Here is a 40,572-nt window from a genome sequence, read left to right as displayed (position 1 = left end):
GCAGGTAGGACCGCATCCGGCGTCGAGGCTCAACGCGGCCGAACCGTCCAGCAAACCGCCCCACGAACTCATCAAACAGCCCTGACCAACCGTCAGATACCCCCACTGCCATACCTACGACAACGAGACACTCGGACCGTAGTCACGAAGTGTCGTTGTCGTGGTAAAGCGGGTGTCGCAGGTTCGAATCCTACCGGGGCACCAGCCAAAAGGCCCCGGACCGATCATGGTCCGGGGCCTTTGACATCCACGATCACCTGCTGCGCGGAGTCTGCGTGACGGCACAGTACAGGGGCGACAGCAGTTACGGCTTCCCTCCCTCAACGGCTCAAGCCAGGAACGTATCCTTTCCTGCGGAGCCCACTGACCCCAGGCCGCGTTTCAAATGCACATGACATTCGGTCCTGGCCCTGGCCCCAGTCCTGTCGAGATCGAGGAAGTGCCGAAGGTCCTGTGGTTCCCGTCCCGAAAGCCGAGGTTCTGCTGCTCGAAACAGCACGCATGGGTGCGGGGTCATCATGGGCGGAGCTGCTCCGACCTGAGGCATCCGGAAGAGACTCTCCGGCTCCTTGCACAGGGGCGGACCGTCACTCGCTTCGCAGCTTGCCGAGTTCCTGTACGGAGCGGCTGAGGAAGAAGCCCTCGAGCAGGGACCGTTAGGCCGGTGAGCATGGCCGTGGCTCGCGTCCCGCGCCGAACGCCAAGTGGTCCGCTACGTGCCCAACTCCCGAAGGACTGACAACGCAGACCGCTTAGAAGCGCTTGTAGACACAGGTGTCATCGCCCCAGTCGTCTTCGCAGATCTCTATGGCGTAGATGCCGTTGTGGTCCCAAGTCTCACGACCACAGCCCGAAGCGCTTCCGTTGCCGTCGCTCACACGGTTGATGCCGCCCCACTCGTCGTAGAAGTAGGCGTAGACCCCGTTCCCGTCCGCCTCGTTGTCGCAGACCTCGTGAACGTCGTAGGTGCTGTACGTGACGCCACAGGCCCTGTCGGAGCCTTGGTAGACGCAGTAGCTGCTGGCCTCGGCCGGAGCCGCCATGACCATGCTGCCGAGGGTGAGCGTGCCGGCAAGCGAAAGCGCAGTGCCCAACTTTCTGGTCATCTTCATGGGTCCTCCTGGAGTTGTGGGTCGTGCGTTGCCGCGGTTCCTTCAGCGGCGGGCAAGAGGGGCACAAGGTCGTATGACAATGAGCGCCGTTCAACTGGTGCTGAGCGAAGGGCCGCAAGTCGCCCCGCGGCATCGTCGTCGCCGGACCCCTCGCGTCCCTCGCACACACGCTTCCCCTCGGCTCCGTCGTCCGGCGGACCGCGGGCCACCAGTCTGGGCCGATCACGCCTGCCACCGCGACGTCGCGTGCGACGATTCGAGTAGGTTCGAATAGACGGCCACGGGACCGGCAGGATCAGACAGCGGGAGGACCATGATCGAGCTCACCGTGGACGCTGCCGGGCTCGCCCGCTCCCGCTTCGCGGTCTCGCCGTTGCACGAGGTCGTCGCGACGCTGCTGCCCTGGGGCCTGCGACCGGTCCCGGATGCCGATCCGTGGGTCGCACGTGCACGGCGCGTGCTGCGCCGGGCCCGGCTACCGCTGCTGTCCGAACTGGCTCTGGACAAGGGCGGATACGTGCCCGACTTTCTCAGCCCACACCCGTCCGGGCCCTCCCCCACTGTCGAGGAGGAGCTGGAGCGGGTCCGGTGCACTCCGCCCGGGCGTGTCCTGGGCGAGCTATAGGCCCTGCAGAGCACCGCCGCCGACCCGAGCCGCTGCACCGTGCCGTGGGGCGTGTGCCCCGAGCACGGCGGCACCCTCAAGTCCCGCGCGCGAGGCACCGAGGGCTTCGACTCCTGGTGCACGGACCCCGTCTGCTTCAACGTCTGGCCGTACGACCGGTTGGACGCGGCCTGTACCGAGCCGGCCACCCACACCGTCCAGGCCGACAACGGCGACCGCTACGTGGTCTGCGACGGCCACGCCCTGACCGCCCGCACCCAGATCACCGACGGCCAGGTCCTCCCCGGCCTGCCCGCCTGAGCGCCTGGTATGACGAAGCACCCCTACCAGGTCGTGGCACGGTGCACCGACCCGTCACACCCACCCACGCCACCTCGATCGAAGAAGCCGCGGCGAAGGTGCAGGCGCAGCGCCTGGCCAAGATGACTCCGGGGCTCTACCGCATCACGCAGGTGACGGAGCGCGACCCGGAGTGCACCTGTGCCACTCCGGGACTCGGAGGGCAGTGCGTCGGCGAACCCTGGTGCCTCAAGGTGGAAGGAGCCGCGGCCGCCCGACCCGGGCCTGAGTGAAGCGGAGCGGCCCCACGGCCGCCGTGCGGCCGATACCGTGGTGACACACGCCCGTTCGCGCCCTGGAGGCCCTCGATGAGCGACCAGCCGGCCCCCGCCGACACCGCCCGGCAGCAGTTGGAGCCCGACGCCGCCGACGGACTGCGTGCGTACGCGGCCCGGACCCGCGAGAGCGCCGACCAGCTCGCCGCCGTCCTCGAGGACATCGCCGCCAACGGCCTACCCTCGGTGGAGGACTGCACGCCGTGGGAGGAGCTGCGCGAAGCCCACCTCGCCCGGCTCACCGCCCAGCGCCCGGCCGTCGCCTGATGCCCGTACCGCACGGCCCGCGCCGCGCCCGGATCGCGTTCTCCGACTCCGCCGCCAAGCAGCTGGACGCCATCACCAGCGAAGCCGAGCTGCACGCCCTGGACCGCGCCCTGGTCGTCATCTCCGTCGCCCCCGAGGCCGGCGAACCGCTTCCCGGCGACAGCAGCGGGCCGCGGCTGCGCCAGTACGTCGACGACGTCGAACGCGTCCGGCTCGTGTACTGGGTGACCGCGTTGAAGACCGTGGTGGTCGTCGCTTTCATCGAGGTGTAGCAGCCGCCCGCTGCCCTCCTGCTGCTCGTATTCGCCGCCGTGCTGCCCGAGTGCTGCATGGCGGCTCCGGAGGCAGCGCAGCATTCGCACGGTTCAGTCGGTGCACGGGGTTCTGCTCGTGCAGCAAGGCCGGCCGCGTCGTGCAGCGGGCTGCCGCTGCACTGGTGGCGGTTACGCGCTTGCGGCTGCTGCCGCCGGTCTGCTACTTGGACACTCCAGGCTCAACGCGGTGCCATCGCTGTGACTGACGACGGCGGCGCGGTTCGGGTGGGCCTCGAGAGCCCACCCGAATCAGCAGAACGGTCGGAACTCCTTGAAGTCCGGCGTCGGGCGCGGATCGGGCAGCCGGTAGGCGCCAATCCGCGGCCGACCGCTGGCCGGGTCGGCGGTCCCGTCGGCCAGAGCGCCCGGTATCGAGCGCCACCCCAGATTGGTCTCGAAGTACGCCACGGCAGCGCCGACGGATGGCCACCAGACATCGTCGAGCAGCACGACGCCGCCAGGTCGGACGATCTCGCCCAGGAAGTGTAGGTCGACGAACACGTTGTGGAAGTGGTGGCTGCCGTCGACGAACGCCGCATCCGCGGCGAAACCCGCGTCGGCCAACCGGGCAAGGAACCGCTGCGATGGTTCGGTCACCAGCTCGGCGATGTCGTCCAGGCCGGCGCTGCGCAGCAGCTCCCACCCGACACCGTCGTACGCCGTGTACTGGAATGGGTCGATCACCACATGCCGCGGGTTGCGTGAACCGGTGCGCAGCAGCGCCTCACTGATCGCCAGCGCCGAGCTGGCATAGGCGAGCCCGATCTCGACGACCGTGCCGACTCGCTCATCCACCAGGAGGTCACGTACCTGATCACAGTCGCGCTCCGGCAGCGTGAGGTGGCGAAGTCCGGAGCGCCATCGGGACTCCGCGGCGGCCCGTGCTCGGTGAGCTCGCGGCGTACGGCGGCCACTCGATCCCGCCACTCGCCTGCGACTCCGTCCGGTTGCACGATCGAGTTCACCAAGCACACTCCTTCTGGCTGAGGGCACGCGACGTGGCCAACTGTGACACTCAGAGCAGCCGACTGAAGCGCTCAGTCACATGTATACGGCCGCCGCGTCCACCGTGCGGCGGCCGGATATTCCGTCACCCCGCGACGATTGGGGGGCTCGTGTGAGCACCCTGTTCCTCGATCCCGCCGTCCGCGGGTCCCCACACCCGGCGCGGCCGAGCCCCGCCAGCCGGTCGACTGGGCGAAGGTTGGCCGCCGCGCGGTCCGCCGGCGCGCCGCCGGGATGACCGCCATCGAGGCCGCGTCCGCGCTCGAGGACGCCCGGCTGCAGCAGCACATTGACCGCGACCGCGAGGACCTGGTCGACGACGAACGCGGCCCGGCCGAGGTCGCTGAGTGGGAGCGCATCACGCAGCTGTTCGCCACCACCGGCGGCGTCTACGACCCGGTGGCCGACGCCGTCGTCCAGGACGAGCTCGCCGCCGACCGGCGAGCCGCAGAAGGCGAGCAGCAGCGACTGAAGGAACAGCAGCAGCTCGCCGCGCGCGCTGACGAACTCGCCGCGCTCGCCGGGGCCGGCCGACTCGACCGGACCGTGGAGAGCCGGCCGGGAGACGAAGCTGCCCGCGACCTCCTGGTCCAGCGCGGCGACTACCGCCACCCGAAGGTCGACGGCTGGCTGGCGCAGGCCCTCGCCGACCGCTCCGGCCATTACGCCGCCCCGGCCGCCCGCGCACGGCCGCCGTCGGCTCGCTGCCCGTCCAGGTGCGCGCCCACGCCGCCCTACTCGCCACCCTCGCCCGCGCCGGTGCCTCGGCCGCCGACGGCGAGCTGGAGTTCGCCGCCCGCCTCGCCCAGGCCGACCCGGCCGACACCACCGCGCTCGCCGCCTGGCTCGACCGCGTCCTCGTTTCGGCCGAACCAGCGGAAGCGGGCGCGGGCAAAGACGGCGCGCAGTGAGCGCATGCGCCCACGTGGTGGCCACGTAGACGCAGGTGACCGGCGTCGGCACCCGATACGTGGACCTGACGACCGACGGTCAGGTCCGCGTCACTCTGTGTCACTGAGCCTTGACTGATTGCCATTGAACATTGACCACTGCTCGATGGCGCGGTGGCGTCGGCTGCTGGGCTACCGGGTGAGCCCGGCGAGGTAGGCGTCCAGGGGCTGCACAAACCCTGGGAGGCGTTCGAGGAGGTCCCACCAGCGGATGGCCGAGATCTCCTCGGTGGACGCGAAGGCGCGGGTCTCGGCGCAGGATCCTGCGTACAGGGCCAGATATTCGGCTCGCCGGTCAGGCGCCAGCACGAACCGCGCGTAGCCGATGAACCGCAACCGTTCGTCAGGCTGCTGCCCGGTCTCCTCCAGTAGCTCGCGCGCGGCTGCCTGGCGGGGGGGTTCACCCTCTTCGGTACTCCCCCCTGGAAGCTCCCAGGACTGACGGTATCGATCGAAGACCATGAGGACCCGACCGGCTCGCCACAAGGCCACCAGGGCCGCCGGCAGCGGGGCGTCCTGCGGCGGCGCTGCCTCGGCGCCCCGCGCGAACGAGATCAAGGAGTTGCCACGGCCATCGGCTGCAAGCGGTTCATCTGCGGGGTAGGCCATGGTCGGATGCTTCCCCGAGCGTCTCCACGAGAAGCCCTCCGCCCCCGCGCTCCGGCCGGTCAAACTTCAGTGGCAAACGGTCAGGGTTCAGTGGCACCGGACACCAGCACGACCGCTGGCCGGAGGAACCTTAGTGCGACCAGAGCCGGTGTCACGCTGGCAGAACGTATCTGTCACGCGCCCGTGGACGAGTGTCACAGCCTCGGCAGCACGACCACCTATGCGGATCGTCGCCGTCCGTGGTGAAGGAGAGCAGCGCCTGAAGGACACGGCGGGTGAGGTCGCCGGTCGCCTGGACGTCGTCGCCCGCGCTGAGGGCCCAACCGTCCAGCATGCTCAGTGCCACCGTGGTCATGTGCGAGACGAGTCCCTCCCGCAGTTCCGCCAGCGCCTCCTGAAGGTCGGCCCCGTCCAGGCCGGCGATGCCGGTGACGGCCAGCACCATGCTTTGCAGCCTGCTGGCACCGAACTGGGCGACCAACACCGCCAGCGGCTGCTCGTTGGGACCACCGTGCACCAGAGCGGCCAGCGCGTCGTCGTCATCGGTCCATGCCGCTTCCAGTGCGGCAACTACGCGCATGACCTGGTCCGGGGTCAGCTCTGGTGACATGGGCAGCACCGTAGCCACGCCAGTACGGGCCCGGGGGTGATTCGGAGCGGAAGTTCCCTGGACGAGTCGGTAGGCCGGCCCGCCCGAGCTCCGTTGGTCCCACCGCGCCCGGTCAGCCGAGGCCGTACCCCATCGCGTCGTGATGGCCCGGGGAGGCGGGCGTGTCCACGGGGTGCAGCCAACGGATCGGCACGGTGAGCGTGGTGACCCGGGGCAGCTCGACGGGCTCGCCCTCGGCATCGACCAGCATCCCGGCCACCTGGTAGCCGTGGCCCGTCGGGAGGCCGGCCTGCTGCGCCTGGCCCTCGGTGAGTTGCACCGTGATCCGGGTGCTCGCCCCCAGCACCAGGCCCTGGACGGTCCGGGTGCCGGTGTCGACATCGAGACGGCCACCGGGAAGTGAGTGCCGCGCAGCCAGGTCAGCGCCCACCAGGAGTCGCCCATCGTCTCCGGCCGGTACCGCCGCCACTGAAGCGCGAGGGGCACCTCGCAGCGGTACGTCTCGCCCACCCGGACGTCCTTGGTGCGCATGTCTCCAGGATCCTCCCCGCCGAGCAACGCCGCCCCTGCCCCCCGCGCCCCCGTCGCTGCCTGGGTCTCCTGGGTCCTGGGTCCAGCCTCTTGCCTGGCAGCGTCGCTCCCGCGCAGCTGGGTCCCGGGTCCCCGCCGACGGCGCCCGGTTTCGTCCGTACCGTCCCGCAGCGCCCCGCCCCGGCGCTACCGTGAGGACACACGCCAGCAACGCCCAGGAGTCTCGGATGAGTCAGCAGCCGGCCCCCGTGCCCGACCGTCAGCCCCTCGATGAGAACGCCGCCGCGTCGATCCGCGCCTACGCCGCCGACCAGCGCGCCCGCGTCGACGTCCTCGCCTCGGTGCTGGAGGACATCGCGGAGAACGGCTACCCGGCCGCGGAATCCGGCGTGCTGTGGGAGGAAGCCCGCGACGCCCACCTGGAGCGCCTCGCCGGCGAGCAGCCCCGTGTCGCCTGAGCACACACCGCGCCGGTCCCAGGTCGTCCTGGTGGAGCCCGCGCTGAGCCAGCTGGACAAGCTGACGGCGGCCGAGACGCACCGCCTGGACCGCGCAATCGTCGCGATCAGCGTCAACCCGGAGCTGGGCACCCCGGTGCCTGACACCCTGCTGCGCGACTACGTGGACGACGTCGACGGAGTCCGGGTCATCTACTACGTGACTGCCCTTCGGCAGATCACCATCGTGGCCGACGTGGAGGCGTAGGAGCCTCCCGAGCACCTGTGCAGCGCCCCGGACCACTGGGCGGATTCCGGGGATCGTCGCAACACGTGATCACTGACGTGTGGTGGCGAGCAGTTTATGCAGGCGCTCGGCTGGGAAACCCCAGCCGAGCGTTTTGAGTGGGCCGTTGTCGAGTTCGGCGGCAGCAGCGTCCAGCTCCTGGCGGCTGCACCCGGCCGACGAGTCTCCAGTTCCTCAACCACGAGTTCACGTTGAAAACAGGTCAAGCTCATACAGGGCGCTTGACGGGGTGCGGAGCTCGGGCGCTACTTGTCGGTGCGCACTGCATAAATGCCGATCAAAGGGGGCTCAATGGGAAAGATCATGCGACCGAGGCTGACTGTCACGCTGGCGGTTGCCGCCGTCGTCGGCCTTGCCCTTCCGGGAGTTGCCGGTGCGGCGGATGGCTCGACCCAGCTCAGGTCCAACACGGCCTGTAACGACGGCAAGGCGACAGCATTGGAAAACGTGGCCATCCGCACCAGTACCAGTACCAGTGCCGCTCTGGTGACCACTGCCCTGAAGGGGCAGACGTGGGCCTGTGGTGCAAATAGCGTCATCCTGGGCGGCCGGTATACCGCTTGCGGGACATCGAACGGCAACGGTTGGTTCTACGTCTACAACGACAACTACGCGGGCTATACCGCGTCAGGTTGTTGGGGGTGACGCTACCCGCGTGACACCTCCCACCGCCGAGAGGCGCATTCCGGCGGTCGTCGCGTCACAGTGATCAACTGGCTGCTCCAGGAGCTTTGCGAGGCGCTCGGCTGGGGTGTCCCAGCCGAGCGTTTTGCGTGGTCGGCTGCTGAGTTCGGCGGCGACGGCGTCCAAGTGCGCACGGGTGTGGATGGCCAGATTGGTGCCCTTGGGGAAGTACTGCCGTAGCATGCCGTTCGTGTTCTCGTTCGAGCCGCGCTGCCAGGGGCTGGCTGGGTCGCAGAAGTAGACCGGCATGTCGGCTGCGGCCGTGAACTCGTGGTGGCGGCCCATCTCGCTGCCTTGATCCCAGGTCAGGGACCGTTTGAGGTGACGGGGCAGGCGGCTGACGGTCTCGGCTAGGGCGTCGCGGACACGGTCGGTGGCACGGCCGTTGGGCAGGTGGACCAGCATGAGGTAGCGGGTGCTCCGCTCGACGAGGGTGCCGATGGCGGAGGCGTTGTCCTTGCCGATGATCAGGTCGCCTTCCCAGTGGCCCGGGACGGCCCGGTCGGCGGCTTCGGCCGGACGTTCGCTGATCATGACCATGGGGTGTGCGTAGCGCGGCTGGCGTTGCTGTGCCTGGCGTCTGGGCTTGCGCAGGGCGCGCCCGGTCCGCAGGGCCTTGGTGAGCTCGCGCCGTAGTTCTCCGCGGCCCTGGACGTATAGGGCCTGGTAGATCGTCTCGTGGACCACGTGCATCTCCGGCCGGTCGGGGAAAGCGGTCCGCAGAGCCTGGCAGATCTGTTCCGGGCTCCAGCGCATGGCCAGGTGATGCTGGACGAAGTCTCGCAGCTCAGGGTTCTGGCCGGTCTTGCCGGATTTCGGGCGGGGCCGGCGGAGGTCTGCCCGGCGCTGGGCCGCGTAGGGACGGTAGGTCCAGTCGGTCCCGCGCCAGAGGGCGCCGTTGCGGCGTATCTCACGGCTGACCGTGGAGGGGCTGCGCCCGAGTTCCGCGGCGATCTGGCGGATGGACGCGTTCTCGCGCAACCGGTCGGCGATGTGGATGCGGTCCGATTCCCGCAGGTAGCGTGAGGGGCCGGACGAGGGCACCGCAGGCTGTGCGGCCGGCGGTGCCCCCTTCTTCTTGCCGGTCGCGTTCGTTCCGTGACGCCAACGCTTGCCGATTCGACGGTTGACGCCAAGGACTCGGCATGCCTCGGTGTTGCTCACGCCCTGACGCATGAGCAGGAAGTATGCCTTCCGTTTCACGCGTCAGCTTCTTCGAGCCCTTTGGCTTCCGACTCTCCCGGATCTTGAAGTCCATCGCATCCCCTGGGCTGGGGTGTTGCGACGACCACTAGAACGCAAGCTGGCTGGTCCGGGGCGCTGCTATGTCTGCTCTCCGGGACCACCGAGGGCCCCTCGGTGGTCCCGGAGAGCGATGACATTCCGAGGCCAGAGCCCAGGCGGCACACGGGTGCTGCTTGTGCAGCGGGTCGTGCTGCACAAGCAGTGGAGGCGTGCAGCAAAACGGATGTTCGTCGTTCACCGGCGGCGAGGTCGACTTTAGCGGGGCGGAGTTCTCCGGCGGAATGGTCTTCTTCGACATGGCGAGGTTCGCTGGCGGCGCCGTCTTCTTCGAGCAGGCAAGGTTCAACGGCGGCACGGTCACCGTCGAGAGGGCCAAATTCACCGGCGGCACCCTAATCTTCCGAAGGGCGTGGTTCACCGGCAGCACGGTCGCTTTCCCCAGGGCGGAGTTCTCCGGCGGCACAGTTACCTTTGTTGAGGCCATTGGCACGGCTCCTATCGGCCTGGTCCCTCCGATTGGGACGCCCTTGCCGACCGGGCTCACACTGCCTCCTGACTCGCACCACCCATCTGGCTCCTGAAACGGGGTAGGTACGGACGCTCCGGCGGCTACGCGTCGTCACAATCGTCGCCCGGGTTGGACCCTCGGCAGGGCTTGCGCTTGCTCCGCAGTCGATGCCGTCGTCCGCGGGCGGCGGAGGCGACGCCGATCTACCACGGCGCCTCATCCCGGCGACGGGACGGCCGATCCTGACCGGTGTGCCAGCCGACCAAGATTGTTCTTGCGAGTTGGTGCGTGATAGCGGGTAAGGCGTGTTTGGCCTGGTCGTGTGTGACTGAGTGCCACAGTTGGCCAGTGAACGTTCCGGTTGGCCACTTCATTGTCAGCGTCTACCTGCTTGATCGGGACGTAGGCTCACTTCCATGAACGAGGCAGACGGGCAGCTGGCGGCCGAGCTGGAGGAGTCCCAAGGCGAGTCCCCGGTGGACCCGGACAACGGCATTGCGCCTCCGCCGGAGGGCTGGCTTCCATGCCCATGCTGCGGGCATCAAATGTTCGGCGAGCATGGAGGCTATGAGATCTGCTCCGTGTGCTACTGGGAGGACGATCTGGCGCAGCTGCGGTGGCCGTGGAGTTTTGGAGCCAATGCAGTGTGCCTGGTGGACGCGCAACGGAACTATCAGTGCTTCGGCGCTATGGAGGAGCGCTTCCTCAAGAACGTGCGGCCTCCGGCTCACGACGAGCCGTTGGATCCCGGGTGGCGTCCGATCGACACGTCTCGGGACTCCTTCGAAGAACCGGCCAGTAGTGGCGAGTGGCCCGATGACCCAGGGGTCCTGTACTGGTGGCGCCCCACTTTCTGGCGACGCAACGCGCACCCGGCAATCCCACCTCCTCTGCCATCGGAAGGCTGAGCCGGGCAGCTCACCGCAGTTGGCCTCCTTGGCCAACCCGACGCTCAGAATGGCCAACTGGAGCACTCAGTCCCACGCGCCGAGGCCTCTGGGGCCAGCCGGTACGAGCTGGAGCAAGCGGTGAAGAAGGCCGTACGGCATGCCCGGGAAGACCCGGCCGTCGAGTAGCTGGGCCTACTGCCCGGCGGGCCAGGTGGCCAGCACGTCGGCGGTCTCGTCGTCGGTGAGGGTGACGCGGGCGTCCTGCTGCCGTACTCGCCGATCCAGCGGCGGAACTTGTCCCGCGCGCGACCTCCTCACGGCGCCACCAGCCGAGCTGCACCGCCCGGCCGCCAGAGATGAGCAGCAGGTGGAAGCGGCCAGCACCGGTCATGGGCGGCCGATCCGGCTCTCGGGCGTTCGGCGCCGCGCTCGCGTCATCTCGCCTGAGCGGGAAAGCAGTCATGAGGCCCGGCGCAAGGGCACGACGGCGGCCGGCCCGATGGATACGGGTCCGAGCTTGTCGCGGATGCGGTCCATGGCCTGCTCGGCGACCAGGCGGGACTCGCGGGCGCTGTCCAGACTGATCTGTTCGGCGACCTGGTCGGCATCGATGAGGTCCTCACCTTTCAGCACGATCCCGGTCAGGCGGGCGCGTTGCAGGACGGCGGCGTCCATCAGCTGGTAGGCGAGCGAGCGCAGGTCCTCCTCGTGGGCGGAGGCTTCGGGCAGGCGGCGGGTCTTCTCCCAGGCGGTGCCGCCCGCGAAGCGCAGGGTCAGGGTGATCGCCCGGGCGGCCTGGCCGCGGCGGCGCAGCTGGAGGCCGAGCTGGACGACGAGGTCGAGGAGTGCGGCCCGGACGACGGCGCCGTCCAGGGTGTGGTGGGTGAAGCGGTGGCGTAGGGCGGCGGAGGCCGGCAGGTTCCGGGGCACAACGGGGCGGGGGTCGATGCCGCGGGCGCGGTCGGCGGCAAGCCGGCCGGGCTTCTTGACCAGCAGGCGCTGCACGGTGGCCGGGGAAACGGCGGCGAGCAGTCCGACCGACTGGATGCCGTAGTCACGGAGCACGGTGGCCTGGCGAGGGCCGATCCCGTGCAGGGCCTCCACTGGCAACGGCGCGAGCCAGTCGGTGACCTGGTCGGGGGCGATGGCGAGGACGTCGCCGGGGCCGGTGATCTGCGAGGAGGCGGTGGCTGCGACGGTGATCGTGGGCCCGATGCCGACGCGGGGTTGTTCCGCGCGCAGGATCGAGGAGCTAGACCATGCCGATGTGCTCCCCGCCGACGCGGGGGTGCTCCGACGCGAATGCGGATCACGGCCTCGTCGCCTGGGTCCTCCTCGCCGACGCGGGGGTATTCCGAGGTCCGGACGACCGGGCCCGCCAGGAGGTGATGGCTCTCGGGGACGTCGCGCGAATGGATCCACGTATCTGGCCCGATGTGCGCGACCCGGGCTCCGTGGAGGAGATCCGGGAGGCGTTCGGCCGGCGGTGCTGGATTCAGTACATGCCGCACGCCGGAGCGATCGAGGTCCGTGACATCGGATGGGTGGCTGATCACTTGTCCTTCCGGTCAGCCGCCGAACCTCCCCGCCGCATCCGGGAACGAGCCGCGGCAACAAGCTCCGACCGGTCCTTGCCGTCAGCGCCGGCGGAGTTCCTCCGCCCAGTCCCGGAGCCGGTCCTCGAGGACCAGGTTGTCGCCGCGGGCCACGCTCTGCAGCAGCTGGGCGCACATGGTCGCTTCGGCGGCGAGGCCGGCCTGGCTGCCCAGGATCGGGAAGACGGTGCGGACGCGGGCGGCTGTGTCCGGCTGGAGCAGTGTGTAGGCGTAAAGCGTGGCGGCGTCGAACCCCTCCGGCGCGCGGCCCCAGCCCTCCCAGTCCAAGAGCCCCAGGGGCGACGCGGTGAGGTTCGCCCAGTGCACATCGGAGTGGGCGGTGGTCCAGCAGATGACGGCAGGTGCCGGGATTCCGACGAACTGGGGAATCGCCCGGTCCATGTACTGCTGTCGTACGGGCCCGCCGTGGCCCTCGTCATCCCGCCGGGCGGCGCGGCGACTTCGGGAGCCGTCCCGCCGGGCGGGCGGTCACCGGCAACCCGGCGTCCGTCGCCTCCTCGATGGCGACGTCGGCTCGGTCGGCGCTCGCAGTGGCGCCCGGGCGGGTGATTTTCCCTCGCGTACGCGGGCGCAGTTCTAGCGGCGCACGTCCAACTTGCGCATTTACAACGAGTATTTACAGCTTTCAGGTGTTCTGTCATGTTCTGTTCGCCGCTTCCCGGCGAACGAGCGAGAGGTGATCTCATGCGACGAACCGAGTACGACGCGAGCCAGGCCGCCAAGCGCCTGAAGGTGCCCGCAGCCACCTTCCGGTGGGCCCGGCACACCGGGCTCATCCCCGAACCAGACGCGTCCTCGTGGCAGTAGTCCCGGGCCGCTGTGGAGGCGCTGGACGCCGACGCCATCCGGGCCGCGATGCCCTCCCCGCCCATCTCCGGCGGCGCGGCGGCCGACCGGATCGCCGACGCACTCGGCACCCCGAACGTGATCGGCGAGAAGGCGAACGTGACGGCCTTCGTGGTCCGGCGGTTCGTCGACCGCGGCCTGCTGGTCGACCTGAGCGCGAACCCGGACGGGACGCTGCACCACCCCGGCCAGGTCGCGGAGGCCTGCCAGCGCGAGGACCTGGCGGACCTGGTCGCCGCCGACACCCCGCTCGGGCCCGAGCAGGCCGCCGCCCGGCTTGGGGTGCGCAGGGTGGAGTTCGACCACATGGTGCGGCTCGGTTGGGTCCGCTCCCCGCAGTCGATCGAGGTCCGCTTCGGCACGAGCCGGGCCGGGGCCGTCGATGTCGCGCTCTACACCACGGCGTCCGTCGACGCGGTCGTCCCCGCGCACCCGGAGGTCGACTGGGAGCAGCTGCGCGCGGTGGAGAAGGGCCGGCGCTCCCCGCTCGCCGCGCTGGCGAAGCAGGCCGCCCCGGCCTGACCGGCGCGGCGTGCTCAACGAGGGCGCTCCCCCGCGGCTGTTGCGTGGGGGAGCGTCGTCGTCTCCGGCAGCTCTGCCTCAGCGGCCGGGCGGCTCGGGGTATCGGGCGCGGCGCCGGTCCGGGTCGTCGACGCCGATCTCGTACCAGGGCTCGCCTCGCTGGAGTCGCGGCAGGGTGTTCACCCAGACCGCGACGGCGATGCCCTTCACGTCGGCAGCGAGCGCCTGGAGGCGGCTGTCGAGCAGGTGCTCCTCCTTGCCCGCCAGGACGACATGCAGCCGCGGGAAGGTCTGGGAGCGGGTGAAGCGGTGGCGCTGCCAGAACGGGTACGTCACGCCGATCGTCCCGCGGGCGCCCTCCCAGACGCGGTGCCCGGCGTAGCGCTCGTAGTCCCAGACCTCCTTAGCGAGCCGGCCTGCGACATGCTGCCGTGTCAGCGCGCCGGAAGGCGCCCTGTCGGGCGGTGTGAGCTGCGGTGATCGACATGACGTTGGAATCGTCCGCGGCACCGTTCACGGCGTTGGATTCCGGTCCGCCCGAAGGGCGTTCAGCACCCCTTGACCAGGCCGGGCGCGGCTCCGGTCCGGGCTGCCGGGCACTGCTGGTGTACGTCATGACGAAGCTCCCTCACGAGTAACTGTCAATACCTGTGGATCTGTCGTGTTGGTCGTGTCCATGCTCAGCTGAGTCGGAGCAGTCGTGCGGCGGTCTGGGCTGGAGTCTCGTCGCTGGTGTAGATCGTCCGTGTCGCGACCAGCTGGGTGCCGGGGTCGTCGAGCCAGTGGGCGAGGAAGTCGTGTCCGTCGATGATCCAGGATCGGCCCTTGTCCGCCGTGCAGCGTCGCCGTAGGACGGCCAGTGAGATCTCGCGGTGAGCGGAGGGCAGGACGCGGACAACGTCACAGCAGCGATCCAATGCGGTGCGAACCGTGGCCAGGTGCTCGCGGCCGGTGTAGCTGGTGTGGCCTGCGCCCAGCGCGATCACAGCGTCGGGGTGATCCTCGACAGCACATGCCACGGCGTGTGCTCGGGCCGGTTCCCACTCGGCCTCGGCCGCGAGGCGCCCGATGGCGGCAATGCGCTCGCGGAGTTTGGCGATGCTCCATCCCACCTGCGCGTAGTACCCGTCCGCGACGGCATCCAGATCGACGAACGGTCTTTGCGTCCTTGCCGCGATCTCCCGGCCGAGTGTGGTCTTTCCGGTGCCGGCCGGGCCGACCAGAACCATCCATGGTGCCTGTGCGGACGCATGTCGGCTCACGCGGCGGTCACCTGACCGCGTTCGACGAGGTGACCGCGCTCGAAGCGGGCTCCGGCCCGGACGAGGGCGACGAGGTGAGGAGCGTTGACGGCCCGCCACCGCTGCTGTGCGGATTCCACCAGCTTGAAGACCATCGCCAGGGCGGCAGCCGCACTGCCGGCCCCCTTGGTGACCTTCGTGCGCAGGCGGACGGTGGCGAACGCGGACGCGATGGGATTCGTGGTGCGCAGGTGGATCCAGTGCTCGGCGGGAAAGTCGTAGAAGGCCAGCAGCTCGTCCACGTCGTCGATGATCTTATTGACGGCCTTGGGGAACTTCGCGCCGTAGGCCTTCTCGAACGCCGCGACCGCCACGAGCGCGTGGTCGCGGTCCTCGGCGTTGTAGATCTCCTGCAGGGCCTTCTTCGCTCCGGGCTGGGCCGACTTCGGGAGGGCGTGGAGGGTGTTGGCGATCTTGTGAACCCAGCACCTTTGGTGCCTGGCCTCGGGGAAGGCCTCGTCCAGGGCCGTCCAGAAACCGAGCGCGCCGTCACCGAACGCCAGGACCGGAGCACGCATCCCGCGCCGCTGGCAGTCGCGCAGCAAGTCGCCCCAGGAGTCGGCTGATTCGCCGTAGCCGTCGCTCATGGCGATCAGTTCCTTGGTGCCGTCCGCGCGCACCCCTGTCAGAACGAGCACGCACGACTTCCTCTCCCGCAGGCGTATGCGCAGGTGGATGCCATCGGCCCACACGTAGACGTAGTCGCTGCCGGACAGGTCGCGCTCGCCGAACGTCTGGTGGTCGGCCTGCCACTGCTGGGTGAGCCGGGTGACCGTCGCCGGTCACAGGCCCGCCCCCGAGCCGAGGAACTGCTCCAGCGCGGACAGGAAGTCGCCGGAGGACAGGCCGTGCAGATAGAGCAGTGGCAGCACCTCGCTGACCTTCGGTGACTTGCGGCACCACGGCGGCAAGATCGATGAGGAGAACCGCTTGCACTCGCCTGTGGCTTCGTCCACCCGCTTGTCGTTCACCCGCGGCGCCCTGACCTCGACCGCCCCGGCCGCGGTCGTGACCTTCCTCGGCTGGTGGTAGCCGTTGCGCACCACCAGACGGCGCCCGTTGCCGTCACGCATGTCGGCCAACTCATCTATGTAGGCGTTGACTTCGGCCTCCAAGGCGGCGGCCAGCATCCGCCTCGCCCCTCGCGGACGATCTCATCGATGAGGGAGGAGCCATTGACGGTGGTGCCGTCGGCGTTCACTACGCTGAGCACGGGCGTGCCTTCCCGGCCCGCGCGGCAACGCGGGCCACTTGATACCAGTCGATCGATCACCCGGGAAGGTACGCCCTCCCGACCCGATCCACAGGATCTGAGCATCGCTCGCACCTCACGCAGGTGGCGCGGGACTCCGGGCAGAGTCCCGCCGTCACTTGCTAGAGGTGTGGCGAAAGTCGACGGTGTGACATTCCGCCGTGCGCCGTCACCGAGCGACCATCCGGCGGGCGCCGCTGTCCTCTGACACGGGAGGCCGGCGACGCGGGCGTGGTGCGTCCATATGCTGGAAGTAGAACGGTGCTCCGCGGCGGCGCGGGTCGATCACTGTGCGACTCATGACGCCGGGCCGGTTCGAGGGGCGAGTCTGCCCGGGACACTCAGTGAGTGTTGCTGGCTTATGCGGGGACAGTTCCAGAGACGGTGACGCCTGCCTGCCGGAAGTCCTCAAGGGTGGCTGCCGTGGTGTCCTGGGCGACACCGACGGAGTAGTCCAGGCGTACGCGGGCCCGGAAGCCGGCCTTCACCGCGTCCAGCGCGGTCGCGCGTACGCAGTGGTCGGTGGCGATACCTACCACGTCGACGTCCTCCACTCCGCGCTCACGCAACCAGTCGGCCAGAGGCGTGCCCTGTTCGTCGGCGCCTTCGAAGCCGCTCTTGGAGGCGCTGTGCGCGCCCTTGAAGAAGACGGCGTCGACTTTGCCGCCGGTGACGGCGGGGGCGAAGTTGGGGTGGAACTCGCTGCCCTCGCCTCCGGCTACGCAGTGGACGGGGAAGCTGTCCTTGAAGTCCGGGTGTTCGGAGAAGTGGCTGCCGGGATCGATGTGGTGATCCCGGGTAGCCACGATGTACTCGTAGTCACGTCCGGCACTGTGCTCCACCAGGTCCGCGATGGCCGAGGCGATCCGCGCACCTCCCGCGACGGGGACGCTGCCTCCCTCGCAGAAGTCCTTCTGCACATCCACGATGATCAAGCCTCGGCTCATCACGAACACCTTCCAGTACGGCGGCACAGGAGAGAACCGCTCCGGGAACCCTTCCGATACTGGTCGAGCATGGTCGGCAATTCCCGGCGAGTTACATCGAACGGGTGATTTAGGTCAGGCAGTATGTGCGCCGTCGCGGCGGTGGGCACCTGGTTTTTCACGGACCCACCTCGGTGCGTTCTCCGCTCTGGCCACCGGCACGGCGGGCCCGCTCGCCTATAGGGGGGCGAGAGCGTGTGCGTGCGCTTGGTCGAGCAGGTGTCGCAACCTTGAGGTGGTGGGTGCGACGGCCGTGGCGAGCAGTGCCGGGCCGCCTGCCAGTGGCGCGAGGCAGGCACAGCCATCCTTGGTGCCTTCGCCGCCGAGCAGGACGGGGTCCCGTCGGACGTCGAGGCGCGGGTCCACGATGAGGAGTTGGCCGACGGCGCGGTTCCCGTTCAGGACGGCCGGGCCGTCCCATCCGGGTTCCGGAGCCCCGTAGGCGGTGTACTGGTCGAGCAGTGGGCGTCCGGCGCGGTGGACCAGGATCCGGGTGACGAGGTGGCCGGGTTCCTCCTCGGCCCGGCCCAGGAGCTGTTCTTCTCGCAGCACCAGGCGTGAGGTGGCGGCAAGATCGACGGTGTATGTCTGGCGCAGGTTGCTGTCGGCGGCGCTGATCATGGGCTGTGGTAGCCAGCGCAGACGGGCGTGTTCTGCGATGGTGAGGCGCACGTCGTAGGTGGCCGCGTCGGTGGTGGGTCCGCGCAGGGCCAGTGTGGCGGCGGCCGTGGTGATCTCCAGGTCGGCCCGGTCCTCGGCGGTGATGTCGAGGGTGAGCCGGTCGCCGCCGAGGGGCGCGCTCATCGCGCTGATGATCCCCACTGTGGCGGCGTTGCCGTGGGTGCGCAGACGCCGCAGGTGGAAGGGGCCATCGCTGTGCAGTTGCGGGAGGGTGGTGACGCGTCCGTTGTGCGCGGCGCGGATGCGGGCCGTGGCACGTACGCCGTCCGGGTGTCCGGCGGGCTGCTGGGTTCCGGCTGGGGGGAGGCCGGGGCCTGACGTGGTTTCAGCTGCGGTGAGTTGCGTAGAGGGGCTCATGCGGTTGCCCCGGCGCGCCACTGAGTGAGGTGGTCGGTGACCCAGTCGGCGACATCGCGGATGCCGTCGTCGATGATGAGGCTGGTGAAGATGATGGGGAGGTCGCCGCGCTGTCGTTTCGCGTCGATCGCCATGGTGTCCAGGTCGGCGCCGACGTGCGGGGCGAGGTCGGTTTTGTTGATGATGAGGAGGTCGGCGGTGGTGATGCCGGGTCCGCCCTTGCGGGGGATGTCGTCGCCGCTGGCTACGTCGATGACGAAGATCTGCACGTCGACGAGGCCCTTGGAGAAGGTGGCGGTGAGGTTGTCGCCGCCAGACTCGATGAGTACGAGGTCGAGGGGGTGGAGGGTTGCTTCGAGGTGTTCGACGGCTTCCAGGTTGGCGGAGATGTCGTCGCGGATCGCGGTGTGGGGGCAGGCGCCGGTTTCGACGGCGGTGATGCGCTCGGGTGGCAGGACGGCTTCGCGCCGCAGGTACTCGGCGTCTTCGCGGGTGTAGATGTCGTTGGTGACGACGGCGATGGGCCAGGTATCTCGCAGGGTGCGGCAGAGCGCGGCGACGGTCGCGGTCTTGCCGGAGCCGACGGGGCCGCCCAGGCCGACGCGCAGGGCGCGGTGGCTGCCGTCGGCGCGGAGTGGCTCGGTGCTGTGGGTGTGACGCTGCGGCATGGTCTCGGGGTGGTCGAGGTGCACGAGGAACTCCAGGTGGGAAGGGAAGGGAAGGTTTCAGGAGGCGAAGAGCCGGACGGTCCAGGCGGCGTGCTGTTCGCCGGTGATGTCCAGCAATGGCGAGGACGCCGACGGCAGGACGTCGATGCCCTCGGCCGTGACGCGGCCCGCGGCCTCGGCGGCAGCGGTGGCGACGGCGTCGGTGTCGGAGCTGAGGCGAGCCAGCAGTCCTGAGGCGTCGAGCGGGTCGAGGCTCAGCAGGCGCACCGCTGCCGTAGCCGGGCCGCCGATGTTCTCGTACGCGGCGGCATAGGCGGCATCCAGCGGGGTGAGCCCGGCGGCCCGGGCGGCCAGGCCCAGCACGATGGGCTGGTGGGCGCCCTGGGGACGTTCGGTGGCCAGCAGTTCCAGGTCGTCGGACGGGAAGGTGGCACGGGCTGCGCGCATCATCTGCCGACCGAGCCTGCGGGCGACGGCACGCAGCGCGGGGGCGGGGGTGCGCGCGTCGGCGGCGTCGTCCAGCAGCAGCGGGTCGACTCCGGCGGCCGCTGCGGCAGCCAGCCCAGCCGCCGTCAGGCCGGTGGTGTGCAGGCGCCCGCGGCAGAACGCCTCCAGGCTGTGGGTGTCGTGTACGGCTTGGCGGGCGACGGCGGCTTCGATTCCGCCGGAGTGGGCGTGCCCGCCAGCGGGGAAGCGGCCGTCGGCCAGGAGGAGCAGGGCTGCGCGGCTCATGGGCGAGCGGCTGCCTTTCGCAGGGTCGGATTGGTGTTGCGGGGCTCCGGGTGGGCGCACAGGGCTCCGGCTGGGGCCCGGCCGGGGCGGCGGGCCGGCGGCTGGGCTCAGAAGAGGAAGTACCGCTGTGCCAGGGGGACTTCGGTGACGTAGGAGCGCGGCACCGTGGCGCCGTTGAGTTCGGTGCGGGCGTCGCTGGTGGTCGCGCCGCCGATGGTGACCTCGAAGCTGTTGTGGTCGACCTCGAGGCTCCGGGGCACCGTGTCGTTCAGTTTCATGTCGGCCTTCGTGATCTGGCGGGTGCTGGTGATGTCCACGAAGTCCTTGTCGAGACCGAGACCCGGATTACTGCTGGTGCCGTCTCCGTTCAGGCTGCCGGCCACGCCAGGAGCCACGAAGTTCACCGAGTTGCGTCCCGGGGAGCGGCCAGTGGAGCCCCAGACTGCCCGGGGCAGGTAGGGCTGCGGCGTGGTGATCGACGCGTTGGCGTCGCCGACTTGCGCGTAGGCGAGCTGGCCGCCCTTGAGGAGCTTGTGCGGTTTGACGCCGAAGAACTTCGGCTCCCACAGCACCAGGTCGGCGAGCTTCCCGGTTTCCACGGAGCCGGTGTGGCCGTCGATGCCGTGTGTGATCGCCGGGTTGACCGTGTACTTGGCGACGTACCGGCGCGCGCGGAAGTTGTCGTTGGGCTGCAGCTGCTGGTCGTTGAAGGAGTGGTTCGTGTCGTCGATGATCGTGCGGACCTTCGCGGCTTCGAGGTCCTCCCTCAGTGCCCCGTATCGGCACTTCATGACGTGCGCGGTCTGCCAGGTACGCATGATCATCTCTCCGATGCGGCCCATCGCCTGGGCGTCGGAGGACATCATCGAGATGGCGCCCATGTCGTGGAGGAGGTCCTCCGCGGCCATGGTGGACGGCCGGATCCGGGAGTCGGCGAAGGCCCTGTCGGCCGGGATCTCCGGATTGAGGTGATGGCACACGATCATCATGTCGACGTGCTCCTTGACGGTGTTGACCGTCAGGGGACGCGTCGGGTTGGTGGAGGCCGGCAGGACGTTCGGGTCCTTGACCAGTTCGATCATGTCGGGCGCGTGACCGCCGCCGGCGCCCTCGACGTGGAAGATGTGGATGGAGCGTGCCTTCTTCGCCGTAAACTTTCCGTCTGCGTCCCTGGCGTCGCCGGTGAAGGCTGCCCGTGTGCTCTCCAAGAACCCGGACTCGTTCAGTGAGTCGGCGTGCAGAGCGAGCTGGACACCGCGCTCTTCGCAGATGTCCAGGGCCCGGTCGATCACCGCGGGCGTGGCGCCCCAGTCCTCGTGGACCTTGAAGCCGCAGACACCGGCGTCCACCTGTGCGTTGAGCTCGTGCTTGTTCATCGTGCTGCCCTTGCCGAGCAGGCCGATGTTGACCGGGAACTCATCCAGCGCCTCGAAGAGCCGCCTGATGTGCCATGCGCCCGGTGTCACGGTGGTGGCCGTACTGCCCTCGGCCGGTCCCGTGCCGCCGCCGATCAGGGTGGTCACCCCCGAGGCCAGCGCCTCGTGGATCTCCTCGGGGCAGATGAAGTGGACATGGGTGTCCACGCCACCCGCGGTGAGGATCCGCCCGTTGCCGGAGATGACCTCGGTGCTCGGCCCGACCGCGAAACTCACCGGCGTCACCGGAATGGGCATGGCGTTGCCGGCAGTCGTACGGTCCGGCATCTCGAACCGATTGCTCGGAATCGGATCCATCGTCTCGGGGTTGTACGCCTTGCCGAGGGCCGCGATCCTGCCGTCGCGGATGCCGATGTCGGCCTTGACCACGCCCCACCAGTCGAGGATCAGCGCGCCGGTGATGACGGTGTCCACGAGCCTGTGATCCGTGGCCTCGCCTTTACTGTTCCGCCCGTCCCTGGCCAGGTGCGACATCCCCATCGACTCGCGGACCACCTTGCCGCCGCCGAAGATCATCTCATTGCCGCTGTACGAAGGGCCGCCGCTCCAGTCGGCCTCGATCTCCAGCGTGAGGTCGGTGTCGGCGAGCCGGACCCTGTCCCGCGTGGTCGGCCCGTACAGCGCGGTGTAATCCGCCCGCGTCAGCTCATTGCTCGCCTTCGGCCGGCCCTTCCCATGCTGCGGCGCCTGGTCGCGGCCTCGTCCCTGCGGATTGCTCATCGGACGATCCCTTCGCGCAGTCCCTGGATCTTGGTGAGGTCGCTGGTGTCGCTGCCGCCGGCCGTGACCTCGCCCTGGATCTGCACCAGTTCCACGCAGCACTCGTCGCCCGGTTCGAACCTCACGGACGTGCCCGCGGCGATGTTGATCCGCCGGCCCCTCGCCGCATCGCAGTTCCACAGACTGCGGTCCTGGGGAACTGTCTGACCGGCGGGGACCTCGACGCTGACGACCTTCAGCCCCGGGTTGACCTCGGCGAAGTGATAGTGGGAGCCGACCTGGATGGGGCGGTCGGACTCGTTCTTCACCTTGATCTTCGTCTTGCCAGGCCCCGGCAAGGTGGTGGCGTCCGTCTGCAGGCTGACGCCCAGCGGATTCCCGTCGAGACGCACGTTGAAGCAGATCGCGTCGTACCGGGAGGCTGTGTCGTCGTCCTCGTCGCACTTTGCGGACGGATTGCCGCTGTCGTCGCAGTCGACTGGGGAGTCTCGCTTGCGGGGTGGCTGGGGGTGCTCGACCTTGCCCGGGTAGACCTCGGGTTCCTCGGGGGCCTCCGGGATGGGGTCGTGGATGGTGACCAGTTTAGTGCCGTCCGGGAAGGTTGCCTCCACCTGGACGTTCTTGATCATCTCTGGGACGCCGTCCATCACGTCGTCACGGGTGAGTAGCCGTCGGCCCGAGTCCATGATGTCGCTGACCGTCTTACCGTCGCGCGCCGCCTCGAAGACGTGAACAGTCAGCAGGGCCATCGTCTCGGGGTAGTTCAAACGCAGCCCTCGGTCGCGGCGCTTGCCGGCCACGTCGGCCGCGACGTGGATCAGCAAGCGTTCCTGCTCATGCGGAGTCAAATGCACGATGACTCGTCTCTGTTGTTCGGATCGTGCGTGCGGCCGGGCATGCCCAGGTCACGGACAACGCTCCCCGGACGGCAACGGACGCTCTACGAGCATCAGCGGGACAAGAACGGCGAAACAGCCAAACCGCGGTTTGCCCACACAATCTGATGAATCCACAGAGCACGCGGTTTCACCCGCCAGGCGAGGAAGAAGCCGGGATGGAGCCTGCGCCATGGCGTAAGGGATGGACGTCGGGAAGTGACTGGCCAAGCAGAGGCAGCACAACGTCCAGCAGGCCTGACAGGCGGCCAGCGCGAGCGCCTGGAGCACCTCGGCATAACGCCCGCTGCCCCGGAATCCGGAGGAGCCCGCGATGCCGTCACCACACCCATGGAGGCCTCCGAGCGGCACGTTGCGGCTCTGGCGCAGTACAAGCCCGTACGGGCTCCGTGACGGTCCCCAGGACGCACGCAGAGCGGCTGGAGGACGGGACAGAGATCAAGCTCGGGGTGTTCCTGAGCAACAGCAAGAGCAAGCGCGGGAAGCTGACTGCCGACAAGCTCCAGGCGCTCGCGGAACTCGGACTCGACTGGGCGGCATAGGGAAACGACCTCGCTCGCTGGAACGTGCACGAAGGCTGGAGCCCCTGGAGGACAGACCTCCCGGGGCTCCGTGGCGTTGTACGGCGGTGCTACTGCACCAGCGCTCCGAGGGCGTGCTCAGCCATCTGGACACCCATCGTGGCGGCCATGGTGGTGCCGGCCTCCAGGAGTTTGTCCTTGAGCTGGGTGGCGAACTGCCGCAGAGGGCACGGCTCGGGGTTTTCGGAGGTTGCTTCGTCGTGGAGGTCCTGGGCGACGCGCTCCAGCTCCACCCGGTCCGGCTCGGGCATGCCCAGCGTGCTGCTGACCTGTCCCACGTACCCGGCCAGTTGGACGAACAGCGTGGGGTCGACGCCGTCGGTGTTGTTCTGGGTGAAGTTCTGCTGCTCGCCGATGATTACGCCGTTGGCGTTCGGCAGATAGGTGTTGTACAGGTCCACTGCCGCGCCGGCACAGTGCGGGGCCACCTCCACCGGGGAGACGAACGCGCTGGCCCGGCGCCGAAGCTCTGCGGGGTCACTGATACCCGAACGGCGCAGGCGGTCCTCGTACAGGGCGAACCGACGAGCCTGCTCGACCGGGCTGCGATGGCCCTCGATCACGAGGAGCCTGATGCCGGCGGGAAGCCTCGCGGAGGCTGAGCGCAGGCGTTCGAGCACGCCGGTCCTGACTCGTCCGTGCGCTCCGTGCTCGACCCGTTCTCGCGGATCCAGCGCCACGGACGCAACGGTGGCGATCTCCGCCGGGTTCACCACAGTCGGCCACCGGGGTGTCGATCACTCGCGGATCGCTCAGCAAGATCATGCCGAGCGAGCCTAGCGCGGCAGAGTACGGGCCCAGCGGGGTGTCGTCGGCGGCAGGCTGCCGGCCGGAGCGGGTACGGGGAGCTGCCGGGCCATGGTTGTGGCATTCTGCGGGGGCTGGTTGATCAGGGGGGAAGACGTTGAAGAACACGAACTGAAGCGCGCGGCCGACGTCGGACTGGATCAGCGACAGGCCGACAAACGCACTGTGAAGCGCCAGCAGGTCATTGCTTTCCGTCTGTTCTGTGTCGGCTTCTTCTTCGGTCTGTGTGGATGGCTGCTGAGCATGCTCTGAGCCATAGGCGCCGTCATGACCGCCGCAGGGCCTGTCGACGGCGGGAAGCATGCACTGCCTGAGCTGACGGACCACTGCGCTGGTCTGCATCGGACGGCCGGAACGGTGTCAACGGGCGCGGGCATGGGCCGCCGCACGCGGTGACCAGATCGTTTGAGACGGCAGAACGCGGGGATCGCGGTTGATCTGGTCCCCGGGCCACTGGATGGCAGATCGTGTCTCAGTTGAACCGGTCCGGCTCCGCCGTCACGAACTGATGCCACAACCTGGTCGTCCATCGAGATGCCGCCGGTGCCTCCCTGTTCGCGTGACAGTGATCCTGGGAAAGGAGGCTGTCAGTGCCTCCCGTGATAATCACCTTGCCACGTTGACCGTGCCGATCGGAGGCACCTCTTGTCCACGCTGCATGAGTTCACGACCTGGGAGCCTCTGCTGCACATCCTGCGATCCGCTCACACCGCGACGCCGGGCGCTCTGGGCGGTCACGTCGCCGGACGGATCGGCACCCAGGCGTACAGCGTGCCCATGCCATGGGGGACGATGTTCACCATGCACGGGCAGGCGTCTGGCGCGGCGGACAGACGGCCCGAGTTCGACGCCGTGCAGCGCGTGCGGGGCGCGCTGGCGGAGGCCGACGCCGACGGCGCCTCCTTCGTGGCCCGGATGTCCCCGGACGGGCCGGCCGTGCTGCACTTGCTCGAGTTCGGGCCCGCCGTGGAGGCCGAGGTCAGCGGGCCGCTCCCGGGCGCGCTCGTACTGGTCGATGGCGCCGTACCCAAGCCCTGGCGCCGGCTGCCCGATCCGGTGCCCGACGCGAAGCCCTCGCCGTCGGCGGATCCGGCAGCACTGGAGAGCTTCCTGCGCGAACGCCTCCCCGACGCCGTCGGCGCGACGGAGGAGGAGATCGCCGCGGCGGAGGCGCGCCTTGGGATACCGCTGCCCGACGAGCTCAAGGCGCTCTACCGGGTGACGCGGGCCCGGTGGGACGACCTGGCCGACGACGAGGCGATGTGGCACCTCATGGAGACGGTGACCTGCGAACCGCTCCCCCTGGACGAGCTGTACATCGCCGACGCGCCCTCCCGGCACTCCCCGTGGCGGTTCGCGGCGATGGAGACGGTCGGTACGCCGCCCGGCGCCGCGGTGCAGGGGCTGGTCGGATCGCCGGGCTGGATCGTCTTCGGCAACAGCGACGGCGACCGGCTCGCAGTCGACCTGACGCCGGGGCCAGCCGGGCACACGGGGCAGATCATCGTGCTCAGCCACGAGGAGAGCGTCGGCGCGGGCCTGGTCGCCGGCTCCCTCACCGAACTGATGCTCCGCCTGCCCGCACAGCGCCGCGGCGCCCCGCGGACGGAGGAACCGCCCGCCGCGGCCCGGGTCAACATCCGCGGCCTGAAGAGCGTCGAGGCCGCCGCGCACCCCGGACTTGAGGTCCTGAGCATCGGCGTGTGGGAGGGCGAACCGCTCAGCCTGGAGCCTGTCGTGGACTTGCCGCGCCTGCGGACCCTTGGCGCCTACCCGGGCACGCTCGCCGACCCGTTGGAGATCTCCCGGCTCACCGGCCTGGAGTTCCTGGCGCTCTGCCCCCAGGACTGGCGTGTGCTCCTGGACGCCGACATGGTCCCGCGCAGCCTGCTGGCCGCCGCCATCGAGGTGCGCAACGACGTCGATCCCCTGCCGGTCGTGGACCTCGCCAACGAGATCCTTGCCCGCTGGAACCGCCCCTTGATCACCCGCACCACCCTGGAGGGTAGCCTCGGCCCCGTGCCGTAACCCATGCTGACCGGGGCGGCCGGGGGGACGGCGTCAGCCATGCACGGGCCAGTCGTTCGTGCGCGGCAGCCCCGTTGTTTCGCTGGGCCAGCCAGGCGTAGCCCTAGCTGTCCAGATCCCGAAACGGTCACAGGTGGTGATGTTGCGGTCGAACCAGGGCTCTCACGTCGGCAGTGCCGCCTGGAGTTCGCCGGTCGACGACCGCGAACCGCTCAGGCGGCCCTGCCTTCACGTGCCGGTGACCATTCGCCCACCCGGTCCGAAGCCCCCGCGCGACACGCCTCGAAGGACGCCGGCTTCGTCGCTCACATGCGGGTGAGCTCGGCTGCTGCGAGGGTGAGGGCTCCCTCGGCCGACGTCAGCAGTTGTTGGTCCAGCGGTGGCTGGCGATGTTGTTGTTCATCGACTGCCCTTGGCCCGCCTTGCCGTCCCACAAGAAGTAGATGCCCGTGAGGTTGTCGAGGTAGTAGCCGTTGGGCAGGCAGTTCCTGGAACCTCCCCAGGAGGGGCTGTAGAAGAGGTCGACGTCCTCGTAGGCGCCGGCGTAGCCGCGGTTCTCGAGAGAGCTCGCCCGATTTCTCATGCTGATGCCGGAGCAGGTGCTCCAGTCGGCGTCGTCCAGCTGCCAGCGGCACCGGGCTCCGCCGCGCGCGAAGCCGTCCCACGCGTACAGGTAGCCGTCGGCAGCAGCGGCCACGGCGCCCTTCGGAGCCGCCGACGACGGCGCGGGCTGTGCGGAGGCGGTGGGGGCGGCCGCGGCCATGGCCGTGAGTGTGAGGGCGGTCAGGGCGATGCTGATCTTCTTCATGGCGTCCTCTTCCCTGGTCGGTTGCTGTGACGGTCCGTCACGACGGACGGACAGCGGCTCGGGCGCGCGGAAGCGCTTCGTTCTCCAACCTGAGCCTGGTGCGCACCTCATCCGCGTACTGGTCGCGCAGGCGTTTGTCGTGCTGCGCGTCGAGACGGTGAACGGTGCGGGAGAGACCGGAACTCGCCGCGCAGCGTGCCTCGGTGACCGCTGCGCGTATTTCGCTCTTCCGGCTGATCCGGTGATGCGGGTCCAAGTATTCGCCACGGGCCTCCTGCGGGTTCTTGTAGGGGAGTCCGCGTGCGCGCATGCACGCGGACCAGTCCTTGACCGACCTCGCGAACTCGGCGTCGCCGGTGGTCATGCTGGTGCGCAGCGTTTCGAGAGCATCCGTGACGGTCAGAACCCGGAACCATGTCTCGAGGTCCCCGTAGAGCTCTTTCTGGGCATCCGCGGCGCAGCCGCCGTCCACACGGCTGACCGTCAGGCCGTTCGGGGACCGGACCGATATGCGCTTCCCCGTCCTCTCCCCGTGGAGTGCGTCCAGCGCACGCTGTCGCTCCTCCGGTGTCAGGCCGGCGAAGTACTGCCGGTTGGGGTCGGAGCCGCGCACCTCGGCTCGCCGAGCGAGGATGTCACTTCCGTAGCCATGCTTGGACGCCCACTCCACGTCATCGACGACGTAGGGGAATTCGCGGTCGTCGGGCACGGGCCGCCGGGGCACCACCCAGGTTCTGAAGCCCTTGCTCGCCATGCAGGAACGGGTCAGCGTCTCTTCGGCCTCGTGCAGCAGGTCCTTCTCTTCCTCGCTGAGCGCGTGAGGTCGCTGCGGGAACGTCTGAGACCGCGTGTGCGTGAGACCCATCGCTCCGACTGCCGTCGCGATGACGACTACTGCGACGGCGGCTTGGTGGTGACGGCGCACCCGGTTTCCTCCCCTGCGGTTCACAGCCCAACGAGTCGTGCCCGTACGGCGGTTGGCGTACATGACTGCTCGGCTGTTTCAGCCTGCGTCGATCAGGTCCGTCACCGCGAGGTTTCGTGCCACGATTCGAGCAGCTTCGAAGGGATGGTTGCCGGGCCGGCAGGACCGGGCAGCAGTGGGAGGATCATGATCGAACTCACCGTCGACGCCACCGGGCTCGCCCGCTCCCGTTTCGCGGTCTCGCCGTTGCACGAGGTCGTGGCGACGTTGCTGCCCTGGGGACTTCAACCGAGCTCTGACGCCCACCCGTGGGTCGCTCGCGCGCGACGCGTGCTGCGCCGGGCACGACTGCCGCTGTTGTCCGAACTGGCCCTGGACGCACCCGGATACGTGCCGGACTTCCTCAGCCCGTATCCGTCGCGTCCCTTCCCCACCGTCGAGGATGAGTTTCGGCAGGTCCGCTCCACCCCGCCCGAACGCGTCCTGAGCGAGCTGGAGGCGTTACGCGACGGGCGGCCGCGCAACGGCCTCGCCGGTTGCGAGCTGCCGGCGGAGGTGCGGCGGGCGATGGCCCGGGGCGGTGCGCACGTAACCCGGCAGGCGGCGGACGAGATGCGGCGCTACTGGGATCTGGCCTTCGCCCCGCACTGGGAGGCCGCCAAGGCCGCCCTCGACGCGGAGATCGGCCGATGCGCCGGCGTGCTGGCCGGGCACGGAGCGGAAAGGCTCTTCAACTCCTTGCATCCCGAGATCGAGTGGGCCGACGGCACGCTGCGCGTCGAGAGCCGGTTACGGATCGCGCTGCGGGTGCCCCTGGTGGTGGTCGTGCCGTCGATCGTCGCACCCCGGCCGGCCGTGGCCGTGGACCCGACACGTGACGAGGACCGGCCCCCCATGCTCGTCTATCCCGTACGTGACAACGGCAGCGCGCACGCCAACGTCATCGCCCCGGAAGCCCCCTCGACCGAGACGGCCAAGCTGCTCGGCCCCACCCGCGCCGGACTCCTCGCCGCACTGGCACAACCGGCCTCCACCACGCAGCTGGCGGCACGTCACTTCCTCAGCCCTGCGACGGTCTCGTACCACCTCGGTGTGCTGCACCGGGCGGGCCTGGTCACCCGCACCCGAGCCGGCCGATCGGTGCTCTACCGCTGCACCCTGGAAGGATCCAGGCTGGTCAGGGGCCGGTAGGCGGGATCTGTCCGGCCACGGGCCGCCGACGCGAGGTGGGCATGACCGGCTGGCGAGACGCGGCCACGCCGGGCGCCGGCACGCGCAGGCGGCGGGATCGGGGAACGGGGCCGCGGTGTGTCCGGTCTTGCATGCCCAAGCGTCGCTTCCTTGTCCTGCGCGACCACGGCATGGGGGGCTCGCGGTGGTGGGTCCGTGCGCATTCCGCGCGGATCGTGCTCGAAGCATTCGCCTGGGTGGAGGTAGTCACCGACCCGGAGACACTGACCCGGTTCAAGGGCGAAGGGCTGGAGGAAGTCGACGTTGACGCGCCCCGGATGCCTGTACGACATCGTGTACCGACGGCGGCGCTGGGACGAGAAGGATGATGAACCGGTCGGCCATCTGATGGAAGTCGGACCTGATGGGTGCCGGGTTCGCCAGGTTGAGCCGACCGAGGACGGGTCCGCCCCGCGCAATGGTTCCGACGACTGGGCTTTCAACCCGCCGGTCCTGGACCTCTATCACCCCGCATTGCCAGTCGCTGGCGCCGGCCTCCTGGGCGGCGAAGATGATGGCGATTCTTGGTGATCACCTGCGGATAGGCTCGGTCCATGATCGGTGACTGGCGGATGGACCGGATCGGGGCCGCTCTGCGGGGCGAGAACCCGACCGTGCTGCGGCGGCTTGCGTCTGGCTTCGCGGTGATCGGCGACGTTCAGTTCCTGCCCGGGTACTCCGTTCTCCTCGCGGACGAGCCGGGAGTTCAACGGCTGTCTGACCTGCCGAGGGCCAAACGGCTGTCGTTTCTGGCCGGCATGGACCAACTCGGCGAAGCGGTTGAGCGGGCCTGCCGACGGCTGGACCCCGATTTCCGGCGGGTCAATCTGGAGATCCTCGGCAACACCGACCCGTTCTTGCATGCCCATGTCTGGCCACGGTTCGAGTGGGAGCCGGCCGAGCTGGTGGGCAAACCGGTGTGGCTGTATCCGCGTGAGCGTTGGAGCGACGAGCGGTTCAGGCTCGGCCCGCAGCACGACGCGCTGCGGGATGCGATCGGCAGCGAACTGGACCAGCTGCGTTCGATGGCCTGACGGTGCGGGCCCACCGACCGTCAGGTCGGCGAGCCCGGTGATCAGTGACCGTCCGTGGACGTCATGGAGTGCTTCGCAGCGGAGTGACGCCGGGGATTGCCGTGGAGACGCAGGGGCGGGCGGCTTCCGGGGTCGCCAGCAGCGCGACGATGGTCACCGGCTGCTGGCAGTGTGGACGGTTCCGGGTCGCGGTTGGCTCCAACGGGTCGCGCTCCAGCAGTGTCTGCGCTCTGCGTCCGAGCAGTAGATCCAGCGTGGGCCGACCGTGGCGGTGAATTAGGTCTGGCAGGCCGAGCAGGCGGGGTTCATGACGGCGTAGTCGGCGAAGCTGCTGTCTGCCGCTGATCCCCCGGGCCGGTCGTCTGCAGCCGCTGGTACGTTTCCTCGCTCTGCCGGTCCAGCAGGGCGAGTTCCTTGCGGCCATGGCGCTGCGGGTCTGGCCGCGTCACCGCCAAAGCCGCCCCGGTCGCCGAGGCGTGGACGGTCACCCCGACCAGCCCGCCGCCGCCCAGGACCAGCGAACGTCGCGAAGGTCGCGCTGCGTGGGCCTGTCGGGCGTCTGCGCATGCTGCGTCCCGCGAGATCTTCCTACGGATCATGTCGGTCAGGCACCGAACTCCCTCGCCCTGCCTGCGGGCCGGGCTGCCGCACTGACGGGCGCGCGGACACGTGTGCCGGCGCGCCCGCGCGCCCGCGGCGGGGCGCGCCGGCCGGAGCCGGGGCGCCCCCGTGGCGTCAGGACATCACCGCCTGCGCGTACGGAACGAGTTGGACGGGACCGACCAGGCCGTAGTCCTGGCGGGCGGCCGTACCGAACACGGACGGCTGGGTGACCGGGAGCCGGTTGATGAGCGGGGTGGCCACTTCGATCTCGAAGCTGTTGTCGCCGCCGCGCAGGTAGGGGCCGACGTCGACGACGGGGTGCAGGCGGTCGACCGCGGGCAAGGAGGTGCCGTTGACGGTGACACGGACGGTGTCGGAGACCTGCCCGAGTTCGAGGACGGCCCCATGGGACGCGGTCCAGTCGTCCGGCAGGGTGCCCCCGGTGCGGTAGCGGCCGACGCCCGCGGAGTCGGCCAGTTCGGGGATCTTCGACCAGGGCGCGAGCGCGTCCAGGGTCAGGGTGCGCCGGACGCGCTCGGTACGGGTGGCGTCGGAGCCGGGGTACCAGTCCTCCACCTCCAGTTCCCACGCCGCCGGGGTGATCGGGGCGGGCACGGACGGCAGAGTCGTGCTGACCGTGCGGCCGTCGGACAGGCGGGTGGTGCGGGTGCCCGCCGCGCCGGCCCGTACGGTCAGTCCGCGGCCGGTGAACAGCACGTCGTCCGCGTCCGAGGCGACGGCGTGCGGGCGGTCGCCGTAGCGGTCGCCGAACAGTCCGGGCCGCCCCAGCGCGATGATCACCGTCTCCCCCGGCTGGAGCGTGACGCGCAGGGTGACGTCGTCGCCGTCCTGGGTGTAGCGGGCGAGCCGCACCGCCCGGCCCGTCCAGGCGTCGAGGAGATACGGCACCGTCGCCCCGCGGCCCCGGGTGCTGCGCAGGGTGACGTCGTGGTCGATCGCGGCCACCGCGGGCTTGACGGTCTCGGCGTGCTTGCCGTTGCAGAGGTAGTAGAAGTCCGCGTCGTCGGTGGCCCGGTGGGCGTTGAGGAGCGTGGAGGAGGTGGCGTAGCGGACGTCCGAGGTGACGCCGAGCTCGGCGAGAGCGTCGCCGACGGCGGCCTTGTCGGTGACGCGGACAACGCTTGGCAGGGCGAGCAGCCGGGCCATCAGCGCGCGCAGTCGGTGGGTCTCCCCGTCGCCGGGCACACCGGGGGTCAGCGCCTGGTCGAAGGCGCCGAACAGGACCATGGGCAGGTCCGCCTCGGCCAGCTCCAGCAGCTTGCGCGCGTCGGTGACGGCGAGCGTCGGGGTGGAGCCGTAGAAGAAGTCAGTCCCCCTCGACGAACAGCGCCTTGTAGGCGGGCCCGTCGGGCGCCAGCCGGCCACCGGAGACCGTGGCGCTCGGCAGGTCCAGCAGCGGGCCGCTGAGGAACTGGTGCGCCCAGCCGAGCGGGACGCCGGTGGCGGTGAACCAGGACGCGCCGATGCCGGTGGCCGTGTAGCCGGTCTGCCGGAAGACGGCGACGTCCACGCGGACGGTGCCGGACTGCAGCACACGGTGCACGCGGCCCAGGTAGCCGGCGATGTCCTCGACGTGGCCCCAGGTGGGCTGCCGGGGTCCCCACGACTCGCCGTAGCCGGGGGCGCCGTTGTACGGGCTGAAGGCGGCGAACCCTGGCCAGCTCACCTGCGGGGCGGTGGCGTAGGAGAATCCGTGCACGACGGTCTGGTTGACTCCCGCCGCGTACGCGCCGCCCATCGTCCGCAGGAAGCGGTCCCAGGTGGTGCTGTACGCCGTGCCGTTGTACGCGCCGGCCTCGCAGGACAGCACGGTGTGCCCGGCCATGTCGCGGCCGCCGGCCAGGCAGCGGTAGTCGTCGAGGTTCTTGAAGCCGAGGGACTCACCCTCGGGGATGTCCAGGATCGCCGCCGAGGCGATGGCGTCGGTCTGCAGTCCGTAGGGCTGCGAGCGCAGGGCCATGTCCAGCGAGTGCGCCCAGATCCTGAGGGCGCGCAGGTCGTGACGGTTGAACAGGTCGGAGACGGTCTCCCAGAAGTCGTGCCTGATCTGCCGGGCCACCCGGAGCGCCTGGCAGTTGGGCCGGGGCACGCTGGAGGTCCGGCCGCCGCGGTGAGCTGCGCGCGCGACCATCATCACCCTCGCCCAGGTCGAGATCCTCGTGAAGCGATGGGCCGCCACCGGGGAAGCCCTCGCAGGCCGCTACTTCTGGTGCTCGGACGGGCTCATCGTCCGCGATGCCGGCATCAGCAACATGACCAAGGTCCTCACCGGTCTCATCAAGAACGGCGAGTTCACACAGATCCTTCAACGCCTCGACGACTGACAGCCGCCCGGCCTGCACGTCTCATTCTGAAACGATCAGTTAGAGTCCCGGGGCGTTTGACGGTCTTGCCCGTGGCCTGGGGTTATAGGCGGTCCACTAGTGTCGCCAGCAGGGGCCGGGACGGCTCCGATGCCACGGCTGCGGTCCCGCTCGCTCTGCCGTTCCTCAGCCCAGTGACAGGTCGCCCTGATCGTCCTTGATCTTCACCTTGACCCAGGCATGGCCGCTGCTGTTGCCGTCGCCGACGCCGTCGACGTTGCACTCGAACTCCCGGCCCGCCTCGACGGGGACGGAAGCGGGGCAGCTGACATCGTCGATGGTCGGGGGCTTGGCGAAGTCGGCGGAGTTGACGTTGTTGAGCACGGCCCGCGCCAGCGCGTCCTGATCCAGGACGCGCTGCGGCTGCACGGCGGGACTCCCGGCCAGCAGCATGATGGTGAAAGTGAGCGCACAACAGGCGATCACGGCTAGGGAGAGCGCGATGACGGTACGGGCGAAGCTGCGTTGATCAGTCACGCGGACAGTCCTATCCGGCTGTCCGTGCTCAGACAACCCCCTGTAGTGAAGTGAAGTCGCCTCTCGGTACCTGCGGAGTCCTCCCTCACCACTGCCTGCGCGGCCGGAGAGGAGCTTGTGCACCCTTGCAGGGCGAGGAGTGGGGCGGGAGCCGCTTCTTGTTCGTTCTCTTCCGGCATCGAATGTGGACTTGACGCTGCTGCCCGAGCATCGTCGTGGGCACGGAGCGATGGGGGCTTCCCGCTCGTCGTCGTCCCGCTCGTCGTCCTGGTCGTCGTCGACGTTCAGCCATTCGTCGGTGTGGGGGTGGCCGCACCCGTTCTGCAGGTCGTGCTCTGCCCGGCCGCAGCCGTGACAGATGGCGCAGGCCACTTCCACGCCGACCGGAGCGCCGTCGCCGTCGGTCCGCACGAAGTAGGTCTGGTTCTCGAAGCCAGGGTCCTCCGGCTCACGACCGGTGCCGAGGCAGGTTTCGCAGGGGCGAGCACCCTGCAGGTCCGGCAGCGGCAGGTACACGTCGAGGTTTGTGAAGTTCTCCGGAGCCGGGTCCGTGGTGCGCGGGCGGGATCGCTCGGTGGACGGCGTGCGGAGGCGAGCGAGGGCAGAACTGTAGGGGATGCCCTCATGGGCGACGAGGTCGCGGGCGCGGTGCTTGAGGTCGTTGCTGATGTGCCGTGACGCGGAGGCGTCTGGTCACAGCGGCTTATGGTGCCAGGCCAAAAGTTCGGTAGTCCTCCAGGACCTGCCTGTTGCGCGGCCCGCTCTCCTCCGTGATGACGACGGAAAGCCGGTGCCTTTCACACGTTGGCACATCGGCTGCCGGAGAAAGGCAGAGCACAGAGTCCTGAGCACAGACTTGGCCAGACCAGCCAACCAGACCTCAGTCACAGTCACGACGGTGGGAGTGGCACGGGGGCGAGCGCTGGAGACCCGGCCGCCGGACCGCTCGTCGTACGAGCCGGCCGATGGGCCGACTGGCACACCAGCGCTCCTCTACGAGGCAGAGCGGATCGCGGCGATGTCGAACTGCAGTCGGACCTTCTCGCTCACCATGGTGCCGCCCGTCTTGAGGCGCTGGTTGTAGGCCAGACCCCATTCGGTGCGGTCGATGGTGGTGGTGCCGTCAAAGCCGGCTCGCTCGTAGCCGAACGGATCCAAAACCGACCCGAGGTAGTCGAGTTGCAGGTGGACGGGCCGGGTGATGTCGCGGATGGTCAAGTCCCCGGTCATGCGGAAGCTCCCACCGCCTTCGTGGCTGGTGGAGGTGGTGCGGAAGGTCATCTCCGGGTAGCGGCGCGCGTCGAAGAAGTCGGGGCCGATGATGTGCGCGTCCCTTTGCTCCACGCCCGTGTCGACGCTGGCGACCCGGACGACGAGCTCGGCCCGCGACTCGGAGGGCCGGGCTCCATCGAAGTACAACCTGCTGTCGTAGTCGGTGAAAGCCCCCCGGACCGTCGTCACCATAGCGTGCCTGACGGAGAATCCGATGCGGCTGTGGGAGCGGTCGATGGTCCAAAGCCCGGTCAGTGCCTGAAATGCCGGGTCGAGCGCGACACTCCGGGGTGCGGCCACCGTGTCGGAGGTGCCGGTGCCGGTGCCGACAGCCGTAGCCGGGTCGATGGCGACGCTCTGGCGGCGACTGAAGATTCCCATAATCGTGAGCCCTTTCCGTCAGACCGCTCCGTGTTATCACGGCTTCGCCGGGCACTGCCCGGCGAGATGGGTAGTCTCGTCTGGTTTCCATGCGGTCGACTGCAAAGCTGTACAAGATCAGCATGATGTGGGGGGTGAGCTGCCGGATGGGCCGCATCAGCACCCCGCGAACGACTGCGAGGTATCTGTCGGACCGCAGTCCGCGTCATGCGTCTCCCTGTGAGTCCCTACTTCGGCGGCGTGGGCGTGTCGTGGGTGTGGTACATCGCCTGTACGTCCAGCTCCAGTTGGACGGTCGGACCAACGACGGCGATGCCACGGGCCAGCATGGAGCGCCAGTTGAGGGTGAAATCCTCCCGGTGGAGCTCCGCCTTGGCGAGAGCCGCGCAGCGCAGTTCCTGCTCGTAGCCTCCGTTGACCGTCCCGAGGTAGGTCGTGTCGAGTCCGACGGAGCGGCTGGTGCCGTGCATGGTGAGCGTCCCGTGCAGGGTCCACTTGGAGCCGCCACGGTAGGCGAATCGGGTGCTGGTGAAGTCGATGTACGGGAAGCGTTCGACGTCCAGGAAATCGGCGGAGCGAAGGTGATTGTCCCGCGTGTTGTTGCCCGTGGAGATGCTGGAGGCGTCAATGCGCACCGAAACGTGCGAGTCGGCCATGTTCGGCGCGACACGGATGCCGCCCTCGAAACGTGTGAACCGCCCGTGGACATGGGCCATGCCCACGTGCTTGGCGATGAACCGGATCGCGGTGTGCGGAGGGTCGAACAGCCAAGTTCCGGCTGTCGGGAGTTCAAGCTGTCGGGCGGGCTCGAGCGCGATGTGCCTCGGGGGCAGAGCCACCCCGGCGGCGATGTCCAGCTCCTCGCGGGCGGGTGACAGACCCTCGGCCACGGTCAGCACGCTGTAGGAGCCCGGTGACAGCGTTGCCATGAAATACCCGTGGGGGTCCGTGCTGCCCCGCGTGGCCACCCGGTGGCTGTCGAGCGCGGTCACCGTGACCTCGGCTCCGCCCATGGGCTGCCCCGTGGGATCTACGACCACGAAGCCGAACGCCCCGGCATCGGGCGGCAGGGGGACCGAGAGGCATGGCACGGCACCAGAGGCGCCATGGGAACGCCGACGTCGGCGCAACCTGAGAGCCATTGAGTTCACCTTTCTCCACATGCGTTACCGTCACACGGCCCGCTCAGCTGCTTGCGTTCGCGGTCGCCAAGAACCGCCGGCGACAGAAGGACGGACGCGAAGCGAATAGTTCATTGGCGATCATAGAACCGTCCACGCGCACGTTCCTGGCCACTGAATCGAGGCTGCTCAATCTCCTGCGGGCGGATGCGAGGTCACCAAACAGCCCTCCGACCGGCCATATCGCGGCACCCCGGCTCATCTCTTTGCGGCGAAGCTGTAGTGAAGGGCACAGAATGGAACCGCGATGTTCACAAGCAGTCTGCGGTTTCACCACGGACCCAACACGGGGAAATAGGCAGCCCGCCTCCGGCGTCTCCTTCTCCCGGCTCCGCAGTGAAGCCCATGGCCTGCCGGTCCGGCGAGAGGCATCGTCCACTGGAGTGCTGTATCGACGGCCACTCGGTGATTTCACTTCTAGCTACGCGGTGCGTTCGGTGGGCAGGACGGTCTGGTCGGCCACCACATGGAACACGAAGCGTCCTCGGCTGACTCGCTGCGGCACATGGGGCCGGCGCCCCGACCTGCGACAGGAACGCGCTGTAGACGCACGCGATGCACATCAGCGCGTCACGTTCACCATGGGCCGCGGTCGTCAACTCCGCTACCGTTACCAGCGCGAGGTCCAAGACCTGTGGCTCGCCGACGACTCCGGCGGGTTGCGCGTGCTGAACCGCCTCCCGACGCAATGGCGGTGGGCCGCGCGGAGTGCGTGCGACGATCGTCGGACGGCGCGGCAGCCTCGGAGGCACCGCGCAGGGCGTCACGCCGGGCCGCACGGTCACCCTGCTCCCCCGCTCCCTGGGCACCGACACCTCACTGCCCGCGCGCGGCGGCATCTCCTGCTGGAGGACGCGGACGAGGAGACCTCCCGGCTCGACCGGTTCCTCACCCGGCTGCGACGCGGTGGCTACTTCGTCGGGGCCGCCGGCATCGTCTGCGGCACGTTCACGCACTACGGCACGCGCGAGCGCGTCGAGGAGCTGCTGTACGACCGGCTCGGCGACCTCGGCATCCCGGTACTGGCGATGGCGGACATCGGCCACGGCGTGCCGCAGCAGACGTTCCCCGTGAGGTCCGCGCGTACCTCTTCGGGAGTCGAGGTGCCTGCGAGTTGGGGCCCATTGCCCCGGTGCGGGTTGTCGTCGCGTATGGACACGGTGATCTTGATGGCGCCGTGGGACAGCAAGCCGGGCGGACCTTCGAAGTGGACCCGCAGCATGGCCGTGGAACGGGCCTGATCATGCAGCGGAAGTGCGGGGTGAGTTCGGCGTGCAGGCGCTCCTGCTCGATACGGCACAGGGCCTGCGCGGCCCGTTGGCTTTGCGCGCCGCCTTCCAGGATCCCGATAGCGGCAACGGCAGCGACGACCGCGACAGCGAGAGTCGGCGAGACAACTGGTGAGCCGTTTCCAGTTCGTTGAGGATCATCGCGGCGCCTTCGGCCGCCCCGAAGAGGCGGGGCGGGCACGGGCGCCCCCGGACCATGACGATCAGTCGTCGGCCCCGCGGGCACCACAGTTCCCGCCCGGCCTGCTCGGTCGAGCGTACGTGCCTGCCGCTCGCGGCCGGTGACCAGAAGCGCCGTTGCCACCGCGCCCCGCGAGAGCGATCGCGGCCGCGAGTACGAAAGCGCTGGTGAAACTGTCGGAAGTAGCCACGATCAGGCGGAGGTGTCCCGGGCAGACACGGCGTCACCGTCGTGGAGGTCGAGCGGCCCGGCCTCAAGGCTCGAAGAGGCAACGGCAGGTCCGACCCCGCCGACGCCTACGTCGCGGCGACGGCCATGCTCCCGGGCCGCGCCAAGGGGACACCGGAGTCCCGCAATGGCATAGCCGAGGCCATCCGCGCCCTGCGGGCAGCCCGAAGCTCGGCCATCAAGGCCCGCGCAGGGGCGAGTTCGGGCCGCTTACCCTGATGCCCCAGCCGGTCCGGAGGTCGGCCCACTGTCGGCCGGCATGTCGGGTGCGAACCTGCATGACAGCCAGGGCTCGGAACCGCTCGTGCGGGGTGCCGCCGCGGCCTCCGCAGTCAGGGCATCGGGCACCGCTTGGCCGGACGCCGCATCGACGGGTGGCGGGAGCGGTCCGGGTGCTCGTTCGACTTGCCGTCGTGATGGTGCTTGAGGCGCGGAGCCTGCTGGAGGTCGAGCAGCTCAGCTTCACCCCCTGGACCTGTTCGGACCGGCCCGCCGCCTGCCGACGCCCGGGAGGCTCCCCGCCCGTCCCGGGCGCTCGTCTTCGCATGTTCCGCAGGCGCCGGCAGCCGACGGTCCGCGTACACGCTCGGGCTTTGACACGCAGGACAGCCTTGGGACCGGCTCGAAAGCCGGCGTCTGGTTCACCTCTCCGCCGATGAAGCGAACTGGTGCCCCGGCGTCGGCACGCAGGTGGCCGCGCGCTGCTGACCAGACCTGCTGGACCCCCGGCTCCAGGCCGGAGCATCCGGCCTGGAGCTCGGAGGGCATCAGTGCGTCAGTGGGTCAGGTAGGCGTCCTGGATCGTCTCGTGGACGGTGTTGCCCTGCTTGTCGACGGCTGTGGCCTCGAAGGAGACACTGCCGCCGGCGCTCGGGTTCGTGACCTGGACGGCTCCGTGGCGCACCGGCAGCTTGTGCCAGTGGGCTCCCTGGTCGTAGGAGACCTGCACCGTCAGGGACTTGAGGTTGTCACCCGCCGCAGAACCCCGCACGCTCACGGGCACGTCCATCTTCACCCCTGCCTCGGCGGTGTTGTCGAGGGACAGCGCGGGAGTGAAGCGCACCACGGAGGTGGGCAGGGTGGTGATGCCCGGGGCGAACTCCGAGGAGAACGTCCAGCTCGCGGTGACCTTCGTGGAAACGTCGGCCACCGAGCCGCGGTCGATCGAGGCCGTCAGCCGGTAGTCGGCTCGCTCATCGCCCGCGACGAAGAAGAAGTCCATCGGATAGATGCTCGAGTAGACCAGCCGGCCGTCACGGTAGAGGCTCGTCCGGGCTTCCTTGTAAGGGGAGTTGTTGTCGTTGGGCCTGTCGTAGCGATCGGAGAACAGCGGCAGCCGTCCCAAGAGGTTCTCACCCTCACGGAACAGACCGGCGCCCGGGGGAAGATCGGGCCCGAACACACCGACGTTGAACACTTCCCGGTAGGTACGGCCCGGCTTGTACGTCCGTTCGTGCGGGTAGTAGCTGCTCTCCCAGGAGTCGTTCTCGTCGACCTGGGTGAACAGCAATCCCCAGGTGGGGTTCGGCGACAGCAGGTGGACGGTACCGGTGTAGGGCAGGGCGCGGTCGGTGCCGAGACCGACACCTGCCTCTGTTTCCGGGGTGATGAAACCCACCTTGTTCTTCGCCGGTGCTCCGAGCTTGACGGAGACATCGGCGAACTCGCGGCGCTCGGTGTGGTGGGTCAGGCCGGTCATGACCGAGTCCGTCTTCGGCTGGTACATGGTGTAGTAGTCGTCGCGGCCCGTGGCGCCGGTGGAGAAGGAGATCGCGAGCTGCTGGTCCAGAGGTTGTTCCCGGAGGTCGACCTTGGGGCCGAGGTGAGCGGTGCGGAACTTCGCGAAGGAGCCGGTGAAGATCCCGAAGCCCATGCCGAACTTGGAGGCCGTCTCGGTGTCCACGCTGATGCTGCCGAACGTCTGGCGGGCGGCGCGGTCGGGGACGGTGACGTCGATCGGCTTGGTGGTGCGCGCGTCCAGTGTCACCGTGGTGTCCTGGGTGATGTCCAGACGGGGCTGGTTGATCCAATCCATGCCCTGGGAGTACGACCCCGAAGGGTCCGCCTTGACCACACCGCTCAGGAAGTACCGGCCCTTGGGGACGCGCAGGGTGTACGCGTCGTCGGTCAGGACGGTGTAGACGCCCTCATCGGGCCCGGACAGCCCGACCATCTGGGCGAACCACGCCGGCGCCGGCGCGGGCGCGCCGGTGCGGTCCAGGGCTCTCACGGTCAGGGTGTACCGCTCCGCCTCGCGCTCCACGACCATTGCGGTGCGGACGGTCTGTCCGTCGCCCGTGGCGGTGACGTGCCCGGTGAAGATGCCTGTCGTGGGGGGGGGGGGGGGGGGGGGGGGGGGGGGGGGGAAAGCCCCCCCCCCCCGGGGGGGGGGGGTGGGCGGCCTGTGGGGGAGGGGAAAAGTGAGGGGGGAGGGAGGGGGGT

The 40,572-nt window shown here is 69.3% G+C and carries 41 protein-coding genes and 8 pseudogenes; 21 read left to right on the top strand and 28 right to left on the bottom strand.

Features of this window, described 5'->3' with window-relative positions; all coding sequences use genetic code 11:
• Positions 1-752 precede the first annotated feature (752 nt).
• Complete coding sequence (locus ACZ4WH_RS38695; RefSeq protein ID WP_468189815.1) at positions 753-1,112, bottom strand: hypothetical protein; 360 nt, start codon at positions 1,110-1,112, stop codon at positions 753-755.
• 313 nt (positions 1,113-1,425) lie between these two features.
• Here ACZ4WH_RS38695 and ACZ4WH_RS38690 point away from each other — a divergent pair, with 313 nt between their 5' ends.
• The 4 genes from ACZ4WH_RS38690 (at position 1,426) to ACZ4WH_RS38675 (ending at position 2,890) form a co-directional block, all read left to right on the top strand.
• The gene (locus tag ACZ4WH_RS38690; protein ID WP_468189813.1) at positions 1,426-1,737 is read left to right on the top strand and encodes a hypothetical protein; all 312 of its coding nucleotides are present in this window, start codon (positions 1,426-1,428) and stop codon (positions 1,735-1,737) included.
• Between the two features lie 51 nt (positions 1,738-1,788).
• Positions 1,789-2,037: a hypothetical protein gene (locus tag ACZ4WH_RS38685; RefSeq protein WP_468189811.1), complete on the top strand. Its 249-nt coding sequence runs from the start codon at positions 1,789-1,791 to the stop codon at positions 2,035-2,037.
• A 347-nt stretch (positions 2,038-2,384) separates the two neighbouring features.
• The gene (locus tag ACZ4WH_RS38680; protein WP_468189809.1) at positions 2,385-2,618 is read left to right on the top strand and encodes a hypothetical protein; all 234 of its coding nucleotides are present in this window, start codon (positions 2,385-2,387) and stop codon (positions 2,616-2,618) included.
• The gene (locus tag ACZ4WH_RS38675; protein ID WP_468189808.1) at positions 2,618-2,890 is read left to right on the top strand and encodes a hypothetical protein; all 273 of its coding nucleotides are present in this window, start codon (positions 2,618-2,620) and stop codon (positions 2,888-2,890) included. Before ACZ4WH_RS38680 ends, ACZ4WH_RS38675 begins: the two co-directional genes overlap by 1 nt.
• Before the next feature lie 291 nt (positions 2,891-3,181).
• On the opposite strand, the gene ACZ4WH_RS38670 is transcribed toward ACZ4WH_RS38675, so the two are convergent.
• Together ACZ4WH_RS38670 and ACZ4WH_RS38665 are read right to left on the bottom strand one after the other, a co-directional pair.
• Complete coding sequence (locus ACZ4WH_RS38670) at positions 3,182-3,727, bottom strand: class I SAM-dependent methyltransferase (protein ID WP_468189806.1); 546 nt, start codon at positions 3,725-3,727, stop codon at positions 3,182-3,184.
• A gap of 246 nt (positions 3,728-3,973) precedes the next feature.
• Entirely contained in the window at positions 3,974-4,600 is a 627-nt protein-coding gene (locus tag ACZ4WH_RS38665; RefSeq protein ID WP_468189804.1) for a hypothetical protein, read from the bottom strand.
• Between the two features lie 53 nt (positions 4,601-4,653).
• On the opposite strand from ACZ4WH_RS38665, the gene ACZ4WH_RS38660 reads away from it, so the two are divergent.
• Positions 4,654-4,848, top strand: coding sequence for a hypothetical protein (locus ACZ4WH_RS38660; protein WP_468189802.1), 195 nt, complete (start codon positions 4,654-4,656; stop codon positions 4,846-4,848).
• A 171-nt stretch (positions 4,849-5,019) separates the two neighbouring features.
• Here the strand turns inward: ACZ4WH_RS38660 and ACZ4WH_RS38655 are convergent, their stop codons facing one another.
• The 3 genes from ACZ4WH_RS38655 to ACZ4WH_RS38645 form a co-directional block, all read right to left on the bottom strand.
• The gene (locus ACZ4WH_RS38655) at positions 5,020-5,496 is read right to left on the bottom strand and encodes an NUDIX hydrolase (RefSeq protein WP_468189800.1); all 477 of its coding nucleotides are present in this window, start codon (positions 5,494-5,496) and stop codon (positions 5,020-5,022) included.
• A gap of 151 nt (positions 5,497-5,647) precedes the next feature.
• Positions 5,648-6,106, bottom strand: a complete 459-nt coding sequence (locus ACZ4WH_RS38650; RefSeq protein WP_468189798.1) for a hypothetical protein — start codon at positions 6,104-6,106, stop codon at positions 5,648-5,650.
• A 112-nt stretch (positions 6,107-6,218) separates the two neighbouring features.
• On the bottom strand, positions 6,219-6,536 hold the full coding sequence (locus ACZ4WH_RS38645) for a hypothetical protein (RefSeq protein WP_468189796.1): 318 nt from the start codon (positions 6,534-6,536) through the stop codon (positions 6,219-6,221).
• A gap of 328 nt (positions 6,537-6,864) precedes the next feature.
• Between ACZ4WH_RS38645 and ACZ4WH_RS38640 the strand changes: the two genes are divergently transcribed.
• From ACZ4WH_RS38640 to ACZ4WH_RS38630, 3 genes are all read left to right on the top strand, one after another.
• Positions 6,865-7,095, top strand: coding sequence for a hypothetical protein (locus ACZ4WH_RS38640; protein WP_468189794.1), 231 nt, complete (start codon positions 6,865-6,867; stop codon positions 7,093-7,095).
• Positions 7,085-7,342, top strand: coding sequence for a hypothetical protein (locus ACZ4WH_RS38635; protein ID WP_468189792.1), 258 nt, complete (start codon positions 7,085-7,087; stop codon positions 7,340-7,342). The genes ACZ4WH_RS38640 and ACZ4WH_RS38635 overlap by 11 nt, the downstream gene beginning before the upstream one ends.
• Positions 7,343-7,672: 330 nt before the next feature.
• Positions 7,673-8,026, top strand: coding sequence for a hypothetical protein (locus ACZ4WH_RS38630; protein ID WP_468189790.1), 354 nt, complete (start codon positions 7,673-7,675; stop codon positions 8,024-8,026).
• Between the two features lie 78 nt (positions 8,027-8,104).
• On the opposite strand, the pseudogene ACZ4WH_RS38625 reads toward ACZ4WH_RS38630, so the two are convergent.
• Positions 8,105-9,323 (bottom strand): annotated as a pseudogene (locus ACZ4WH_RS38625) (IS30 family transposase); the annotation flags it as partial.
• Positions 9,324-9,519: 196 nt separating this feature from the next.
• On the opposite strand from ACZ4WH_RS38625, the gene ACZ4WH_RS38620 reads away from it, so the two are divergent.
• Positions 9,520-9,891: a hypothetical protein gene (locus ACZ4WH_RS38620; protein ID WP_468189788.1), complete on the top strand. Its 372-nt coding sequence runs from the start codon at positions 9,520-9,522 to the stop codon at positions 9,889-9,891.
• A 343-nt stretch (positions 9,892-10,234) separates the two neighbouring features.
• On the top strand, positions 10,235-10,726 hold the full coding sequence (locus ACZ4WH_RS38615) for a CPCC family cysteine-rich protein (protein ID WP_468189786.1): 492 nt from the start codon (positions 10,235-10,237) through the stop codon (positions 10,724-10,726).
• Positions 10,727-10,900: 174 nt separating this feature from the next.
• Here the strand turns inward: ACZ4WH_RS38615 and ACZ4WH_RS38610 are convergent, their stop codons facing one another.
• Both ACZ4WH_RS38610 and ACZ4WH_RS38605 read right to left on the bottom strand, forming a co-directional pair.
• Positions 10,901-11,026 carry a hypothetical protein gene (locus ACZ4WH_RS38610; RefSeq protein ID WP_468189784.1) on the bottom strand — a complete coding sequence of 42 codons (126 nt, stop codon included), beginning with the start codon at positions 11,024-11,026 and terminating at the stop codon, positions 10,901-10,903.
• Positions 11,027-11,167: 141 nt separating this feature from the next.
• Positions 11,168-11,932: pseudogene (locus ACZ4WH_RS38605) on the bottom strand (DNA polymerase Y family protein); the annotation flags it as partial.
• 137 nt (positions 11,933-12,069) lie between these two features.
• On the opposite strand from ACZ4WH_RS38605, the pseudogene ACZ4WH_RS38600 reads away from it, so the two are divergent.
• Positions 12,070-12,252 (top strand): annotated as a pseudogene (locus ACZ4WH_RS38600) (hypothetical protein); the annotation flags it as partial.
• 93 nt (positions 12,253-12,345) lie between these two features.
• On the opposite strand, the gene ACZ4WH_RS38595 reads toward ACZ4WH_RS38600, so the two are convergent.
• A complete protein-coding gene (locus tag ACZ4WH_RS38595) occupies positions 12,346-12,705 on the bottom strand; it encodes a hypothetical protein (RefSeq protein ID WP_468189819.1) in 360 nt (119 codons plus the stop codon).
• A 303-nt stretch (positions 12,706-13,008) separates the two neighbouring features.
• Between ACZ4WH_RS38595 and ACZ4WH_RS38590 the strand changes: the two genes are divergently transcribed.
• Both ACZ4WH_RS38590 and ACZ4WH_RS38585 read left to right on the top strand, forming a co-directional pair.
• Positions 13,009-13,131 carry a hypothetical protein gene (locus ACZ4WH_RS38590; protein WP_468189782.1) on the top strand — a complete coding sequence of 41 codons (123 nt, stop codon included), beginning with the start codon at positions 13,009-13,011 and terminating at the stop codon, positions 13,129-13,131.
• 12 nt (positions 13,132-13,143) lie between these two features.
• Complete coding sequence (locus ACZ4WH_RS38585; RefSeq protein WP_468189781.1) at positions 13,144-13,692, top strand: hypothetical protein; 549 nt, start codon at positions 13,144-13,146, stop codon at positions 13,690-13,692.
• Between the two features lie 78 nt (positions 13,693-13,770).
• Here ACZ4WH_RS38585 and ACZ4WH_RS38580 read toward each other — a convergent pair whose 3' ends face one another.
• The 10 genes and pseudogenes from ACZ4WH_RS38580 to ACZ4WH_RS38535 all read right to left on the bottom strand — a co-directional run.
• Positions 13,771-14,028: a hypothetical protein gene (locus ACZ4WH_RS38580; RefSeq protein ID WP_468189780.1), complete on the bottom strand. Its 258-nt coding sequence runs from the start codon at positions 14,026-14,028 to the stop codon at positions 13,771-13,773.
• A gap of 344 nt (positions 14,029-14,372) precedes the next feature.
• Entirely contained in the window at positions 14,373-14,921 is a 549-nt protein-coding gene (locus ACZ4WH_RS38575; RefSeq protein ID WP_468189779.1) for a shikimate kinase, read from the bottom strand.
• A 29-nt stretch (positions 14,922-14,950) separates the two neighbouring features.
• Positions 14,951-16,206, bottom strand: a pseudogene (locus tag ACZ4WH_RS38570) (IS256 family transposase).
• 398 nt (positions 16,207-16,604) lie between these two features.
• On the bottom strand, positions 16,605-17,192 hold the full coding sequence (locus ACZ4WH_RS38565; protein ID WP_468189778.1) for an isochorismatase family protein: 588 nt from the start codon (positions 17,190-17,192) through the stop codon (positions 16,605-16,607).
• A gap of 216 nt (positions 17,193-17,408) precedes the next feature.
• Positions 17,409-18,269: an urease accessory protein UreD gene (locus tag ACZ4WH_RS38560; protein WP_468189777.1), complete on the bottom strand. Its 861-nt coding sequence runs from the start codon at positions 18,267-18,269 to the stop codon at positions 17,409-17,411.
• Positions 18,266-18,961, bottom strand: a complete 696-nt coding sequence (ureG, locus tag ACZ4WH_RS38555) for an urease accessory protein UreG (RefSeq protein ID WP_468189776.1) — start codon at positions 18,959-18,961, stop codon at positions 18,266-18,268. The genes ACZ4WH_RS38560 and ureG overlap by 4 nt, the downstream gene beginning before the upstream one ends.
• A gap of 33 nt (positions 18,962-18,994) precedes the next feature.
• On the bottom strand, positions 18,995-19,669 hold the full coding sequence (locus tag ACZ4WH_RS38550) for an urease accessory protein UreF (protein WP_468189774.1): 675 nt from the start codon (positions 19,667-19,669) through the stop codon (positions 18,995-18,997).
• A gap of 107 nt (positions 19,670-19,776) precedes the next feature.
• On the bottom strand, positions 19,777-21,825 hold the full coding sequence (locus ACZ4WH_RS38545) for an urease subunit alpha (RefSeq protein WP_468189772.1): 2,049 nt from the start codon (positions 21,823-21,825) through the stop codon (positions 19,777-19,779).
• On the bottom strand, positions 21,822-22,217 hold the full coding sequence (locus tag ACZ4WH_RS38540; protein ID WP_468189817.1) for an urease subunit beta: 396 nt from the start codon (positions 22,215-22,217) through the stop codon (positions 21,822-21,824). The genes ACZ4WH_RS38545 and ACZ4WH_RS38540 overlap by 4 nt, the downstream gene beginning before the upstream one ends.
• A 165-nt stretch (positions 22,218-22,382) precedes the next feature.
• Positions 22,383-22,679 (bottom strand): annotated as a pseudogene (locus ACZ4WH_RS38535) (urease subunit gamma); the annotation flags it as partial.
• 223 nt (positions 22,680-22,902) lie between these two features.
• On the opposite strand from ACZ4WH_RS38535, the pseudogene ACZ4WH_RS38530 reads away from it, so the two are divergent.
• Positions 22,903-23,263: pseudogene (locus tag ACZ4WH_RS38530) on the top strand (helicase associated domain-containing protein); the annotation flags it as partial.
• An 89-nt stretch (positions 23,264-23,352) separates the two neighbouring features.
• Here ACZ4WH_RS38530 and ACZ4WH_RS38525 read toward each other — a convergent pair.
• On the bottom strand, positions 23,353-23,865 hold the full coding sequence (locus ACZ4WH_RS38525) for a M15 family metallopeptidase domain-containing protein (protein WP_468189770.1): 513 nt from the start codon (positions 23,863-23,865) through the stop codon (positions 23,353-23,355).
• A gap of 295 nt (positions 23,866-24,160) precedes the next feature.
• Here ACZ4WH_RS38525 and ACZ4WH_RS38520 point away from each other — a divergent pair, with 295 nt between their 5' ends.
• Together ACZ4WH_RS38520 and ACZ4WH_RS38515 are read left to right on the top strand one after the other, a co-directional pair.
• Complete coding sequence (locus ACZ4WH_RS38520) at positions 24,161-24,361, top strand: hypothetical protein (protein WP_468189768.1); 201 nt, start codon at positions 24,161-24,163, stop codon at positions 24,359-24,361.
• A gap of 393 nt (positions 24,362-24,754) precedes the next feature.
• Entirely contained in the window at positions 24,755-26,137 is a 1,383-nt protein-coding gene (locus ACZ4WH_RS38515) for an SMI1/KNR4 family protein (RefSeq protein WP_468189766.1), read from the top strand.
• A gap of 358 nt (positions 26,138-26,495) precedes the next feature.
• Here ACZ4WH_RS38515 and ACZ4WH_RS38510 read toward each other — a convergent pair whose 3' ends face one another.
• Together ACZ4WH_RS38510 and ACZ4WH_RS38505 are read right to left on the bottom strand one after the other, a co-directional pair.
• The gene (locus ACZ4WH_RS38510; protein ID WP_468189764.1) at positions 26,496-26,945 is read right to left on the bottom strand and encodes a peptidase inhibitor family I36 protein; all 450 of its coding nucleotides are present in this window, start codon (positions 26,943-26,945) and stop codon (positions 26,496-26,498) included.
• 37 nt (positions 26,946-26,982) lie between these two features.
• Positions 26,983-27,810: a hypothetical protein gene (locus ACZ4WH_RS38505; protein WP_468189762.1), complete on the bottom strand. Its 828-nt coding sequence runs from the start codon at positions 27,808-27,810 to the stop codon at positions 26,983-26,985.
• 246 nt (positions 27,811-28,056) lie between these two features.
• Here ACZ4WH_RS38505 and ACZ4WH_RS38500 point away from each other — a divergent pair, with 246 nt between their 5' ends.
• Positions 28,057-29,061, top strand: coding sequence for an ArsR/SmtB family transcription factor (locus ACZ4WH_RS38500; protein WP_468189760.1), 1,005 nt, complete (start codon positions 28,057-28,059; stop codon positions 29,059-29,061).
• A 593-nt stretch (positions 29,062-29,654) separates the two neighbouring features.
• Positions 29,655-30,134 carry an HIT family protein gene (locus ACZ4WH_RS38495; RefSeq protein ID WP_468189758.1) on the top strand — a complete coding sequence of 160 codons (480 nt, stop codon included), beginning with the start codon at positions 29,655-29,657 and terminating at the stop codon, positions 30,132-30,134.
• Positions 30,135-30,869: 735 nt separating this feature from the next.
• Here ACZ4WH_RS38495 and ACZ4WH_RS38490 read toward each other — a convergent pair.
• Positions 30,870-32,820 (bottom strand): annotated as a pseudogene (locus ACZ4WH_RS38490) (glycosyl hydrolase); the annotation flags it as partial.
• A gap of 61 nt (positions 32,821-32,881) precedes the next feature.
• Here ACZ4WH_RS38490 and ACZ4WH_RS38485 point away from each other — a divergent pair.
• A pseudogene (locus tag ACZ4WH_RS38485) lies at positions 32,882-33,082 on the top strand (hypothetical protein); the annotation flags it as partial.
• Between the two features lie 165 nt (positions 33,083-33,247).
• Here ACZ4WH_RS38485 and ACZ4WH_RS38480 read toward each other — a convergent pair.
• From ACZ4WH_RS38480 to ACZ4WH_RS38470, 3 genes are all read right to left on the bottom strand, one after another.
• Positions 33,248-33,598 carry a DUF4333 domain-containing protein gene (locus ACZ4WH_RS38480; RefSeq protein WP_468189756.1) on the bottom strand — a complete coding sequence of 117 codons (351 nt, stop codon included), beginning with the start codon at positions 33,596-33,598 and terminating at the stop codon, positions 33,248-33,250.
• 993 nt (positions 33,599-34,591) lie between these two features.
• Complete coding sequence (locus ACZ4WH_RS38475; protein ID WP_468189754.1) at positions 34,592-35,251, bottom strand: YceI family protein; 660 nt, start codon at positions 35,249-35,251, stop codon at positions 34,592-34,594.
• 227 nt (positions 35,252-35,478) lie between these two features.
• Positions 35,479-36,393, bottom strand: coding sequence for a YceI family protein (locus tag ACZ4WH_RS38470; RefSeq protein WP_468189752.1), 915 nt, complete (start codon positions 36,391-36,393; stop codon positions 35,479-35,481).
• Positions 36,394-37,013: 620 nt separating this feature from the next.
• Between ACZ4WH_RS38470 and ACZ4WH_RS38465 the strand changes: the two genes are divergently transcribed.
• A complete protein-coding gene (locus tag ACZ4WH_RS38465) occupies positions 37,014-37,673 on the top strand; it encodes a hypothetical protein (RefSeq protein WP_468189750.1) in 660 nt (219 codons plus the stop codon).
• A 31-nt stretch (positions 37,674-37,704) separates the two neighbouring features.
• The gene (locus ACZ4WH_RS38460; protein WP_468189749.1) at positions 37,705-37,836 is read left to right on the top strand and encodes a hypothetical protein; all 132 of its coding nucleotides are present in this window, start codon (positions 37,705-37,707) and stop codon (positions 37,834-37,836) included.
• Positions 37,837-38,905: 1,069 nt separating this feature from the next.
• Here ACZ4WH_RS38460 and ACZ4WH_RS38455 read toward each other — a convergent pair.
• A complete protein-coding gene (locus tag ACZ4WH_RS38455) occupies positions 38,906-40,360 on the bottom strand; it encodes a hypothetical protein (protein WP_468189747.1) in 1,455 nt (484 codons plus the stop codon).
• Positions 40,361-40,572 lie beyond the last annotated feature (212 nt).

The organism is Streptomyces sp. NPDC029138, from assembly GCF_055564375.1.
This window is presented reverse-complemented; position numbering and strand designations above follow the sequence as displayed.

What these genes read in the sequence shown, in the direction of transcription:
- ACZ4WH_RS38695 (WP_468189815.1), bottom strand. Translation starts at nt 1,112, where the DNA reads ATGAAGATGACCAGAAAGTTGGGCACTGCGCTTTCGCTTGCCGGCACG.
- ACZ4WH_RS38690 (WP_468189813.1), top strand. Translation starts at nt 1,426, where the DNA reads ATGATCGAGCTCACCGTGGACGCTGCCGGGCTCGCCCGCTCCCGCTTC.
- ACZ4WH_RS38680 (WP_468189809.1), top strand. Translation starts at nt 2,385, where the DNA reads ATGAGCGACCAGCCGGCCCCCGCCGACACCGCCCGGCAGCAGTTGGAG.
- ACZ4WH_RS38675 (WP_468189808.1), top strand. Translation starts at nt 2,618, where the DNA reads ATGCCCGTACCGCACGGCCCGCGCCGCGCCCGGATCGCGTTCTCCGAC.
- ACZ4WH_RS38665 (WP_468189804.1), bottom strand. Translation starts at nt 4,600, where the DNA reads ATGGCCGGAGCGGTCGGCGAGGGCCTGCGCCAGCCAGCCGTCGACCTT.
- ACZ4WH_RS38655 (WP_468189800.1), bottom strand. Translation starts at nt 5,496, where the DNA reads ATGGCCTACCCCGCAGATGAACCGCTTGCAGCCGATGGCCGTGGCAAC.
- ACZ4WH_RS38650 (WP_468189798.1), bottom strand. Translation starts at nt 6,106, where the DNA reads ATGTCACCAGAGCTGACCCCGGACCAGGTCATGCGCGTAGTTGCCGCA.
- ACZ4WH_RS38640 (WP_468189794.1), top strand. Translation starts at nt 6,865, where the DNA reads ATGAGTCAGCAGCCGGCCCCCGTGCCCGACCGTCAGCCCCTCGATGAG.
- ACZ4WH_RS38630 (WP_468189790.1), top strand. Translation starts at nt 7,673, where the DNA reads ATGGGAAAGATCATGCGACCGAGGCTGACTGTCACGCTGGCGGTTGCC.
- ACZ4WH_RS38615 (WP_468189786.1), top strand. Translation starts at nt 10,235, where the DNA reads ATGAACGAGGCAGACGGGCAGCTGGCGGCCGAGCTGGAGGAGTCCCAA.
- ACZ4WH_RS38595 (WP_468189819.1), bottom strand. Translation starts at nt 12,705, where the DNA reads ATGGACCGGGCGATTCCCCAGTTCGTCGGAATCCCGGCACCTGCCGTC.
- ACZ4WH_RS38590 (WP_468189782.1), top strand. Translation starts at nt 13,009, where the DNA reads ATGCGACGAACCGAGTACGACGCGAGCCAGGCCGCCAAGCGCCTGAAG.
- ACZ4WH_RS38575 (WP_468189779.1), bottom strand. Translation starts at nt 14,921, where the DNA reads ATGGTTCTGGTCGGCCCGGCCGGCACCGGAAAGACCACACTCGGCCGG.
- ACZ4WH_RS38565 (WP_468189778.1), bottom strand. Translation starts at nt 17,192, where the DNA reads ATGAGCCGAGGCTTGATCATCGTGGATGTGCAGAAGGACTTCTGCGAG.
- ACZ4WH_RS38560 (WP_468189777.1), bottom strand. Translation starts at nt 18,269, where the DNA reads ATGAGCCCCTCTACGCAACTCACCGCAGCTGAAACCACGTCAGGCCCC.
- ACZ4WH_RS38550 (WP_468189774.1), bottom strand. Translation starts at nt 19,669, where the DNA reads ATGAGCCGCGCAGCCCTGCTCCTCCTGGCCGACGGCCGCTTCCCCGCT.
- ACZ4WH_RS38545 (WP_468189772.1), bottom strand. Translation starts at nt 21,825, where the DNA reads ATGAGCAATCCGCAGGGACGAGGCCGCGACCAGGCGCCGCAGCATGGG.
- ACZ4WH_RS38520 (WP_468189768.1), top strand. Translation starts at nt 24,161, where the DNA reads ATGGTTGTGGCATTCTGCGGGGGCTGGTTGATCAGGGGGGAAGACGTT.
- ACZ4WH_RS38510 (WP_468189764.1), bottom strand. Translation starts at nt 26,945, where the DNA reads ATGAAGAAGATCAGCATCGCCCTGACCGCCCTCACACTCACGGCCATG.
- ACZ4WH_RS38505 (WP_468189762.1), bottom strand. Translation starts at nt 27,810, where the DNA reads ATGGGTCTCACGCACACGCGGTCTCAGACGTTCCCGCAGCGACCTCAC.
- ACZ4WH_RS38500 (WP_468189760.1), top strand. Translation starts at nt 28,057, where the DNA reads ATGATCGAACTCACCGTCGACGCCACCGGGCTCGCCCGCTCCCGTTTC.
- ACZ4WH_RS38495 (WP_468189758.1), top strand. Translation starts at nt 29,655, where the DNA reads ATGATCGGTGACTGGCGGATGGACCGGATCGGGGCCGCTCTGCGGGGC.
- ACZ4WH_RS38475 (WP_468189754.1), bottom strand. Translation starts at nt 35,251, where the DNA reads ATGGGAATCTTCAGTCGCCGCCAGAGCGTCGCCATCGACCCGGCTACG.
- ACZ4WH_RS38470 (WP_468189752.1), bottom strand. Translation starts at nt 36,393, where the DNA reads ATGGCTCTCAGGTTGCGCCGACGTCGGCGTTCCCATGGCGCCTCTGGT.
- ACZ4WH_RS38465 (WP_468189750.1), top strand. Translation starts at nt 37,014, where the DNA reads ATGGGCCGCGGTCGTCAACTCCGCTACCGTTACCAGCGCGAGGTCCAA.